The 57,244-nt window shown below is 59.4% G+C and carries 50 protein-coding genes and 1 pseudogene (1 of these 51 cut by a window edge); 27 read left to right on the plus strand and 24 right to left on the minus strand.

Features of this window, described 5'->3' with window-relative positions; genetic code table 11:
* Window positions 1-116 precede the first annotated feature (116 nt).
* The 4 genes from AC4OR5_RS27550 to AC4OR5_RS27565 form a co-directional block, all read right to left on the minus strand.
* The gene (locus tag AC4OR5_RS27550; RefSeq protein ID WP_491952855.1) at window positions 117-1,733 is read right to left on the minus strand and encodes a hypothetical protein; all 1,617 of its coding nucleotides are present in this window, start codon (window positions 1,731-1,733) and stop codon (window positions 117-119) included.
* Window positions 1,726-2,844, minus strand: a complete 1,119-nt coding sequence (locus AC4OR5_RS27555) for a phosphoribosyltransferase-like protein (protein WP_012075812.1) — start codon at window positions 2,842-2,844, stop codon at window positions 1,726-1,728. The genes AC4OR5_RS27550 and AC4OR5_RS27555 overlap by 8 nt, the downstream gene beginning before the upstream one ends.
* A complete protein-coding gene (locus AC4OR5_RS27560; RefSeq protein WP_181432454.1) occupies window positions 2,834-4,687 on the minus strand; it encodes an HAD hydrolase family protein in 1,854 nt (617 codons plus the stop codon). The genes AC4OR5_RS27555 and AC4OR5_RS27560 overlap by 11 nt, the downstream gene beginning before the upstream one ends.
* 349 nt (window positions 4,688-5,036) lie before the next feature.
* Window positions 5,037-5,912 carry a DNA-binding protein gene (locus AC4OR5_RS27565; RefSeq protein WP_033986788.1) on the minus strand — a complete coding sequence of 292 codons (876 nt, stop codon included), beginning with the start codon at window positions 5,910-5,912 and terminating at the stop codon, window positions 5,037-5,039.
* Window positions 5,913-5,999: 87 nt separating this feature from the next.
* Here AC4OR5_RS27565 and AC4OR5_RS27570 point away from each other — a divergent pair, with 87 nt between their 5' ends.
* Both AC4OR5_RS27570 and AC4OR5_RS27575 read left to right on the plus strand, forming a co-directional pair.
* Window positions 6,000-7,100 (plus strand): tyrosine-type recombinase/integrase, encoded by a 1,101-nt coding sequence (locus tag AC4OR5_RS27570; protein WP_033986789.1) that lies wholly within the window; start codon window positions 6,000-6,002, stop codon window positions 7,098-7,100.
* Window positions 7,101-7,260: 160 nt separating this feature from the next.
* Complete coding sequence (locus AC4OR5_RS27575) at window positions 7,261-8,136, plus strand: tyrosine-type recombinase/integrase (RefSeq protein WP_141995282.1); 876 nt, start codon at window positions 7,261-7,263, stop codon at window positions 8,134-8,136.
* On the opposite strand, the gene AC4OR5_RS27580 is transcribed toward AC4OR5_RS27575, so the two are convergent.
* Genes AC4OR5_RS27580 through AC4OR5_RS27590 form a run of 3 tightly spaced genes read right to left on the minus strand, consistent with a single transcriptional unit; the run spans window position 8,110 to window position 11,986 of the window.
* Complete coding sequence (locus tag AC4OR5_RS27580; RefSeq protein ID WP_071537214.1) at window positions 8,110-9,267, minus strand: TniQ family protein; 1,158 nt, start codon at window positions 9,265-9,267, stop codon at window positions 8,110-8,112. The two genes, AC4OR5_RS27575 and AC4OR5_RS27580, sit on opposite strands and share 27 nt — an antisense overlap.
* Window positions 9,268-9,275: 8 nt before the next feature.
* Entirely contained in the window at window positions 9,276-10,130 is an 855-nt protein-coding gene (locus AC4OR5_RS27585) for a TniB family NTP-binding protein (protein ID WP_158147688.1), read from the minus strand.
* An 11-nt stretch (window positions 10,131-10,141) separates the two neighbouring features.
* A complete protein-coding gene (locus tag AC4OR5_RS27590) occupies window positions 10,142-11,986 on the minus strand; it encodes a TnsB C-terminal domain-containing protein (protein WP_110613056.1) in 1,845 nt (614 codons plus the stop codon).
* A 232-nt stretch (window positions 11,987-12,218) separates the two neighbouring features.
* On the opposite strand from AC4OR5_RS27590, the pseudogene AC4OR5_RS27595 reads away from it, so the two are divergent.
* The 3 genes and pseudogenes from AC4OR5_RS27595 to tnpC form a co-directional block, all read left to right on the plus strand.
* A pseudogene (locus AC4OR5_RS27595) lies at window positions 12,219-13,167 on the plus strand (ISNCY family transposase); the annotation flags it as partial.
* A gap of 109 nt (window positions 13,168-13,276) precedes the next feature.
* Window positions 13,277-16,291, plus strand: a complete 3,015-nt coding sequence (locus tag AC4OR5_RS27600) for a Tn3 family transposase (protein WP_116271249.1) — start codon at window positions 13,277-13,279, stop codon at window positions 16,289-16,291.
* A complete protein-coding gene (gene tnpC / locus AC4OR5_RS27605; RefSeq protein ID WP_003111043.1) occupies window positions 16,288-16,650 on the plus strand; it encodes a Tn3 family transposase post-transcriptional regulator TnpC in 363 nt (120 codons plus the stop codon). Before AC4OR5_RS27600 ends, tnpC begins: the two co-directional genes overlap by 4 nt.
* A 179-nt stretch (window positions 16,651-16,829) precedes the next feature.
* Here tnpC and AC4OR5_RS27610 read toward each other — a convergent pair whose 3' ends face one another.
* The 7 genes from AC4OR5_RS27610 to AC4OR5_RS27640 all read right to left on the minus strand — a co-directional run bounded on the left by AC4OR5_RS27610 (window position 16,830) and on the right by AC4OR5_RS27640 (window position 23,926).
* Window positions 16,830-17,294: a GNAT family N-acetyltransferase gene (locus tag AC4OR5_RS27610; RefSeq protein WP_003120171.1), complete on the minus strand. Its 465-nt coding sequence runs from the start codon at window positions 17,292-17,294 to the stop codon at window positions 16,830-16,832.
* Between the two features lie 7 nt (window positions 17,295-17,301).
* Complete coding sequence (locus AC4OR5_RS27615; protein WP_003111045.1) at window positions 17,302-18,207, minus strand: EamA family transporter; 906 nt, start codon at window positions 18,205-18,207, stop codon at window positions 17,302-17,304.
* The gene (locus tag AC4OR5_RS27620; RefSeq protein WP_003111046.1) at window positions 18,204-18,932 is read right to left on the minus strand and encodes a hypothetical protein; all 729 of its coding nucleotides are present in this window, start codon (window positions 18,930-18,932) and stop codon (window positions 18,204-18,206) included. The genes AC4OR5_RS27615 and AC4OR5_RS27620 overlap by 4 nt, the downstream gene beginning before the upstream one ends.
* 15 nt (window positions 18,933-18,947) lie before the next feature.
* Window positions 18,948-20,357: a saccharopine dehydrogenase NADP-binding domain-containing protein gene (locus AC4OR5_RS27625; RefSeq protein WP_116271248.1), complete on the minus strand. Its 1,410-nt coding sequence runs from the start codon at window positions 20,355-20,357 to the stop codon at window positions 18,948-18,950.
* Between the two features lie 411 nt (window positions 20,358-20,768).
* Complete coding sequence (locus tag AC4OR5_RS27630) at window positions 20,769-22,085, minus strand: three-Cys-motif partner protein TcmP (RefSeq protein WP_003111048.1); 1,317 nt, start codon at window positions 22,083-22,085, stop codon at window positions 20,769-20,771.
* A gap of 21 nt (window positions 22,086-22,106) precedes the next feature.
* Window positions 22,107-22,850 carry a DUF5131 family protein gene (locus tag AC4OR5_RS27635; protein WP_003111049.1) on the minus strand — a complete coding sequence of 248 codons (744 nt, stop codon included), beginning with the start codon at window positions 22,848-22,850 and terminating at the stop codon, window positions 22,107-22,109.
* Between the two features lie 29 nt (window positions 22,851-22,879).
* Entirely contained in the window at window positions 22,880-23,926 is a 1,047-nt protein-coding gene (locus tag AC4OR5_RS27640; RefSeq protein ID WP_077488341.1) for a site-specific integrase, read from the minus strand.
* 105 nt (window positions 23,927-24,031) lie between these two features.
* On the opposite strand from AC4OR5_RS27640, the gene AC4OR5_RS27645 reads away from it, so the two are divergent.
* Both AC4OR5_RS27645 and AC4OR5_RS27650 read left to right on the plus strand, forming a co-directional pair.
* A complete protein-coding gene (locus tag AC4OR5_RS27645; protein ID WP_003111051.1) occupies window positions 24,032-25,033 on the plus strand; it encodes a DNA-binding protein in 1,002 nt (333 codons plus the stop codon).
* A 38-nt stretch (window positions 25,034-25,071) separates the two neighbouring features.
* Window positions 25,072-25,293, plus strand: a complete 222-nt coding sequence (locus AC4OR5_RS27650) for a BPSL0761 family protein (protein ID WP_010792965.1) — start codon at window positions 25,072-25,074, stop codon at window positions 25,291-25,293.
* A gap of 32 nt (window positions 25,294-25,325) precedes the next feature.
* On the opposite strand, the gene AC4OR5_RS27655 is transcribed toward AC4OR5_RS27650, so the two are convergent.
* Window positions 25,326-25,628 carry a hypothetical protein gene (locus tag AC4OR5_RS27655; RefSeq protein ID WP_010794183.1) on the minus strand — a complete coding sequence of 101 codons (303 nt, stop codon included), beginning with the start codon at window positions 25,626-25,628 and terminating at the stop codon, window positions 25,326-25,328.
* A 271-nt stretch (window positions 25,629-25,899) separates the two neighbouring features.
* On the opposite strand from AC4OR5_RS27655, the gene AC4OR5_RS27660 reads away from it, so the two are divergent.
* The gene (locus AC4OR5_RS27660) at window positions 25,900-26,289 is read left to right on the plus strand and encodes a hypothetical protein (RefSeq protein WP_147482396.1); all 390 of its coding nucleotides are present in this window, start codon (window positions 25,900-25,902) and stop codon (window positions 26,287-26,289) included.
* A 477-nt stretch (window positions 26,290-26,766) separates the two neighbouring features.
* Here AC4OR5_RS27660 and AC4OR5_RS27665 read toward each other — a convergent pair whose 3' ends face one another.
* From AC4OR5_RS27665 to AC4OR5_RS27695, 7 genes are all read right to left on the minus strand, one after another.
* Complete coding sequence (locus AC4OR5_RS27665; protein WP_023108225.1) at window positions 26,767-27,414, minus strand: DUF3218 family protein; 648 nt, start codon at window positions 27,412-27,414, stop codon at window positions 26,767-26,769.
* Between the two features lie 11 nt (window positions 27,415-27,425).
* Window positions 27,426-28,445, minus strand: coding sequence for a pesticin C-terminus-like muramidase (locus AC4OR5_RS27670; protein ID WP_019485419.1), 1,020 nt, complete (start codon window positions 28,443-28,445; stop codon window positions 27,426-27,428).
* A 32-nt stretch (window positions 28,446-28,477) separates the two neighbouring features.
* Entirely contained in the window at window positions 28,478-29,206 is a 729-nt protein-coding gene (locus AC4OR5_RS27675; RefSeq protein WP_023125980.1) for a hypothetical protein, read from the minus strand.
* Between the two features lie 248 nt (window positions 29,207-29,454).
* Window positions 29,455-29,871, minus strand: coding sequence for a hypothetical protein (locus AC4OR5_RS27680; RefSeq protein WP_019485420.1), 417 nt, complete (start codon window positions 29,869-29,871; stop codon window positions 29,455-29,457).
* A 43-nt stretch (window positions 29,872-29,914) separates the two neighbouring features.
* On the minus strand, window positions 29,915-30,415 hold the full coding sequence (locus AC4OR5_RS27685) for a hypothetical protein (protein ID WP_058160467.1): 501 nt from the start codon (window positions 30,413-30,415) through the stop codon (window positions 29,915-29,917).
* A 34-nt stretch (window positions 30,416-30,449) separates the two neighbouring features.
* Window positions 30,450-31,427 carry an HTH-type transcriptional regulator VqsM gene (vqsM, locus tag AC4OR5_RS27690; protein ID WP_491952856.1) on the minus strand — a complete coding sequence of 326 codons (978 nt, stop codon included), beginning with the start codon at window positions 31,425-31,427 and terminating at the stop codon, window positions 30,450-30,452.
* Between the two features lie 8 nt (window positions 31,428-31,435).
* Window positions 31,436-32,647 carry a serine hydrolase domain-containing protein gene (locus AC4OR5_RS27695; RefSeq protein ID WP_058160468.1) on the minus strand — a complete coding sequence of 404 codons (1,212 nt, stop codon included), beginning with the start codon at window positions 32,645-32,647 and terminating at the stop codon, window positions 31,436-31,438.
* A 951-nt stretch (window positions 32,648-33,598) separates the two neighbouring features.
* On the opposite strand from AC4OR5_RS27695, the gene AC4OR5_RS27700 reads away from it, so the two are divergent.
* The 16 genes from AC4OR5_RS27700 to AC4OR5_RS27775 all read left to right on the plus strand — a co-directional run bounded on the left by AC4OR5_RS27700 (window position 33,599) and on the right by AC4OR5_RS27775 (window position 53,968).
* Complete coding sequence (locus tag AC4OR5_RS27700; protein WP_023108221.1) at window positions 33,599-34,318, plus strand: MOSC domain-containing protein; 720 nt, start codon at window positions 33,599-33,601, stop codon at window positions 34,316-34,318.
* 116 nt (window positions 34,319-34,434) lie between these two features.
* Window positions 34,435-35,031, plus strand: a complete 597-nt coding sequence (locus AC4OR5_RS27705; protein WP_023108220.1) for a transglycosylase SLT domain-containing protein — start codon at window positions 34,435-34,437, stop codon at window positions 35,029-35,031.
* Between the two features lie 527 nt (window positions 35,032-35,558).
* Window positions 35,559-36,995, plus strand: a complete 1,437-nt coding sequence (locus AC4OR5_RS27710) for an undecaprenyl-phosphate glucose phosphotransferase (RefSeq protein ID WP_003111160.1) — start codon at window positions 35,559-35,561, stop codon at window positions 36,993-36,995.
* Window positions 36,995-38,461, plus strand: a complete 1,467-nt coding sequence (locus AC4OR5_RS27715; protein WP_058160004.1) for a mannose-1-phosphate guanylyltransferase/mannose-6-phosphate isomerase — start codon at window positions 36,995-36,997, stop codon at window positions 38,459-38,461. Before AC4OR5_RS27710 ends, AC4OR5_RS27715 begins: the two co-directional genes overlap by 1 nt.
* Window positions 38,461-39,372 (plus strand): glycosyltransferase family 2 protein, encoded by a 912-nt coding sequence (locus AC4OR5_RS27720; RefSeq protein WP_003089226.1) that lies wholly within the window; start codon window positions 38,461-38,463, stop codon window positions 39,370-39,372. Before AC4OR5_RS27715 ends, AC4OR5_RS27720 begins: the two co-directional genes overlap by 1 nt.
* A 29-nt stretch (window positions 39,373-39,401) precedes the next feature.
* The gene (locus tag AC4OR5_RS27725) at window positions 39,402-40,172 is read left to right on the plus strand and encodes a polysaccharide biosynthesis/export family protein (RefSeq protein WP_003089227.1); all 771 of its coding nucleotides are present in this window, start codon (window positions 39,402-39,404) and stop codon (window positions 40,170-40,172) included.
* Window positions 40,173-40,186: 14 nt separating this feature from the next.
* The gene (locus AC4OR5_RS27730; protein WP_003089228.1) at window positions 40,187-42,175 is read left to right on the plus strand and encodes a GumC family protein; all 1,989 of its coding nucleotides are present in this window, start codon (window positions 40,187-40,189) and stop codon (window positions 42,173-42,175) included.
* Window positions 42,175-43,362: a glycosyltransferase family 4 protein gene (locus tag AC4OR5_RS27735; protein WP_003089229.1), complete on the plus strand. Its 1,188-nt coding sequence runs from the start codon at window positions 42,175-42,177 to the stop codon at window positions 43,360-43,362. Before AC4OR5_RS27730 ends, AC4OR5_RS27735 begins: the two co-directional genes overlap by 1 nt.
* Window positions 43,352-44,680 (plus strand): glycoside hydrolase 5 family protein, encoded by a 1,329-nt coding sequence (locus AC4OR5_RS27740; RefSeq protein WP_003089230.1) that lies wholly within the window; start codon window positions 43,352-43,354, stop codon window positions 44,678-44,680. Before AC4OR5_RS27735 ends, AC4OR5_RS27740 begins: the two co-directional genes overlap by 11 nt.
* An 8-nt stretch (window positions 44,681-44,688) precedes the next feature.
* Complete coding sequence (locus AC4OR5_RS27745; RefSeq protein WP_058160003.1) at window positions 44,689-45,897, plus strand: glycosyltransferase family 4 protein; 1,209 nt, start codon at window positions 44,689-44,691, stop codon at window positions 45,895-45,897.
* Window positions 45,888-46,991 (plus strand): glycosyltransferase family 4 protein, encoded by a 1,104-nt coding sequence (locus tag AC4OR5_RS27750; RefSeq protein ID WP_023875335.1) that lies wholly within the window; start codon window positions 45,888-45,890, stop codon window positions 46,989-46,991. Before AC4OR5_RS27745 ends, AC4OR5_RS27750 begins: the two co-directional genes overlap by 10 nt.
* A gap of 2 nt (window positions 46,992-46,993) precedes the next feature.
* Window positions 46,994-48,430 carry a biofilm formation protein PslJ gene (locus AC4OR5_RS27755; protein WP_003089234.1) on the plus strand — a complete coding sequence of 479 codons (1,437 nt, stop codon included), beginning with the start codon at window positions 46,994-46,996 and terminating at the stop codon, window positions 48,428-48,430.
* Between the two features lies 1 nt (window position 48,431).
* Window positions 48,432-49,841, plus strand: coding sequence for a lipid II flippase MurJ (locus AC4OR5_RS27760; RefSeq protein WP_003131842.1), 1,410 nt, complete (start codon window positions 48,432-48,434; stop codon window positions 49,839-49,841).
* 82 nt (window positions 49,842-49,923) lie between these two features.
* Window positions 49,924-50,991 (plus strand): acyltransferase family protein, encoded by a 1,068-nt coding sequence (locus AC4OR5_RS27765; protein WP_058160002.1) that lies wholly within the window; start codon window positions 49,924-49,926, stop codon window positions 50,989-50,991.
* Window positions 50,992-51,177: 186 nt separating this feature from the next.
* Complete coding sequence (locus tag AC4OR5_RS27770) at window positions 51,178-52,911, plus strand: FAD-dependent oxidoreductase (RefSeq protein WP_058160001.1); 1,734 nt, start codon at window positions 51,178-51,180, stop codon at window positions 52,909-52,911.
* Window positions 52,912-52,966: 55 nt separating this feature from the next.
* Window positions 52,967-53,968 (plus strand): DNA topoisomerase IB, encoded by a 1,002-nt coding sequence (locus AC4OR5_RS27775; RefSeq protein ID WP_003089242.1) that lies wholly within the window; start codon window positions 52,967-52,969, stop codon window positions 53,966-53,968.
* On the opposite strand, the gene AC4OR5_RS27780 is transcribed toward AC4OR5_RS27775, so the two are convergent.
* Together AC4OR5_RS27780 and AC4OR5_RS27785 are read right to left on the minus strand one after the other, a co-directional pair.
* A complete protein-coding gene (locus AC4OR5_RS27780; RefSeq protein WP_003089244.1) occupies window positions 53,969-54,262 on the minus strand; it encodes a hypothetical protein in 294 nt (97 codons plus the stop codon).
* A 71-nt stretch (window positions 54,263-54,333) separates the two neighbouring features.
* A complete protein-coding gene (locus AC4OR5_RS27785) occupies window positions 54,334-54,795 on the minus strand; it encodes an Lrp/AsnC family transcriptional regulator (protein WP_003089245.1) in 462 nt (153 codons plus the stop codon).
* 139 nt (window positions 54,796-54,934) lie between these two features.
* On the opposite strand from AC4OR5_RS27785, the gene AC4OR5_RS27790 reads away from it, so the two are divergent.
* The 3 genes in view from AC4OR5_RS27790 to AC4OR5_RS27800 are tightly spaced (at most 41 nt apart) and all read left to right on the plus strand, a layout consistent with a single transcriptional unit that may run on beyond the window.
* Window positions 54,935-55,063: a hypothetical protein gene (locus tag AC4OR5_RS27790; protein WP_020751161.1), complete on the plus strand. Its 129-nt coding sequence runs from the start codon at window positions 54,935-54,937 to the stop codon at window positions 55,061-55,063.
* Between the two features lie 41 nt (window positions 55,064-55,104).
* Window positions 55,105-56,337: a 3-methyl-2-oxobutanoate dehydrogenase (2-methylpropanoyl-transferring) subunit alpha gene (locus tag AC4OR5_RS27795; protein WP_003111886.1), complete on the plus strand. Its 1,233-nt coding sequence runs from the start codon at window positions 55,105-55,107 to the stop codon at window positions 56,335-56,337.
* Window positions 56,334-57,244, plus strand: partial view of an alpha-ketoacid dehydrogenase subunit beta gene (locus AC4OR5_RS27800; protein ID WP_003089248.1) — the 5' portion only. Its footprint extends 142 nt past the window's final position; only the first 911 of its 1,053 coding nucleotides appear in the window; it begins with the start codon at window positions 56,334-56,336; its stop codon lies off the right edge, out of view. Before AC4OR5_RS27795 ends, AC4OR5_RS27800 begins: the two co-directional genes overlap by 4 nt.

Consider the following 57,244-nt stretch of genomic DNA (forward strand, 5'->3'; position numbering starts at 1 on the left):
GCCAGAAGCTGATCCAGCAGTTCGTCGGTAATGGTGTGGGGCGTCTTGTTCATGGTGTCTCCAGTTCTCAGCGACAGTGTCGCTCATGAGCCGGTTACACAAAATTTCGGACACCCTCAGGTGCGCTCCAGGCATCGCTGTGCCATCCCACTGATCACATCCTTAACCAGCGCATGATAGGGGAAATCCCACTCCTCCATGATCCGCGCAGCCAGTTTTCGCAACACATCATGCTGGAGTTTCGCCGAAAGTTCTGGGGTCTTGCCGCGCACCACCCGAGCGATAAGTTCATCGATCAGCACGCCGGAAAGACGAATGAACTGCTCGATGTTGTTGTTGCTCGCCTCGGCGAGTTTGTCCATGCCGAAGTAGTAAGGCCGACCGAACTCATGAAACAACTGCAGGCGAGCGCCCTCAAGCAGCGCTGAGCTGACTGGGCGATCACCCGTGACAGGTTCCTCAGCGGGGTCATCATCAAGTAGACCCAGTTGCGGGCTCCTGTTCCACTCTCGGCGCAGCAGTATGCGAAACGCCGCTGTCGCTTCGTCAGCTGGAAGTGTTGCGGGAATGCGCGAACGGAGCGAGTGGAGCACCGCGTCCGAGAGCTTTGATTCACGTGCAAACGTCTCAACGCTATTACGCAACTGCTCCAACTGCGCGGGCGCGAGCACCACATGATCGTGATCAAGAACGCCGCCTAAACTCCTCACCGAACGCCGGGACAGTTCTGTGATCCCATGGAGATAGCGCGCACTGATGTCACGAGCCACCACCTGAAACCGTCGGGTGTTGCGGTGACTGGGCTGCATCAGTTTGAGGATGTAATCACGCCCACGCGCCGTGCCATGGCGTTGCTCTTCTTCCAGTACATCCTTGGCCATTGCCTCCCGGTAATCCTCGGGTGACACCACATCGGGGCGGCACATCACCCATCGTCCGACGCGAATGTTCCGACTTTTTAGCCAATCACGCAGTTGAGCGAACTGCAATGGATGCAGTTCATGAGCATCGTCCACAATGGCCATTGGGCGCAGCTCGGCATATACAAGGTTCGAACTGCTCACCCAATTTTTGACACGAATGCGCTCGATATATTCAAAGACGTCGTACTTGGTATTAATGACTTCGGCCAAGTCCCGTTCACTGGGTGCGACTAGCGCGGTAATCACCTTGAATACGGCGAGCTCGACCTGCCGCGCTTTCTCGCGGAACGCGCTGGGCGTGTCGGCCCTGAGCACTTCTCGTGCCGACTCCGAATCGCTACGGGTAATGATCTCGATTTGCTCGAGGTCGATGCTTTCAATGCTCTCAAGCTGCCGGAACCAGCCCAGTACGGCTTTTGATTGCACATACGCCCGCAAGAGTGTCGCTCGGAGCGACTCGGGATAGGGTAGATCCCAGATACTGCGAAAGTTTGTGGTCATCGGCAGGCGATAGGCCAAGAGGGACGGCGTGCTGTCTTCCAGGATGCGCAAGTGCGTGAGCGTCGTCGCCAGCTCCTTGTTGATTTCCACTGGATCGCGGGCCAGGGTCGCCAGCGACTCAAACTCGATAACGCGAGCAATGGTGGTCTTGCCACACCCTGGAGTGCCCACCACGATGCTCAGCTTCTCCAGGAGTTCGCCGCCGTCGGGTGAAAAGAACTCCTGGATGGGGGTATGGCTGACCAGCGGCAGCAGCGTGCTTGGATCGGCCACATATTCGGTGGCGCGCTTCTTGAATGGGTTATCCATGACTTGAGTGCCGTTTCCGTCGGGCGAAGAGAGGCTTCATTTGATGCGGGCAGGACTGCCTCGCCCCGGAGGAATCGGCCCAGAGCAGCGCGATGGAGTTGTTGGGAGTGTTGTGCTCAAGAATCAGCGGCAGACCACAGCCGCTATAGCCGAACCACGCAGCGCTCCCGAGATGGTCATCCTCAATGCCGGGGTCGTAGCAGGTCTTAATCAGTTGCACCAGTTCCGCTGGTTCGGTCTGCTCGCCAATGACGATGTCGCTGGGGAGCACGTAGGAGAACGTGGACTTGAAACAAAATTCGGTGTGGTTGGCGCTGTACCCAGTCAGCCGCTGGGCAATGGTCTGCTCGGCCTGATGCGAAGCCAAATGATGATGGGCATAGAGTTGGCACTGAAGGGCCAGCGAGGTGCCAATTTTGCCAACATTGGCCTCGTAGAATTTGTTGATCTTTCCTTTCCAGCGCTGCTCTTTCTCGTCGAATCGCAACAGCGAGGCGCCAGAGCCGGCAAAGTCGTCGACCAGGCAGACTGCCTCGAAAATGGCCGGTTCATCTTTGTAGTCGTGCTTCTTGAGCCACTTGCCGAGTTCATCGACCAAGCTTGTCCACTTCTGTTCAGACATTTCGCTGAAGGGCACTACCTGTTCATTGGAGATCAATCCCTCATTGTAGCGGCGGAAAACGTCGATACGCGCCCCGTCGCTCAACCCGACGAACAGTGTCCTCCGGCGCAGCAAGCCCAAGCGTCGTTCTGCCGCCGTGTCTGTCCACGTCTCAAAGAACTGAATGCCCAGTTCGGCAGCCACCTGCTTGCGCATGAGCCGATCCAAGGTTGGCATCATCAGGCTCACCAGATGATGCATCTCGCGCTGCGTAATGTAGATCAGGCGATCCTTGATGAAGTTAAAAGCCAGACGCCTCTGCTCGACTGAAGCGAACTGGCTCAACCAATTCAACAGGGCGACGTGAAATCGCGAAGCCGGTTGAAATCCCTGGTAGCCGTCGTACTTGTGCGTGACCATCAGCTGGAGGGCGGGAAACTCCTCGGTGACTTCTTCATCGGTCCATGCTAATTGGTCTGCGAGCAATCGCAGCGCAATACTACTTTTCAAACGACACCTTCCTTGGCAGGTCGAAACGCAACTCGTACCCCTCCTCGACTTTGTGCAGGTGGTCCAAATACCGCTTAGTGGCGCCGGCCTGACTGCAACCTGGGGTGGCAAAATTCCAGCAGGAGGTAAGCGAGGCAGAAACGCGGTCTGCGCTCAGGCTACAGCCCTCACTCAGCAACTCATAGTCATTGCCGTCTTCATCCCCACTATCTCCTAGGCGCAGCACCTGAGTGAGCGGATCGAATCCGAATTTCTGTGCGATCGTGCGCACGACGTTGTTCTTGTTGGTACGGCTATCCAGCACATCGATGGAATGTCCCGAACAAAAAACCCGCCAGGTCGACAAGCCCGCCGCATTGAGACGTGTGCGCAGCGCCAAGCGCAACTTTCTCGATTCCTCAGGGCTGGACACGCGAATGGTCAACTGCCCGCCCCGGACCGACTCATCGAAGCTTTTCAGTCGAGGGTAGTACACCGTGGTTTTCAACCACCCCAGCAGGCTCTTGAAGTCCTGATTGGCGGCGGGATGTTCAACCTCGACGTTCAGGGGCTGGATCAGTGAGCCCCCGTAGTAGCCGACCCAGATGACTGGGTGATAGTCCGGTGGAAACGCTTTCATGAGATCCGTCCGCAACGAGCCACCACGGCCGGAAGCGATCGAAAACACCACTCCATCCTCAATCAACTCCATGATGCGCTGTGCAATGGCCGGACACATACCGCTGTATCGTTGCTCGGCATTGCACAGGGTGCCATCAAAGTCACTGATGATGGCCCTATACCGTGCGCCTTCCAGCTTGGCCTCGTAGATTTCGGCGGCGACGGTGGCTTTCGCCATTTCCTCGTCGGAGACGTTGAGGTGGTCAAACTTGCGTCTCGCTGCCAGTCGGTAGCGATTGGTGGACTGGGACACACCCTGGTAGTGGTGGCTGCTGTCCAGCCGGTAAATGTCCCGACCAAACTGCGGCACTATCGGTTGTCCTGGGTCGCGCTGCACCGCACCGGCAATGGCTTCAGTCAAGAGCGTCGCCATCACCAGTCCGGCAACCACCAATTCGTTCGGCTCATCGCCGGGAATTTCGAGCTGAAAGGTCAGAATGTCCGGCGGGAACAGCGCCAGGGTTGCTTCAGCAAGTGCGCGTGCCTCAGCGCTATAGGCCGCGATGACGGCAGTTCCCTTGGTGTCGGAGGCCAACTGCAAATGGCGGCCGTGAGCAAACTGGCGGTAGTCGGCGATCTCCACCTTTGCTACGGCAGACTCTGAAAGCTTCGATTCGAGGTCAATCGCAAATGACTTAGTCATCGGATCGTGCAACACGATGAAGTTACGCCCGCCTATAGCCCTGAGGGTACTGTCCTGGTACCACTGGTCGCGAAGGTTACGCAGCCTCTGCTCCTCAAACAGTTGGGCGAGAAACGTCTGACTATAGTTTTTGGGAAACAAGGCACAGTGCAGCAGCAATACGGTGGCGATCAGCGTGTTGGTCGCCAGGTACCCGTCCTTTCCCCACGGCATGTCATAAGCAAATACCCGTGTGGCAAGGTTCTCTCCGGCACGCCGAATCAACGGGTTGTCCGACGTCAAAGTCAGCGCCGCGCAGGTCATATCCGACTGCATGGCATAGGAAGCGGCGGCTAGCACATCAGGATTGCGCCCTTCGGCAGACAGCAGCATGACCTTGGAGCTTGGGGTGAACCGGGCTTTAGCCGACAGCTCCATCGGCGTCAGTGCTCGCGTCGGGGAACCGTGCGCAATCTCCCGAAGTTCGGCGGCGGCATAAGCTGCCGAATACGAGCCGCCGGAGCCGACAAAGCACGCGTATTCGCCGGTCCAGCGACTCAAGTACCGCTGCAGCGGTTCGACTGACTGCTGAGTTGCCCACTCAAACGTCGAGGGAATAGCGTCTAGTTCTGCGGCATATGGCTTTCCCACCTGTTCTCCCTTCCTAGCCTGATAGTCTTGCGGCCATTGCGTAGTGGCATCTCGCCTTGATCCAGAGGTTAGAGCAATCATCGAAAAGCTCCAATACTCTGCCCCGGTCTTGATCGATTCCCCGTGCAGCGGCGTCGACTAACCGAGGGTCAAGGTCGGCGAGCCCGGCGCTGCCAATGCGCCAGGCTACTTTGGGACCGCCAGACAAGTTTGCCTCGCTTGCCATCTGCCCGTCCGGGCGACTGACAACTCCCGGGCGTTATTCCGAATCCGCCCGTTTCGCTGGCTTGGCTGACTTCGTTGGCTTGGTGCTGGCGCGCCGAGTGCGTACCGGTGGGCTTAGCTGCTGCGCCAGGGTCAGCGCCCGTGCCGACTCCGCGGCAGCGAGTTGTTGCGCCTCGCTGAGCTGAGCCAGCGCCGTATCGAGCCGCTGGCGCAGCTGTTCCTGTTGCTTCCCGGCCGTCTTCAGTTGAGCAGCCGCTGCCCGGCTCTCCTCGCGGGCGCGATCAACTTCGCGGTGCGCCCGGCCCTCCACGCCGCGCACATAGCTGGCCGAGGATTCGTGCTCCCGCGTCAGCTGGCGCTGCGCCGCCTGCAGTTCTTGGCGCAGGATGCTGGCGTCGTGCAGGGCCTCCTTCCGTTCCGTCGTGAGCGCCACGCAGCGGCTTTGCAGGTCGTCCAACTGCGCCTGGCGCTGCACGAGCAGCAGCTCCAGGTCGGCCAGGCGCGTCTCAGCGCTCTGTTGCGCTGCCTGTGCGGCGGCCACCTGTTGTCGGGCCTGGGCCACGGCCTGGCGACTCTCGTTCTCGACCGCGGCGACGCGCAGCCGCTCGGCTTCCAGCACGGTACGACGCTCCGCCAGCGCCTGCTCGGCCACCCCATCGGCGAGCAGCATGGCCTGCTGCCATATCGCGACGAAGGCCTCCGCCACCTCTGCCGGCAGCGCCGGTAAGCGCGTTTCGCCGCGCAGGCGCTGGGCCAGCCGCTCCCACCACTGATCGAGCAGGGCCCCGACCCGCGCCGGGCTGCCGCGCCCCAGCTCCAGGCGCACGCGCTCCACCGTCGGCCGCTCACCCCGCGCCAAGACCGCATCCGCCGCCGCGAACACCTCGGTTTCCGGTACGCCTACCGCCATGCCCTGCCTCCCGTTATATTAAGTCTGATAATCGGATGTTATCCGACCTAATTGAATAGAAACTGAATATTTAATACGTTGGACGTAATGAATAATACGATACCGCTACTGTCCGGCGACAGCCCCCTGCTGGCCGTCGATCGCCTGGACGCCGAGGCCCGTGCCGCCGCTGCCGCATTCGTTGCCGCCGGTACCGCCGCCAATACCGTGCGCAGCTACCGTAGCGCCCTCGCCTATTGGGCCGGCTGGCTGCAAGTGCGCTACGGCCAGACACTGGAAATGGGGCCGCTGGCGGACACCGTAGCGGTGCAGTTCATCCTTGATCATCTGGCGCGCCCGGCAGACGGTGACTGGGTTCACTTACTGCCGCCGGCACTGGATGCCGCGCTGGTTGACGCGGGCGTCAAGGCCAAACTCGGCGCCCTGCGCTACAACACGGTGCGCCATCGCCTGGCGGTGCTCGCCAAGTGGCATGACCTGAAGAGCTGGCCGAGTCCGACCGACAGCGCCGCGGTGAAGGCGTTGCTACGTGAGGCGCGCAAGGCTCAGGCCCGTCAGGGCGTCAGCGTGCGCAAGAAGACCGCCGCCGTTCGGGAACCGCTGGAAGCGATGTTGGCCACTTGCAGTGACGGCGTGCGGGGCCTGCGCGACCGCGCCCTGCTCCTCCTGGCGTGGAGCGGTGGTGGCCGGCGGCGCTCGGAAGTCGTGGGACTGCAGATCGGCGATGTGCGTCAGTTGGATGCCGACACCTGGCTCTATTCCCTGGGCGTCACCAAAACCGAGACAGAAGGCATGCGCCGGGAAAAGCCACTGCGTGGCCCCGCGGCACAAGCACTCGCGGCCTGGCTGGCAGTGGCGCCCGCCGCTACGGGGCCACTGTTTCGGCGGCTCTACCGCGGCGGTCGGGTGGGGACGGCAGGCTTGTCCAACGACCAGGTCGCGCGCATCGTGCAGCGTCGGGCCAAACTGGCTGGGCTCGAGGGCGACTGGGCGGCGCATAGCCTGAGATCGGGCTTTGTCAGCGAAGCCGGGCGCCAGGGCGTACCGCTGGGCGAGGTCATGGCCATGACCGAACACCGCTCGGTGCCCACGGTGATGGGCTATTTCCAGGCCGGCACCTTGCTGGGTAGTCGCGCGACTCGCTTGCTTGCTCTGCCGTTGGAAGTGCCTGACTACCCTGAAGAATAGCGTTATTGGCGCAGGAGCCTTGGGACATACAGAGTGAAGATAGGTGCGCAGATGTCGAAAGAGTGAGGTAGATGCTCAAGGCGCACAAAAGTTGAGCAGTCGAATTCCCGGTGGATTGGCTACACTATAAACTCCATATCGCTCGATTGAGGAGTCTCCTGTGGAGAAAGATATTCGGGATATACGCTCGCCACAATATGAACGACCGATATCTGCTGCCACCGAAAAAGCCTATCGACAGGCTCGAGAGCATTTCAAGTCCAACGGCGGCCTTCTTCCAGCAACTGAGCATATGATCCTCAACTACATAGCGGATCTATCAACCACTTATTCTTTCAGTACAATTTCACATCGCATGGCTGCGCTGTCACACTGGCACTATGGTTTTGGATTTCAGGATCCAACCAAAACATCGCGCGTCAGACAGGCCTTGAGTGAGGCCGAGCGGATCTGTCGGGTAGGGGGAAGAAGCCGGCCTCCCTTGGAGTTTCATAATTTCGACAAAATCATGAGTATTCATGAAAGCGTGCTTCAACTAGCAGTCAGCGAAAATAAGAAGGAGCAGTTGTTACGCATGTATCGAGACAAAGCCATGTTCTCGTTAGGTTTCTGGCGTGGATTTAGATCCGGTGATCTTAACTCACTCAAGGTTGAGCAGATACTGATCACACCCGCTGAAGGCATGGTAATTTATAAGAGTAACGCCGGCCAAGGGGCTCTTCTCAATATTCCTGCAATGGAACCACATTGCCCCGTTCAGGCAATGGAGCAATGGCTGGCCGTGTCAGGCATCACCTCTGGAATTGTATTCCCTGCAATCAGCCGCTGGGGGACTATTGATAACACAAGGCAATCCAACGTTAATGAGGCTCTTAGAAAGCTAACTAAACAGGCCGAAATAGACATTGACTTTACCAGTCACAGCCTTCGTGTCGGTTTTGCAGAGTGGGCATACAACCAAGGCTGGGGGTTCATGGAGATCATGAACCATGTCGGTTGGGCACCTGCGCTAGCAAAGCTTAGGTATGCCAGGTGAGGCGGGTTGCTCTTCAGGAGCCAAACGCATAATGTTGCGCGACACATTTTTTAATCTAGAGCTTGGCGCTGGGCTATTGATCAGCTCTAAAAAATACTCTCTAAGTGGTGGGGCGTACGCTCTAATACGATTCAGGTGCCACATCCTCGCGTGCGACCCCGCTGGGCCCAGCACCGCACAGTAAAGCCAGTCCGGGCTATCTGCCACCAACAACCCACGCTGCCTACTTGCATCCACGAAATCAGCCCAAGGCGGATAAACATCATCACACCCCAAAATGCATGCAGTCAATCCAAGAGCGATCATTCGCCGATGGGCGCAGGGAGTCTGGGCCGATTGCTCAAGAGACATCTGGAATTGCTCATAATCTAGGCGCATTCTTTTTACGGGTTCGTCCAGCGGACCTGGGGATTCTCGACCAAAAACGTGCTGAGCAATCCACTGCACGTAGGGAGTACCCTCAACACTAGGCGTATAGGGGCGAAGCATGGCGCTACAGAGATCCAGCACCACATCGTGTTGTTGTTGATTGATATCCCCGGCTTCTACTGCCGCAAGAATCGGTCTCTGTAGAGACCATGCCATGCCGACCAGCGCCTGAACTTGTCTGCATTGATAATTCACACCCTCTGTCGATAGCTCGCGACTCTCTGCGAGTGCAGGTTGCAGATCTCGGGACTCAAGAAGATAACGACTTGCCGACTTGTTTCGATCTTCGGTTCTGAGCACGCCATATGGGCCTTTGAGAGTAGTCATAGGCACTTTATGTTCGGGGCAGACAACGTACCATCCGGTAGACCATTCACGCCGCCACACTGGCACTCTGAATGTCAGGAGATCTCTCTTCACGCACAGCTTGCAGAACGAAGCGCGAGCTCGGTGGTCTGGTAGCAGCCAGAACGGAGAGGGCTTGGCTTGATTGAGAAAATTACTCGGAAGTGCACCAATTAATTCCTCTACCCTTTCAGCATCTTGCTCACTGTAATTGAAATCAATATCTCCATGTAGCTCTTTTCCGCGAATAAAATCCGACAGCAGCAACCAGCTTGCGTTAGCAGCCTCTAGACGCCTATAGACTATCTGTCTGCAAATCCATGATGAAATAGACTCGTCTTCCGCAAAGATCATCATGACGCCTCCTAGAATATGGGCCGTCGCTCCCCCTTCTTTAGAAGATCCATAGTGATCTTTTCTCCACCCTCAAGGATTGCATAAGCGGCTGCATTGCAGATCCGCTTCAGTATCTCGTCAAGAATCCCATCCGTCTCCTTGAGCAAATAATTTATATTGCGACGAGAATATAGCCTGGATGGATATTTCAAGGGCAAAGTAGCCTCAAAGCTCGCCAAGAATGACTCAAACTCTTCGCTGGCTTGCCACGGCTTGAGTTTAATCTTCTCAAATCGGCGATCCATCTGTTTCTCATAGCCAATCACGGACTCACTATCAGCAGTACCTAGACCAATGACTGACAGACCAAAAGGCCTGCCAGAGAGCTTTTTCAAGAGCCTAATATTCTTACGAACTTCCGACGCAGAGCATAGAAGCATATCATTTAGCTCGTCTACTGCCAGTGCTTTGATGTTTAGTGATCGAATGGAGGCAAGCAAAGTCTCGTCTGCAAGATTGGGATTATCATAAGCCCCTGCCGTTAATGCACGAACAACCAGCGAGCGAAAGGCCTTGCTATTTTCGGGATTCTCTTCCGCCAAAGTTAGGCAGGCAACACACTTCTCTACACCAGAGCTAAAACCGTATGTTCGAGCTATCCTTTGAAATAACGCCGTTTTCCCTATACCTGGGTCGCCATACACTAGAACACTAGGCGCTTGAATCTTCTCTGGCATTCTTAGGAAAGTGCCAATCAGTTTCAAAATATAATCTGCACCTGGGTAATTAATCCAGACATCTTCATAGATTACGTTCAGTCGGAGACACTCTTCGGCCTCCACAAGATGTCGACGTCCTTCTATAACATGCTCGAAGCTACTCATTTGTCGCTCACTCATGAGAGATCTATATCGTATAGGCTTGGCTTAGGTGAAGAGTCTAAATCAGTATCGTCTTCACTTGTCATACAGGCGTTCTCCGGAGCATCAACAGGCAAGATTTTGTGAAAGAACTCGCCTTGCCTCAAGTTCTCACTAGTCTTTCTCGCCTTTTTGGTTGCCAATTTAGCCTGCTCAACCAATTGGCGATTCTTGCTTATCTGATTAATTACCAAACGAGAATAATTTTTTGATTCATGACCCGGATACTTATTTGCCTCTTCAGAGACCTGCTTTTTGGCAACATTCAGTTCCTCAAGAGTAATATCAGGAAGCGACAAATCTGAATATGGAACCTCTATATATCTACCGCCAGGCACCCATACCCATATCTGTTTAAGCGAGAGCGGATTATACTTTACCTTGCAGCTTCCTGATTTGACGTATGGCGCCAAGGCTGGCGACCAATAATTGAATTTTTTAAATATAATTCCAGACCTGCTTATGCATCGACTCTCCTCCGGCATAAAGTCCAATAAAAATTTCATAGGATCATCCAAGAGTGCAGGATGTGTTAGCACACCACTTTTTGTGAATGCCTCCATCCATTTCTGGTGTGGCGAAACGCCCAGAGCTCTATGTTTTTCATGATGGTATATCTGAATAGCCCTGGCAAACCATAACTTGAACTCCGAGAATGTAAGGCAGGCCTCCTTTTCGCTATCGTAGTCACCTCTTACCTCGACGTTCGAGAGGGTGGTCCCCGGGAGATAGTGGACATACCCCATAGCGAGTGTTCCATTCAAGCGCTCAATATGTCCTCCCCACCATGGCTTGCCCTTGGGGCGCCATACAAGCTTGATTTGGTTGTCAGCCGCGGCTCTCCTGAATGGCTTAGACTTGAACTCCTTTGCATTGTCCATGTGCAACTCTATAGGTCGCCCATAGTAAGGATGACTTAGGTCCTGATCATCTAGGACGGCAAGCCATTTATTCTTGGGAAGAACAGCATGAGTTAGAGCTATGGCAACACTGTAAGTATTGGGTGCGTGTATTGAAAGGTAATATCCAATGACAACTCGCGTATATACATCGATTATCAAGGTAACCCAAGGCCTGCAGAGAGGCTTTCGGGTTATCTCGTCCACAATAATGCAGTCAATCACCGTATGATCAATCTGCCATCGGTGTAGAGGGGCATTGGCCTCATTCTTTCCAGGCCTAGCCTGGTGCAGGTCGTTTGCCGCCTTAAGCCCGATCCTCAATTTGTCGAGCTGGAACTGCCCTCTGTCATGCAGGCGCGACTTAACTGTCAAAAATGCTGGCACAGAATACCCTGCGACCTCGCATACGCTCTTTACCGCCTTCCAAACTTTCGCTACACGAGATCCAGGACCGTTCCATTCGTTCTTTATGGCGGCTTCAATAATTTCTTCAACGCGAGGGTCAAGCTGACGACAACCAACGGGCCTTCCGGATCTCTCCCTCAAGTAGCATCTAGGCCCCATGCTTTCATCGAAGCTTCTAATCAACGTATAGACTCTGCTAGAGCTCAGCCTGAGCCTTTTAGATAATTTAGATAGATTTTCTGTCGTTCGCTCACCATCTAAAAACTTTTTTATCATTTCAAATCGAAACTTTGCCTTCCGCCACTCTTTTTCGCTTATTTCGGATATATCACTTACAGCCTTTTCGCTCCTTCCCTCCGTTGATGAAACTATTGCCAACTCCCCGACAGGCACCGACTGATATCTCTTTTCTTCCTTCACGTAAACCTGTACCAAGTCTGGCCCCAGGGAGGCTTCGTAGGCACATAGCTTTCCGTCCCATAGGACGCCCTGCCCCTTATTCAAAATCTTCATAAGAACTCGCAAAATAATACATTTTGTAGATTTGCATTAATTAGAGTAAGTCAAGCGCAACTCTCATTAATCGCAATAAATTCATTGGTAACGGGGAGGTTTTTTGCGGAGTTAGAAATATTTCCTATAGATAACAATAGCTTAGTTGTTCTTGTGGTTAACTGAAATCGACAAATAGAAATGTCCCAAATCGGCGTCTAGGGTTTCCCTCCTGCATCACAGGAGGCACGCCATGACTGCGGCAACTTGCGGATGGGTCACAATGAGCATGCGGGAGCTGGATCGCCTCAAGGTCATCGAGACAATCATCGAGGGTCGGTTGAAACCTGCCGCCGCGGCGCAGCGTCTGCGCCTGACGACACGTCAGGTGCACCGGCTGGTTCTGCGTTATCGCGAGGATGGCCCAACCGGCCTAACATCTGGAGAATCGCGCCATTAGCTTGATTCGACGGAACTATAGCGACTTTGGTCCAACTCTGGCCCAGGAAAAACTGGTCGAGTGCCACGGCCTTAAGCTGGCCAAAGAAACGGTACGACGGATCATGGTTGATGCCGGCATGTGGGTACCGCGCAAGCAACGGCCGCCCAAGGTCTATCAGCCACGCAACCGGCGTGCCTGTTGCGGCGAACTGATCCAGATCGATGGCAGCGATCATCGCTGGTTCGAGGATCATGGACCGGCCTGCACGCTGCTGGTCTTCATTGATGATGCAACCAGCCAGCTGATGCACCTGCATTTCACCGAAGCCGAATCGACCTTCAGCTACTTCACCGCCACCCGCGCCTACCTGGAGCGGCATGGAAAGCCGCTGGCCTTCTACAGCGACAAAGCCAGCGTGTTCCGCAGTAACCACAAGGCGCCTCAGGGCGGCGACGGCTATACCCAGTGCGGCCGAGCGATGTACGAGTTGAACATCGAGAGCATTTGCGCCAACAGCAGCCAGGCCAAAGGTCGTGTGGAGCGTGCGAACCTCACTCTGCAGGATCGCCTGGTCAAGGAGCTGCGGCTTCGCGGAATCAGCAACATGCCCGACGCCAATGCCTTTGCAGCCCACTTTATGGCCAGCTACAACGCGCGTTTTGCCAAGCCGCCGCGCTCTGAGCATGACTGCCATCGCCCGCTGCACAGTGATGAAGATTTGGATCTGATCTTGGGGTCATGCCGAGATAAGGGGAAAATTCATTCATTTGGAATGTAAGCCATTGCTCTGAAAGGCTTTCTATCCGGCAAGCGCTGGCTTGCACCTCATGGTCTATCTTTTCCGTCTGGTTCAAGGAAAGGAGTGACACATGGCATCCCTCGAACGTACCGCCTACCCTGTTTTGTCGCGCTCCTATTCGAGGGCCGAGCTTCAGCGTGAATTCAGCTTCTCCGAGGAAGAAGTCACGTGGGTCAAAAGTCGCTCTAATGCAGCATTCCGACTGAATCTCGCTGTTCTGTTCAAGACTTTTCAGGTACTCCGATACTTTCCAGAAATCGCTGAAGTGCCGGAGCCAGTTGTCGATTTCATCCGCACACAAATAGGTCTACGCAGCAAGGTTGCGCTATCACCCTACAAGTGGATGCAGCTTTACCGCCATATGAGTGCCGTTCGGGAAAAACTTGGGGTTCGACCGTTCTACGGCTCGGATGGTCAAGACATAGCATCCACGCATGCACAGTTGATGGCTCCCCTCCTCGAACAGCGCGCTGACATTATTAATGCGATCATTGACGAGTTGCTGCGCCAAAACTACGAGCTGCCCGCCTATTCGACCTTGAATGACCTAGCAGAAGCCGCTCGTGCAGAAGCACAAGAGAAAATCTTCAACCTTGTGGTAGCCAGAGCTCCAATCAAGGTGATCTATAAGCTAAGGGATCTTCTCGACACGGACTTCGGGCGTCGGCAGAGTGACTTCAACACACTCAAACAGGCACCCAAGAAACCCTCGCGCAAGCATCTGGAGGTACTGATCGACCACCTAGCCTGGCTAGAGAGTTTCGGGAAACTGGATGCCATTTTTGATGGGATCGTCGATACGAAAATTCGCCACTTTGCTGCCCAAGCTGCGGCGTCGGATGTATCTGAACTGAAGGACTGCTCGCTGCCGAAGCGTTACACGCTGATGCTTGCTTTGATCTACCGTATGCGGGTGCGAACCCGAGATCACCTGGCCGAGATGTTCATCCGAAGAATCTCCACGATCCACAAACGCGCCAAGGAGGAGCTGGAGCAAATCCAGGCACGTCAACGTCAGAAGTTGGAACAACTGGCGGCCACCCTGGACGGCGTGGTGCAGATTCTGGTTCAAGAGCCGGATGACCAGGAGGCTGGTAGCCTGATTCGAGAATACCTCTCCCCCGATGGCAACATGGATCGGTTGCGAGAGGTTTGTGCTGAAGTTCAGGCCACAGGAGGTAATAACTACTTGCCGCTGATCTGGAGGCACTTCAAGTCCCATCGTTCACTGCTGTTTCGCCTCAGCCACCTTCTCCAGTTGGAGCCCACCACCCAGGATCGCTCACTTATCCAGGCGCTTCAGCTCATTCAGGACAGTGAGAATCTGCACCGTGAATGGATCGATGAGCATGTCGACTTGTCGTTTGCATCAGATCGCTGGGTGAAGATCGTGCGTCGCCCTACCAGTGAAGGGCCGCCTACCAACCGACGTTATCTGGAGGTCTGCGTGTTCTCCTACCTGGCCAGTGAACTGCGCTCGGGTGATCTGTGCGTGCAGGGATCGGAATCCTTCGCCGACTACCGTAAACAGTTGCTGCCTTGGGAAGAGTGTCTCCAGTGGCTACCGGCATACTGCGAGAAGGTGGGCCTTCCTACCACAGCGAAGGAGTTTGTCGCCTCGCTCAAGAGCCAGTTGGAGGAAACCGCGCAACAGTTAGATGACAAGTTCCCTTCCTGTCGAGGGGATGTGTCGATCAACGATGCAGGCGAGCCGGTACTGCGGCGGGTGATGGCACGGGACATCCCGCCTTCAGCCATCTCGCTACAGACGGCGCTTATGCAGCGTATGCCAGCCAGGCACGTGCTGGACATTATGGCCAACATTGAGCACTGGATTCAGTTCACGCGGCATTTCGGACCGATGTCCGGCAACGAGCCAAAGCTCAAAGAGCCGGCCGAGCGCTACCTGATGACGATCTTCGCCATGGGCTGCAATCTCGGTCCCAGCCAGGCCGCGCGGCATCTGGCCGGTAATGTCACACCGCATATGCTGTCCTATACCAATCGCCGCCACCTCTCGCTGGAGAAACTGGACAAGGCTAATCGCGAGTTGGTGGAGCTCTATCTGCAACTTGACCTGCCCAAGCTTTGGGGCGATGGCAAAGCAGTGGCCGCAGACGGTACCCAGTTCGACTTCTATGACGACAACCTACTGGCCGGCTACCACTTCCGCTATCGCAAGATGGGGGCCGTGGCGTACCGACACGTGGCCAACAACTACATTGCAGTGTTCCAGCACTTCATCCCGCCAGGCATCTGGGAGGCGATCTATGTGATAGAGGGACTGCTCAAAGTCAGCCTTAGCGTCGAGCCCGATACGGTCTACTCCGACACCCAGGGCCAGTCGGCCACAGTATTCGCCTTCACTCATCTCCTGGGTATCAATCTGATGCCGCGTATCCGCAACTGGCGCGACCTAGTGATGTGCCGACCGGATCGAGGCGTATCGTACAAGCACATAAACCGACTGTTCACCGACACTGCCGACTGGCACCTGATCGAAACTCACTGGCAGGATCTGATGCAGATTGCGCTGTCGATCCAGGCCGGCAAGATTTCCTCGCCCATGCTGCTACGTAAACTTGGCTCTTACAGCCGGCGCAACAAGCTCTACCTCGCAGCACAGACGCTGGGCAGTGTTATCCGCACGATTTTCCTGCTCAATTGGATTGGCAGCCGAGAGCTGCGCCAGGAGGTCACTGCGAACACCAACAAAATCGAGTCCTACAACGGCTTCTCCAAGTGGCTCTCTTTCGGCGGCGATGTAATTGCCGAAAACGATCCGGACGAGCAGCAGAAACGTCTGCGTTACAACGACATGGTGGCTTCGTCGGTGATTCTGCAGAACACCGTGGACATGATGCGCATCTTGCAGAAACTAGCCCGCGAAGGGTGGCAGTTTACCGATGAGGACGTGTCCTTTCTTAGCCCCTACCTGACCAGTAACGTCAAGCGTTTCGGCGAGTTCAACCTTAAGCTCAACCGACCGCCGGAGCCCTGGATCAAGGATTCGGTATTCCAACAGGCTGCCGGCTCGTTGCGAGTCAACTCGACCAGTAAGGCCGCGGCCGAGGAGGCAATATGATCGAAATTGCGTCAGCGTCTTTTCGAGTCACACCCTACGGTGAGGTGGACATCGCAGCACTGGACAGAATGCGAGCCGGATTCGATACATCCCAACTTCTACGGCTAGTTGAAGGTCTGGATGCATGCCTCTCGGAAATGGGTGGTATCACCGCCTTGCGTGACGAACTGCTGAAATTGCACGCAATGGCACTGACTATCGTCGAGGGGACTGCCCCGGCTGCGCCCACCGAGAACGCGTGTATCTGGGCTGAAGCAGAATCTGTGCAGTTGGGCCTAGAAGCGCTGGCGACGTGGATTCGCTCCGCTCAGGGCTTCCTAACTCCCTTGACCAGTCTTGAGCCTGAGCATCAGCAGTAGCTCGTTAAACCGTATCAAGCCGAGCCGGAATCAGCCCGGCTTGATCAGTGACCTAGCGATTCGGTAGCCGCTGAGCGATCACGACAAAGAAACGCCGGCATTGCCCGAACGTCGACCAGTTCAGCAGCCAATTTGACAAGGGGCTGCGTAATCATAGGCACCACTCAAAATGTATATCTTTACTTGAGACTATGACTCATCATAACGAATCGCTCGCGAAATTCGAAACCTGACTTCTTATAAAGGCTTACTGCTTTAGGATTATTTTCGTCCACTTCTAGATGAACTATTGCGGCACCTTGAGACTTCAAGAAGGACTTGACCTTTTCTAGAATCTCACTGCCAAATCCCTGTCCTCGGCACTGTTCATCGATATAAAATTCATCAATCCAGACCTCAATCCCCCTGAACTCGATACTGTAGCAATTGCAAGTAGCAATATATCCAATCTGCTTGCTGCCAAGACAAATAATCCAAACGTTGCCCTTTTCTGAAGATGACAAGAGAGGGCGAAGTGCAGCCAGCCTGTCTTCGTCAGTCATCTCAATACCATCGTATAGGTGGTATTTTTTCATTAGCTCCACGAGTAAGAGCTCATCATCTATTGAGGCTGAGATCAACTTGATATTTGAATTTTTGCTCATGGCATCTTCAGATCTTGGTCATCATTATTACGCCGGCAACGATTACGACTATGGCGCTCATGCGCTTATATGCGTCCGACGAGCTAAAGTTTTCGCTGAGTATCTTTGGGTTAACTATTGCTAGCCAATGACTTAAGGCTAGCACATATACCGGGTGAAGACTGACCAAAACCGAGACCACCGCAACGTTTCCACCAGCAGATAATGCGCCAATAAAAAGCGCGTATCCACCGGCGTCGAAGAGATTGCTCAGCGCATACACCGCCCAGCCCTTTGGTGGCATTTCGGAGACATCCTTTGCGATGGAATGGCGCCATTTCGGAACCAGCAGCATCAGAGTCCCGCCAAGACCGTAGCCTGCATAGTTAAACATAAGAACCGAGGGCAGGCTGTGACTCAGGAGCAGGTGATCGTATAGTAGCGTAGCCACCGCCCCAAAAACTGCTGAACCTATTAGAAGCAATACTGCTGATAAACTTATCGAGCCTGGTCTCCCTTTGCCGATTGCCACAGCAAAGTAAACCCCGACAAAAACCAAGGCAATGCCGAGCAGCTCAATCCCTGTTGGCGAATAGCCAAGCAAGAGGATCGATACGACAAGCACCAGCAAAGGAGTTAACTGATGAAGCGCAATCGCAGTAGAGATATCGACCGACTTCAGCGGCATTGCGTATAGGAAATACATTCCAAAAATGCATAATCCTGACAGCAGGTTCAGAAGCGCTGAGGTTGTGTCAAAGTCAGATGGTGTAAAGAGAAGAAAAATCAGCGCAGAATAAAGAAGATTTCCAATGCTCAGGAGAAATATAAATGTAGTCCAGTGATTCGCATGATGGATCACTGCCAGCTTGTCCAGGATATTTGAAAGGCTCCACAGCAGTGGAGCCATAAGTGCCATAACTAACCAGGTCATTTTCCTCGAAGTACCTCTAATATGGTATCGCGACTATCCTTCAATAAAACATGAGAAAAGTCGTCGGTGTCATGGTCAAATATAAAGGTTCGCTGATAGTCGAAGCTCTCTGAAGTTTCGAATTCCACAATCTTGTCTAGAATCGCCTCAACCTCATCAAAGCGATGAGAGTGATTAAGGCGAAGAATTTTCATTGCATTACCGTAATGGGCTGCCTCATCACGGGCAGCATATCTAATCCAGGTTGAAAGAGACTCGTTTTCAAACGAGTCAAAGAAGCTTACATCTTGCTTGTAGGCTCTTGTGCTGGTCACTTCATCAAATGCGATAGAGAGAAGAATTGTGAATTCATCCTTCATGAAGTCTTCGATATGAGAAAAGTCCGGAGAGTTCGATCTAATCTCGCGATCAATCATGTCTTCCGGCATGGAGTAAAGTACGCTATTAATCTTTCTCAGTCCGCGATAATGATTTTGCTCATCGAGATGCCACAGGCATACGAACTCGATAAATTCATTGCTAAATTGAATGTCGCGACGGCCAAACAAGTAGCGCAAGAAGTTTATTGAATCAAATTCAGAGCTCATGTCATGCCAAAAGAAAGGCCGACGCTCCTCGAGCTTTGAGGGATTCGACTTTATCTGTTCAATTGACAAACCCTTCAGCAACTCCAGGGATGACCATTCGTAGCTTTTAAGACCAATACCCGACTTAACATTTGACACTTGAACGCTCCTTGTTCAGAGGACAAAATTTGAGAACAGCCAGGGAGAGTCGCTATCTATGGCCGAAAAGGTGCCTGGGTTGTTTTTGGTAGGATTCCAGTCCGAATAAACCCCTTTTAGTTCGCCTAGATACTGTGAAATATAAGATAGTGCCACTTCATGATCCATGTCTTCGGCTTCAATTATTCCTGCCGACGGATGGCTCAGGATCCATAAGTAACCGGAAAGAACTCCGGCTGCTACCTGTAACGTTGTTGCAGTGTTGAGAGTGGCAAGTTCCTTGGCCTTTTCGATGCTTAAGATAGATCCATACCAATAACTAGATTTTTCGTGCCCCATAAGAAGAACACCGAGGTAATCAGAACCCGACAAGATATCACCAGGACGAAGTACTTTTGTCTTTTCTGGAGTCATGCAATCATTGCCGAACCATTCATGTACAGAGAGAATTGCTTCATCGCTTGGGCGATAGGCATAATGGACAGTTGGTCTATATGTCTCATCGGCAGTTCTGAGCGTCAAAAAGTCAGCAATTGAAATTGCCTCGTGATGAGTTACCAAATAACCTAAGCTAGGGCCGTTAAATGGCGTCCATGTCTTAACTCTAACAGAGGCCCCTGGCTTCTCAATATAGATTGCTGCTCCGCATCCATCTGTATGCATTGACGCATCCGTGGGTAGACTTCGCTCGTGACTTCCCCAGCCCAACTCTGCCGGTTGTTGCGACTCACTTATGAACCCATGCACTGACCAAGTATTTACGAACTCACCCCTCTCCCTAGATTTCTGATAAATTTGCGAGTCGTACTCTGCGACATGGATTACTTTGACACCCAATCTTTGGCTTAGGATAGCCCACTGCTCTTTATTAGAGGGCTTTTTACAATCACCCAATATCTCTTCCGCTAAATCTAAAAGAGCACGTTTAACGAAGTGGGATACCAACCCAGGATTCGCGCCATGCGCCACGAGAGCCGTCACCCCTGAGCCTAGCCTCTTTTTCAGAGACAGCATTTGTTCTCTTAAGTGATAGTTAGTTCGCTTATGCAGTGGTATGGTTGGGTCATCATATCCGCCCTTCCACGGCTCAATGCATGTGTCTAAATAAAGAGCCCCTGCGGAGCGGCATAATTCTATCAGGGCAAGACTTGAGACGTCGGTTGATAGATTTATTAGAACCGTCCCTTCACCAAGAATCGGCACAAGAATGTCGCGATAGTTGATTTGATCAATTGCAGAGTTGATAAATTTTAAGCCAAAACTGTTAGCAAAGTACTCAATAAGCGGTGGTGTTTTTGGATCGATCGCGTAGATTTCTAAAGTAGATAAGTCGTGAACCTTAGAAAGGAGAGGAAGGAAGGACTGGGCAATCGTTCCTAGTCCCACAAAGACAATTCGCTGGGGGGGATTAATTGAAAAATCCATTCAAGCATCCTTACTGTCTATTATGAAAATCTGTTTCCCTATGCCTGCATGTCTACTTTGAACTTGGCTGGCATGTCAAATTATTTTTCTGGATCGCCTATATTTTCTTTTTAAATCAAATACTTAATCGATAGTTAACTTCGGGGAGGGAGGTGCCAACTGGGCAGGTTTTAGTCAGCTCCGTGGCAAGTGACAATGATTTTCACTTGCACATCACGCACTATGCAGTTTTTGGGCTTGCCCGCTTGAAACTCCCTTCTTATCGCCGCACTCGTTGGAGCTTGCAATCAAGACTGGCAGCCAGGCCCAGAGAAGGGGTCAGGCCTTAACCGCAGTGGAGCGCTTGACCAGCGTTTCGGTCGACAAGGCCAGGATCAGATCTAACACTGTTGGCGGCAGCGGTGTTGATGGTCATGTGTCCCTGGACGTCTTCTTCTGTTGGGGAAAGAAGAAAAACGTCTTCTGCGGCGGCGCGATCAGGATATCGGTGGACTTGATGCTCGTGCCTTTGCGCCGCCTGCTCTTGCCTTCCTTGTCCACTGCCTGGATATCGCCGTTGGCCACCGCGACATCCAGGGCCAGCTTCACGCGACTTTCGTCTGCCATGGTGAAGTTGGTGAGCTCCGTCATGAGCTGGATGAAGGGGCGACGCTCGACTTCGAATACCTGTTTGGGTAGCAGCTCGGACAGTTCCCCACGAATCCGGGTATCAGTCACTTGGTCGAACTGGTGTTCTCCTTCGCAGAGTAGGTCCGGCTGGCCGGTCACCCCCACATCCCGGTTAGCGTCGTAACCAAAGAAGCAGGACGGTGATAACAGGTGGGAGAAATTGTTGCCGTACTTCCAGTGTATGGCTTTCATCACGTCGTTGGCGCGGTAGCTGTTCGCCAGGTGGATGAACCAGTAGGCCATGGGGTTGGTGCCGTGTGGGCGAATGAAGAACACCGTCATGAACTGCGCGCCGCTTTCCTGCTTGATCCCGTCCGACAGATAGCGCTGGATCAGGTACTGCCAATCCTGGGAGCTATGTGCTTTTAAGTGCCGTAGCTGTTCCCAGGGGACATACTGTTCTAGACCGATACTGGCAATAGCCTTGCGGTTGGCGTGGCGGTCCGCTAGGTACGTGATTAGAAAGTCGACATTGAAGGTCAGCAGGACCTCAGCATTGCTGAGGTGCTGGAAGATCCATTTGATCTGGCCGAATGGCACGTCGCCGTAGCCGTACTGATCGAGCAGAAACAGAACGCGCTCGCTTTTTCCAAAGGCCTTGAGGCTTTGCGCAATGGCCGGAAGAGCTTTGGTGAACTCGGCGGTATGCAGGTGAATGTCCTGTCCAATGCGGGCCTGATGTCCGCGGCTGGCCAGGACGGCGTGCAAGCAAGCAGTATTCTTCGGCTTCACATCCACAAAGTGATGCTGCGAGCAGATCGGTCGATGCTTGATGCGCCCCACGTTGTTGCGCACTTCCGACTCCTGGATTGCTTCCAGGGCGATCACCGGGGAGCCGAAGTGGTGACCGCCTGCGCTGTCGTTATATATACCTCCACCGCTGAAGCCATCGACAATTGATAGGCCAAGCAGTGGCATTTGCTGATTCCGCATCAGGACATCGATGTAGGCCTGGATGTAGTCGTCGATGATCTGGTGCTTGATCTTGCTGTGTGGATCGATGGTGGGAAAGGTTTGGGTTGCCCAGTCCCAGCGGTACTTCTCGTCATCCTTGGCCATCGGGTCGTCCTTGTTTTGGTATCAGGCGAGGGTCAGCAGCGGAATTTCATCCCAGGTCTGGCCCTTCAGCAGCCGGCCATTAGCTTTCTTTGAACGCTTCACGCCATCGGAGCCCCAGCCGCCCCATTGTTTGAAAAAGAAAGCAGCGCCAAAGGCATCGCACTGGCGGTGGATGTTATCCACCCACTCCTGCTTCATTGGCCGGGCCTTGGCGCCGGACTCGCCGCCGACGATGACCCAATGGATGTCAGTCAGGTTCAGTTCACCCAAGTCTTCTAGTAAGGGTTCCGCGGAGAGGAAACGGATCGCGGCGTTGATGCCACGCAGGCAGTCGATTCTGGGCACGCCGTACTCCCGGTCCTCGACCGAGACCCCCAGCCAAGCGTTGGCCGGCGGTGTGCGCTGGCTGAAATAGTCGGCCAGGCGCTCGGCCCGCTTAGTGAGGATCTGGAAGGTGTGCTGTGAGGCCTGGTGGATAACCGCGAACACCTGGTCGATGTAGGTGTCCGGCACCTGCTCATGGAACAGGTCAGACATGGAATTGACAAAGTAGATGGTCGGCTTCTTGCGCTGCAGAGGCTCCTGCAGTTTCTCTGGGCGCAGGCTGAGGCGAAAGCCGTTCTCGTAGCCGGGCGTGCCCATGGCCTGCAAGCGACGCGCCATGTTCTCGGCATAGCAGTGTTTGCAGCCCGGCGACACCTTGGTGCAACCCACCACCGGGTTCCAGGTCATTTCCGTCCATTCGATGCTGGTCTGCGTACTCATTGCACCGTCACTCCTGTCGTGCGTCGATGTTAGTGAGAAGCTGGCACTTGAGTCAAAGTGCTGGCATTTAGTTCGAGAGCAGGCCTCGCAGCGAGGCCGCCAAAGGAGATGGCAGGGTCGATGTAGCGCATCGCCGATTTGATGTCCTTCCACCCCACGTAGGTCATTAACGCCTTAATGTCCCAGCCATTGGCCGTGGCCCAGGTGGCGAAGCCTCGACGCAATGAGTGGCTGGTGTAAAGGTCAGCCTGGATCCCCGCACGCTGGAGTATCTGCCGCAGTAGGACGATCAGACTGCCAGGATTCAAGCCAGCCTCGTTCAAGTTGCCCCAACGGTCCAGCCGACGAAAAACCATCCCTCGAGCAATCCCTGCTGCACCGATCCAGTCGAGATAGGCCTGTACTGGGCACAGCCGCCTCAGCGCAGGTACGTAGTGAGTGGTGCCAAGGTTGTCCCGGTCACCCTTGCTCCAAGGCAAAAACAGCGTCATGCCAGCACCGGCTTCGGCTTGAATGTGCTCCACCTGCAAGCGGCACAGTTCATCGCTACGAAAGCCTCGCCAGAAGCCGATTAGTAGCAATGCCGTATCCCGCCGACAGCGCAAATATCCCGCCAGGTCTTCGGCTTGAAACAGACACATAGCCTCCTGCTCCAACCACTCAACCGCATGCTCCAGATGCTGTAATTGCAGCGGCGCGGCCTGCTTTGTCTGGCTCGGGTGCAGGGTGCGAATTCCCTTCAGTACCTGGTGTACGGTCGGGGTCTTGGTGGGATCGGGGAAGCCGTGCCTGATATGCCACTGCGCGAGGGCGGCGAGGCGCTGCTTTAGCGTGTTGAGGCTCAGCGTGTCGGCGTAGTCCACCAGGTAACGCACGATGGAGTCACTCGTGGCCGGCAAGAAGCCGCCCCAGGTCACCTCGAAATGTTCGACGGCCGACTGGTAGCTACGCCGGGTGTTTTCCCGCGTGCCGGCTTGCAGGTAGCGCTCGACGTCCTTCATCGCCCGTGCGTGCCCTTTGTGTACTGGGAAACGACCGCGAAGCAGCCGTTTTTGCCAATCATATTGAATAATCATCGGTTATTTTATCTGAAACAAGCCTTCAAATCCTGCTTTACTTCATGACAATTTAGTATGTAAATACATGGTATGTAATCCATTATGAAATCGTAGGAGCAGACCATGGCCCGCGGCGGCATCAACAAGGCGCTGGTTCAGAAAGCCCGCCAGGCCATCCTGGCGCGGGGTGAGAATCCCAGCATCGACGCAATACGGGTCGAGCTGGGCAATACCGGCTCAAAAACCACCATCCATCGCTACCTGAAAGAACTCGAAGACGCCGACCGCGGCCGGAACGCGGCCGCATTGCCGCTCAGCGAGCAGCTGGCCAACCTGGTGGCCCAGTTGGCGGATCAGCTCAAGGAGGAAGCGCAGGCCGACGTGGCCCAGGAGCGCGAGCAACTGGCACGGGAACGACTCGATTACCAGAACCAGATTCGGCAGGCCGAAAGCCGTATCCAGCAGCTGGAAGGTCAGTGCGCTGGGCTCACGGAGCAGTTCCAGGCTGCCCAGCAAGCACTGCTGCAGGAACAACAGCTGCGCCAACAGGCCGAGGTCGAGAATGCCCGCCTGCAGCAAGCCAACCACGACCAGGAAGCGCGCCTGCAAGACCGCGACGGGCAGATTCGCTCACTGGAGGACAAGCATCAGCATGCCCGTGATGCCCTGGAGCACTATCGCCAGGCCAGCAAGGAGCAGCGTGAGCAAGAGCAGCGCCGGCACGAGTCGCAGGTACAACAACTGCAACTGGAACTGCGACAGCTACAGCAGACCCTGATCGTCAAGCAGGACGAGCTGACCCACCTGAACCGCGACAATGCGCGCCTGCTTGCCGAGGCGCGGCAGCAGCAGAAGGATCAGCATGCGCAGCAGAAGCTACTGACGCAGAAGGCTCAGGCTCTGGAGGTCGCCCAGAACACGCTGACCAGCATTGAACGTACGAATGAAGCCTTGGAGCAGCGCTGCCACGCTCTGCAGGATGAGGTGACCCGGCTTGGTGAAGCCTCCTCGATTCAGGCACAGCAAACCCAGAGCCTGCAGGAGCGTCTGGCTAAAGCCACCGCGCAACTGAAATTGCTCGGGCAGGCACCGCCCACGAGCAGCGGTGGCGCAAGTAGCTCATGATCCGGCACACTGAGGTCAGAAGCGGAGTGGAGGTTCAGATGACGCTACCCTACGAACGTACCCGCTCGGTGGTGCAGGCCCAGGAGTTTCTCGTCGAGCTCTCTCGTGACACCACCTTGTCGGAGTCCATCCGCAATGAGGCTCGGCGGCTGCTGTGTCACTACCCGAGCAAGGGCGACATGCTGCAGGCCGGCCGGAATGAGGAGCAAGCGGCGGGTTCGATTTTCGAGCCTGTCTTCAGCTCTTCGATTGAAGACTGAACGGCTACCACTCCTGATATCTGCGCTCAGGCTCAGCCATCGCCCCAGAATTCGTCGCGCCGCACCAGGCCGAACTCATCCTTCGTGGAATCAGGCTCCTCGTCGAACATGGCGTTGACCATGCGCTCGCGACGTAGGCCGCTTAGTGTGCGGAAAAACCAAAGCTCGCAAAGATGAACCTTGTAGCGCTCGCCATCATGCTTGGAGCCATACCCCCAGTGTGCCTGAAGGGTTCCAAACTGTTGACCATAACCTTCAACGCTAGTGCTCTGGCGGCAAACATCACAGGTAATGTCTACGACCGTTTCAACCGGTTGAGCGGCAGTGTGCTCCATGATCAGTACCTCCTGCGACGGTTGAGGAAAGGGCCATCCAAAAGCCTCAAAGTCGTTTCTGCGCTACGAGCGGATCAAAAACGCTGTCGGCGGATGGGAATGGAGTTCGCAGCACAAGATAGAGGCGGGTGTGGTTAATGCGATCATCGCCCTAGGGCTTTCATGATCAAAAACAGCTACTTACAGACCAAATGAATGAATTTCCCCCTTATCTCGGCATGCCCCCATCTTCGCCTGGCGAGAAGCGCGGCGAGTTTCGCAGCGGTTGACCGTGCAGTACGACAAGGTGCTGTATCTGCTAGCGGACACTCCGCAGTCCCGTCGCCTGGCGGGTGATCATGTCGAGATCTACCACTACCCGGATGGCCGCATCGAGCCCAGGGTGGACGGCACCGCCCTCCCCTTTACCACCTACGAAAAACTCTGCGAGATAGACCAGGGTGCCATCGTCGAGAACAAGCGCTTGGGTCATGTGCTGCAAGTCGCCCAGCTCGTCCAAGCGCAGCGCGACAGTCGGCGCTCGCAATCGGTACCGGGAAATCCGCGGCAGTCAACGCAAGGCAAGATGCTGTCGAAGAAGGCGCAGCAAGAACTGATGCCGGAAGATATCGCCGCCGCCCTGGATAACACGCCACCATCGAGGCGAAGTCGCCATGCGTGAGTCAATCAGCGCCGAGGCACTGAAGATACTAGTGGTTGCCGGAGCTGCGCGGTACTTACGTGCTATTCCGGAGCCTTCCGGCCACGGTTGGCAGCTCCAAGTGCGCTACAGTCCCGATGGTCAATATTACCCGCTACGTTCTCGACGTGAACTTGTGCGCGTATTTTGGTCACTGGACTCGCTTAATCGGTACGCAAATCGTTTGGGCATCCACACGTATAGCGTGGAGTTATAACTGTGACACGAATTTCCCCATGTGGGGAGTCGACAGGTTTCTAGAAAAATAGTTCGATAAATGTAGCGACTTTCGTTTGCAAACCGCTACAAATAGCGCTGCGGGCCAACCAGCTGAGGTTTTCCAACACCTGATAGTGTGGAATAACGCTTCTCTGAGTTCCGGAATGTATCCACATATTATTTAGCGGGTGTGATAATTTTTATCTAGCCCTCTTTATCGAAGGAGAGGGCCAGATAACATTAGATCGCTGCAAAATAGGCCAGCAGCAAGGCTACTGCGGTCGTATAGCGGAGGCCCGATTTGATCGTATTGAATACGTCGCTGAAATTTGGCGCGTCCAGACGTAGGCCAACACCAGGCCCTACCAACGTCTTAATATCCTCGGGGAGCGTCATTGCCTGCCAAGTGCCTGGAGCCAGTGTCCGCAGGTTCACACCGTAGGAAACCAGCAGCCCGGACTCCTGCGAAATGCCTCCGGAGGCGTCCGGAGATAGACCAACGTCGGTTGGATAGACGTTCGGGCTGCCCTTGAAGCGGTCAAGATATCCGCTGCCGAAGCGAGCCTTTATTCTATCAAGATTCTGCGCCATGGAGGTGAGTAAAGGAAGTATCTCAACGTTGCAAACACGTTCCTTTTCATTGACCATCCTGAAACCAATGGTTACGCCGTTGGCTAGTTCTTGGGCAAGCAACGTCGAATACTGCTGATCCGCTTTGCTGATGTCTCCGCCCGGGACGAATTCCGGGTGTAGCTTCAGCGGAATGTCCCATGCCTCTATAGTCTGTGCTTCGGGGAAGACAAAGCCAGGATTGCATTGACGGGCAAAACCCTTATAGATATTAGCCAGGGATTGACCAGGATTCTGGTAGATATTGATCTCAGCCATCGTCGCCACCTCTAGAGTCCCAGGGATCGTTGGAGATAGTCCGCGCGATTGTTCAATCGCCTGGCTATGCCATCGCTCGGATCGGTACTGTTGGGAGTACCATTCCAGTTCCTCAACTCCCTAATGGCGGCTGGCCAGTCGCTCTGGGAAATAGCAGTCTCAAAGTTTGGGAACGAGGAATACTCACCATAGTGGTAATACAGGTCTGTCACTATGGTTTTGACCGCCGGAGGTAAGGTGCTCCACTGCTGGAACTTCACCTTCATCCGATCAGTGACCTTGATCATCTTGGCGGTAAAGAGGGACAGCCCGTCTTCATCTGTGAGTACCGGGATGAGTTGGGCTAATGCCTGGAAGGTCGCGGTGTTCGCTCCTTTCAAGCCGAGGGCGGGGCGAATTTTTTTGCGCGTGGATTCAGCGATGTTCAGAGCCTGAATGCCGGATTCATCGTGCTGGCCGACATCGAAGCCATAGCCAATCGTTACACCTGATTCACCGTTGGGGTCAGAGGTCGGAATAGTAGCTCTGTTGCCTCGCCCACCAGGTGGAAGCTCATGACGGGCGGTGAAATCGATATTAATACCCATTTCAATCAGATAGGAAATATTGGACTGGAGGCGGCTGACCTTATCGGCTTTGTCACCATCGATGCGGTCTTGGATAAAGGTATTGATCTGCTGGTTCAATTGCACCTGGAGGTCGCTCACCGAAATACTGTTGGCTCCTCCGGTTTCGGCGACCGTACGAATAGTGACCTCATGAACCTTGAAGTAGTCGTCGAACACTAGCACGGGCCGCCCGGCAGTCTGGCTTATGACCTGCGTCAGTTGCCCCGTCAACCCACCTTGTGCTGAGTAGCTGGGGGATGACAGCCAGTCGGTATAGAGGTCAGGAATTCCGTGAGTAATTCGGATCGGCTCTGGTTCCGCTGCGAGCAGAACACGCTGTGCCTCCTCTCGTTCTGGATTTTCTAGGTAATTGTATAGCCGCTCCAGATTGCGCTGAAGGGTCTGATCCAATTCTCTATCCACCTTAGTCTCCTCTGCTTAGTGAAGCCAATTTGTTATTTCATTGATTGTTCGCACTCGCTTTCTAGACGATTGAACTCAGTAGAATACTTGTCATATTCATTTTGCATTTTTTCCGGCAAATACTCTCGCTTCAGGTCTCTGAAGAAGCTGCCCTTCTCTAGTATCTTCTTGCATTGGTGGTTTTTGGCAGACAAGGAGAGATGTGCCGTATGAAAAACACGAGAGAGATAACCAAAACCTTCAAACATATCCCTACACTCTGTTATCAGTTTTCGAGAAATCCAGTAGGCCTTCTCTGTCTCGTTATTCTTCAGTGCTTTCTTCACTTGTTTGTCGTTGAATTTTATAGAGGCGGGCTCGCAGATTGGGGAAGGCTTCCAATACGTGCCAGTAAAACCTGCTGCCGCCCCGCAGAAGCCCTGACAGTCCCTACTTGCGACTCCTTTCTCTATGGTAATTCTGTCATCATTCAGTTTGAAAACGACATCGCACGACATATCGCCGATGCCACGGACGTCGACCTGCACATGACCTGACTCTATAGTTCCATTCAATCCGCAAGCATGGGCATTGTGTCCAGTGCTTCGTATCCGAAACTTTTGAAGTCCTTCGAATAACGGAGATATCGTCAGCAGCCCACTATTTCCAGTCCTATAGTAATCCCCGGGTGGGAAGTAGCTCTTTGGTTCTTCAGCGACACAAAGAGTGATATTGTAGCAAAGGGCGAGTATGGCAAAAATGCTAATGCTTTTGAGCTTCATGTTTATGCCCTGCATGAAAGCAGCTAGGTGGGGCGCTGGGTGATCCCATATAGGATTGTTTTTTTGCTGGTCAGATCGACTGATCTATAAGTTCCGTCGAGCAGGCTAGTCCTCCCAAAAAACACAAGCAGACTTGTAAGAGTCATTCTGTTTTACCAGCACTTCATGCTCAACATCACTAAAGTTTAGACGTCATTGAGCATGAGCTGGAAAAAGTTGCGGCAACGACCCTAGACGCTGAACGCTGCTCACCTGGGGCGTTCCACTTCCTTGCGAAACATCACTCTCTGCTTGAAGCCGAAACCTCCACCACCATCTAGCAGAGCGGGCGGAGCAACCGGTAGATCGGGCTCGCGGCAGGTGGCTATCACGCGCCTGGCGAAGACTTCATCGAGCGTACTGCGGCTCTTAACATTCCCCTCTCCGTACTGTACCCGGCAACTGCTTATGCGCCCCGACGAGCTTGCGAAGCGGAAAAACACCACAACATCGGCCTCGGGGATCTCATCTCCCGGTGCGAACAGCGGGTAACGAAGCCTCTTGGCGAATTCCTGGCGGAATTCCTGGATAAAAATGGCCTCTTGCTCTGCTCGCTCCTGCAAAGTGACTGAATGGGAGCAGCCGCCGATCATACTCAGCAATACCAATAGGCAAACTATCCTCAACGCTCTTCCTCCTTGAAAAAGAGGCAATCTTTTATTTTAGTATCTAAAAATGACTCTTGACGTCTAAGCCAAGAACTGCAAGAGCTTCCAGCGCCAGGTTTTGACCTTCTGCAATACCCGAATTATGTGCAAACTCGACAAGCCGCTCGATTACTCCGACGCTACCCTGATCTGGCTCGACAAATTCCGATATATTATCCATAGCAACTGAGGCGTCCCACGCAGCCTGACTAAGCAGCTCCTTATACAATGCATCAGCGCTAGATATATTACGAACATTTGCGAGATTAAGCCTGGTTCGATCCAAGGCTTCGTGCGCGATCTGAAGTAGCAAATATGGAAATGGATTCTTTTGAATTCGACGTTTCCTGCATGAGTCGCTAATTAGTCCAGCAAGCATTGCTGATCCTTCGGCCTCAATGCGAAGGGAATCATCAGCAATCGAGATTGTCCGCGCCTTCGCAATATAGCCCAAAACGTAAGCATCGAACTGAGTCTCGGCAATCATAGACAGAATCTGATTATTACGATTATTGAAATTCATAAGATGCTCCTTGCCCAATCTCAAACTAGATAGATCAGTGGAAACTGTTTCTGAATTCTGTAGTAGACTGCCCGGTCCAACGTCTGAATGCATGTCTAAAACTCGCTGTTTCCGAGTACCCCAGAATATCGCTAATACGATCAACTGGTATAGATGAATTCAGTAGCAGTGCAATTGCTCGTTCTTTGCGGGCCTTATCTACAATCTGGCGATAAGTGCAGCCCTCGTCCGCCAGGCGACGTCTTACCGTCCGCTCATTCATGCGTAAATACTTTGCGGTAGTCACCAAGCTAGGGTATTGATCTGGTATGGATTCAAGGAATAACTCGATTCGCTGACGGAGCCCTCCCGTCTCTACTTCCAACAGAGCATTGAAACTCTCACCTGCCATAGTCAGGGCTGACTGAAATACCGCCGGATTGGCAGTCGCCAGTGTTCTATTCAACTGATGAGCTGGAAAGCTAAATATTATGTCACTTCCTTCATGCTTCACAGGCAAAGAAAAGAAACCTTCATAGATTGTTTTATCTGCGCCGTGCACAGGTACTGTCAATGCAGAGATGGGAAAGTCATTACCTAACAGGTCCATAATGAGCTTGTAGGTTGCAGAGGCTATAACATTTACATGAAACTGACGGGATGCGTCATTCCACTCTGGCTTAAAGTTAACTGAAATATGGATTTCTACTTCGTAATTCTCCCTAGGCTTGACGTCAACATTAGCTATATCACGATTGAACAACTTGACATAGGCCTTTATGACTTTCAAAATATCACCTACGTTCTCAGCGCATAGCAACGCCAATCCTATCACGCCATAATCAGATATATGGTAATAAGTACCAAGATTCAGTCCTTCTTTTCCTGAATACCCCTTGCTAACTATCCAGTTGTAAAGTGCGTCACTTCTTGACTCTTGATCTGCCGCAAAGGGTGGTATTGCGATATCTCGATCACGAAGATAGTTCTGCAGAGGGCGCCATTCAAAATCAAATATGTGTTCGGTCACCATGTCTATATTCACCTCACCCCTACTGTTCTTGATATAGCCCTGAACGCTGCAAGTGCCTCATGCTCCATACGGATGCCGTCAACGTTGTAGTCGACATACGCGGAGGTCTTTGCAATCACCACACGTCTAAGTGGATTTACATAAATAAACTGCCCGTACACTCCGATAGCCAAGAACTCCCCTTCTTTGCCTTCTGGAATCCACCACTGGTAACCATACCCAAGATTTGGCTCACCATCCTCTATGTAACGTCCAGGACGCAAGTGAGCACTCCGAGGTTTGGTTGATGCCTTGACCCACTCAGCACTTACAATTTGACTTCCAGTCAGGCTGCGACCGCCATGAAGAAATAATAGACCAATGCGTGCAAAGTCTCTTAGGCAAAGGTTCACCCCACCGAATGCTAGCTCTGTGCCCCGATCGTCTGTTAACCATGCACCTTCACATTCGGCACCCAGTTGGGGCCAAAGTCTTTGATTCATAAACTGTGAGGGGCCCATACCAGTCGCGCCCAATAAAACCATACCAAGCACCTGGGTATCTACGCTAACGTAGTGGTGCACTCTCCCCGGGGCATCTTCTCTTCTCAATGAACTCACTTTTTCATTTACTGATCCGCCAAGCGCTATAGTCCTACCTAGCTGGTTGATATCGGAGTCCGAACTCCCGTAGTCCTCACTGAAAGCTATTCCTGATGACATCTCAAGCACATCTCTCAAAGAAACACCCGCATATCCGCCAGCAGAAAGCTGTGGGGCGTACAGGTTCACAGGATCTAGCAGACTGTGTATTGATCCTTCATCAACTGCCATTCCAATCAAGAGGGACATTAATGATTTGCTTAGCGACCAGCCAATAGCAAGGCTTTTCGCACTATTGCCCAGGTAGTATTCCTCAAAGGCAATGCGATCGTCACTGAGAACTATAAGGCCGGTGGTATTGCTGCTCGCCAACCAGTCTTTAAAGCCAACCTCGTGACCTTGAAAGCTAAATGAGCCAGGCATATTCCTGAGGTTTTTTTCAAAAAAATGAGCCGCTCCGCTCTTCTTTATTGGGACCGAGTTAAACAGTCTCGGCATTGCTCGAAAATTTTCAGCAATTTTCCCCGAGTCAAACAAAGTGTAAAAATTCCACACTCTCACACCTGCACTACCAATGCAGGAGATGATAAAAAAGATGAGAATCATTGAGAGGAAAATAGCATTTCTCTTATTTATCATTCTTGTCGATCTCTCAGTTTGTGCTAGCTCGTCTCGACCCTGCTAACAGCCAGTGACTATCCGGTAGCGGAGCAAGGTTAAGTCCTTAAGGACTTTTCTCTTAACGGTGAAGATCAAGAGCGCTTCACCATCTACTGATATTTACTTTTAACTCGCTTAACACTACCCCGCACGCATGCCATGCACTACTATTATCTGAGTCGCGAAGGTATCCGCCTCTCTTGGACTATGTTTTCAATTTAGCAACACGAAACACTGCAGTATGATCGATATCGCCCTTAGATGAAGCGGCAGACTCATCAATAGACGCCCGCAATAAAAAACCCAACATCACCGCATATCCCGGAGGATCAGCAACAGGATAGATTCGGTCTTTTTCATTGTTTCCACCCGCCGCCTCATGCGTACTACTAGCCCGGAAGCTGATAAAACCAGCATGAAGCATCTTTTTGCTAGAGTATCTTCGGACAAATGCCGGATATTTTCGGACACCCTCTTCGGCAGGTCCTTAGCGGCACCATGTCTTATCTGCGTTTTACTTCATTAAACACCCCATGGAGAGTACTAATTACATGTCGCCCAGATTGTAACTATCGTAGATGAGTCGACTAGAAGTACTCGCTACAATTTATAGATTCGAAAATCCATTTCATGCTTGGAGATATCGAGTGAACACTTGCTTGTGTTACTTCTGCGCTAGGTTCCGTACGCAAAGTAATGTCGTAAGCACCGTAGCGTGCAAGCCAGCGTGACCATTACGGCAAAACTCTTGACGAGCTTCAGAATCCCACGGCCAGCTCAGCTAGGTCCTGGGGACTGGACGCGGTGAACCCCCGCCCACCGAGGCTATCGACGCATCCGGAGGGTCTGGCGGCTTGACAGCGGGCGAAGGCTTGGCGGACTCTATATTGTATTTAGTCGATACTATCTTGTGACTTAGAGACCCCTCCCATGCCCCTGCCTGCCCTACCCCTGGATGCCCTTCTCACCGGCCGCGCCCGGCCCTTCACCCGCCCCGGCTCGCGCAGCGGCATCGTCAAGTCTCCGCGCGACGGTGCGCTCAGGGTCACCCCTGTCGGCCTGGAGGGCGACGAACAGGGCGATCTGCGCGTCCATGGCGGCGTCGAGAAAGCGATCCACCATTACCCACGCGAACACTACGCCGCCTGGATCGCCGAACTGGGCGAACACCCCCTGCTGATGCAGGCGGGCGCCTTCGGCGAGAACTTCAGCACCAGCGGCTGGAGCGAAGCCGACGTCTGCCTCGGCGACCGCGTGCGGGCCGGGACCGCGCTGCTGGAGGTGTCCCAGGGGCGCATGCCCTGCTGGAAGCTCAACGACCGCTTCGAGGTCGCCGGGATGTCCCTGAGGGTGCAGGAGACCGGGCGCACCGGCTGGTACTACCGGGTGCTGGAGGAAGGCGTGGTGGCGGCTGGCGATATCCTGCAACTGGTCGAGCGGCGCCATCCGGACTGGTCGCTGTTGCGCCTGTCCGAGGTGCTGTTCGACAGGCGGGCCGACGCCGAGTTGCTGCGCCAATGCCTGGCACTGCCGCTGACGCCATCCTGGCGGCGCACCCTGGAGCGGCGCCTGGAAAAAGGCCAGGTCGAGGACTGGGGGCCGCGCCTGGAGGGAGCCCCCAGCCAGGCCGAGACGCCCAGGCCGACCTGAGGAAGCGCCGACGCCCCCGCAGGCAGGGAATCGGCCTGGGGATGCATGGAGTGCCGGAAAGCGGGTATAAAGCGCCAGCGTTAAGCGACCCAGACGTCTGCCAAAGGACCCCTTTCATGCTGCGGCTCTCGATGCCGGCCCTGCTCCTGGCTCTTGCCGGCTGCGCCACCAAGCCCCCCGCCAATCCCGATAACCTCTGCGAGATCTTCCGCGAAAAACCGAAATGGCACGAGGCGGCGCTGAAGATGCAGCAGCGCTGGGGCGCGCCGGTCCAGGTGCCGATGGCGATGATGTACCAGGAATCGTCCTTCAAGCACGACGCCCTGCCGCCGCGCTACTACTTCCTCGGTTTCATTCCCTGGGGCCGGGTCAGTTCCGCCTACGGCTACGCCCAGGCCAAGGACGAGACCTGGGCCGACTACAAGCGCGAGGCCGGCGGCTGGGGCGCCAGCCGCGACGACTTTGCCGACGCCCTGGACTTCATGGGCTGGTACATCCAGAAGAGCCAGCGGGTCAACGGCATCTCCAAGTGGGACGCCTACGGCCAGTACCTGAACTACCACGAGGGCTGGGGCGGCTACCGCAACCGCAGCTACGACGCCAAGCCATGGCTGAAGAACGTCTCGCAGAAGGTCCAGTCCCGCGCCTCGCTGTTCGGCGCCCAGTACCGCAGTTGCCAGCAGGAGCTGTCGCGCGGCGGCTGGTTCTGGTAGCCCCGTCCGCGCACGCCGCGGGCTCGAACCTCTTCCGCCTTCGACGAGGGTAGCGTCCGCCAAGACGGCCCCAAGCCGGATCGGCACGCTCGAACGGCCATCCTGCGTCATGGAACCACAGGCGCATCCTGCCCAGGCAGCCCGCAGCGCCAGTGAACAGGCGGGTCGTCGAACCGGCGGCTGGCCACCTGGCCGAGCGGCCTGCCCTCACCTTTCACCCCGTTTCGCTTCCCAGGCCAGAGCGCTCGCGGATTGGCAGCGTCAGATTTCCTCGTCTACTGTTTGGATAAAAGTTTGGCGCCAGAAATACGTCAATAAATTGACTAAAAAAACTTACCCAGACTACGGATATTTCCCTGGGAATGCTAAGATAGCTATCACAAAGCCACTATCGACGAATGAACCTATTCGACGGGAAAATGACTAAACCGCGTGGCAAATGAAAAATAGTCACTAAATTGACGCTTCACCGCCTTGCTCTTCCCTATCCACTCAATGGACTGCCCGTGATCGGCAGAGCAAACAACATGCATTCGAAGTCGGTAGATAGCCTGTCGCTGACACGGGCTGGATTCATCGAGTACTTCCTGGTCGCGACCAAGCTGGTACACGCGCTCACCGCCATCGCCCCGGCGCTGTTCCTGCTGTACTACCCCGGCCTGGTCCCCGTGGAGCTGCGCAGCAACATGCTCGGGCTGCTGCTGTTCTTCGGCGCGCTCACGGTGATCATGTTCCAGGCACTGGACGTCTACTCCGACGATATCTTCAGCAACCGCCTGCGCTTCCGCATCATGTTCTTCGCCTGGGCCTCGGCGTTCTGCCTGCTGTTGTTCATGTACCAGGGCCTGGGCCTGTTTCCCTACCTCAGCAGCAAGCTGGTGATCTTCTGGTTCACTGGCAGCCTGCTGCTGTTCGGCGTGCAGCGCCTGCTGGTGCTGCGCCTGTACCGGGCCTGGATGAAACGCGGCATGTACCTGCAACGCACGGTAATCCTCGGCTTCACCGAGAGCGGCATGCACCTGGCCGAATACCTGGTACGCAACCACGACATCCGCTCCGGCATCATCGGCTTCATCGACGACCGCTCCGAGCGGGTTCCGGAGAACTACAACTCGCTGCCGCTGCTGGGCAACACCAAGGACCTGGAGAAACTGATCCGCCAGGAACAGGTCGACCAGGTGCTGGTCGCCCTGCCCTGGTTCGCCGAGGGGCGCATCGGCGCCATCGTCCACCGCCTGCGGCAATTGCCGGTGAACGTCCTGCTGGTGCCGGACATGGCTGCCTTCCGGCATGCCCACAACCGCATCGTCGACGTTTCCGGGATCCCCATGTTCAACGCGTCCGAGCTGCCGCTGCGCGGCTGGTCGCCGCTGATCAAGCGCTGCGAGGACCTGGTCCTGGCGAGCATCGCGCTGGTCCTCTTCGCCCCGCTGATGGCCCTGGTGGCCCTGGCGATCAGGCTCGACTCCAAGGGGCCGGTGCTGTTCCGGCAGAAACGCTACGGCTACAACAACCGGCTGATCTGGGTCTTCAAGTTCCGCTCGATGTACACGGAAAGGACCGACGCCAACGCCGAACGCCAGACCACCCGCGACGACGACCGCATCACCCGGGTCGGCCGCTTCATCCGCAAGACCAGCATCGACGAGCTGCCGCAGCTGTTCAACGTGCTCGCCGGCAGCATGTCGATGGTCGGTCCGCGCCCCCACGCCACGGCGACCAAGGCCGCCGGCATTCCCTTCGAGGAAGCGGTCAGCGAATACAGCTCGCGCCACCGGGTCAAGCCCGGCATCACCGGCTGGGCGCAGATCAACGGCTACCGCGGTGAGACCGACACCCTGCACAAGATCAAGAAACGCGTGGAATACGACCTCGAATACATCGCCAAGTGGTCGGTGTGGTTCGACCTCTACATCCTGTTCCGTACGGTGCCAGCCGTACTCCTGACCAAGGAAGTCTACTGATGAACGCCGTCGCCCCGCTGATCCCCTGCATCGTTTCCGGCGGTTCCGGGACCCGCCTGTGGCCGGTTTCCCGGGAGAGCATGCCGAAACCCTTCATGCGCCTGGCCGATGACCAGAGCCTGTTGCAGAAGACCTTCCTGCGTATCGTCGGGCTGCCGGACGTCGCCCGCCTGCTTACGGTGACCAACCGCGACCTGCTGTTCCGCACCCTGGACGACTACCGCGCGGTCAACCGCAGCGGCCTGGCCCAGGACCTGCTGCTGGAGCCGGTGGGACGCAATACCGCGCCGGCCATCGCCGCCGCCGCGCTGCATGTGCAGGAGCACTTCGGCGACCAGGCGCAGTTGCTGATCCTTCCCGCCGACCACCTGATCCGCGACGAGCAGGCCTTCGCCGCGGCGGTGGCCGAGGCTCGCGGACTCGCGGCCCAAGGCTACCTGGTGACCTTCGGCATCACCCCGGAGCGCGCCGAGACCGGCTTCGGCTATATCGAACAGGGCGCCCCGCTGGGCAACGGCTTCCGGGTCGCGCGCTTCGTCGAGAAACCCGACCAGGCCACCGCCCAGTCCTACCTGGACAGCGGCAAGTACCTGTGGAACGCCGGCATGTTCTGCTTCCAGGCCGCCACCGTGTTGCAGGAACTGGAGCGCCACGCGCCGGAGGTGCTGATCGCCGCCCGCGCCGCCCTGGCCGACGGCAGCAGCCTGGAGAACGGCCAGTGCCGCCAGCGCGAGCTGGCCGCCGGGGCCTTCGCCGAGGCGCCGGACATCTCCGTCGACTACGCGCTGATGGAGCGCTCGGACAAGGTCGCCGTGGTGCCCTGCTCCATCGGCTGGAGCGACATCGGCTCCTGGCAGGCGCTGCGCGAACTCAGCGCGGCGGACGAGAACGGCAACCAGGTACGCGGCGAAAGCGTGCTGCACGACGTCAGCAACTGCTACATCGATTCGCCGAAGCGCCTGGTCGGCGCCGTCGGCGTGCACGACCTGATCATCGTCGACACCCCCGACGCCCTGCTGGTGGCCGACGCGGCGCGCAGCCAGGACGTCAAGTTCGTCGCCCAGGAACTCAAGCGTCGCGGCCACGACGCCTTCCGCCTGCACCGCACGGTCAGCCGGCCCTGGGGCACCTACACCGTGCTCGAGGAAGGCCGCCGCTTCAAGATCAAGCGCATCGTGGTGCGCCCCAAGGCTTCGCTGTCGTTGCAGATGCACCACCATCGCAGCGAGCACTGGATCGTGGTCAGCGGCATGGCGCTGGTGGAGAACGGCGAGCGCGAGTTTCTCCTCAACACCAACGAATCCACCTTCATCCCCGCCGGGCATAGCCACCGCCTGAGCAACCCGGGGATCATCGACCTGGTGATGATCGAGGTGCAGAGCGGCGAGTACCTCGGCGAGGACGACATCGTCCGCTTCAACGACATCTACGGTCGCGCCCCCGCCAGCGACGAGAAGAAAGCCTGATGCGCTGCGCCCTGGTCATTCCCACGCGCAACGCCGGCGCGCACCTGGACCGGCTGCTGCCGGCCCTGGCCGCGCAACGGCGGCAGCCGGACAGCATCCTGGTGGTGGACAGCCGCTCCAGCGACGACACGGTGGAGCGCTTCCGCGCCTTCGGCGCGCGGGTCGAGGTCATCGAGCCGGCCAGCTTCAACCACGGCGGGACGCGGCGCTGGGCCAGCCAGCAGGTCGAGGCCGACGCGCTGATCTACCTGACCCAGGACGCCATTCCCGCCTCGCCCGACAGTTTCGCCAACCTGCTCGACGAACTCTATGCCGAGGCCGACATCGGCGTGGCCTACGGCCGCCAGTTGCCGCACCCCGGCGCCGGCCTGCTCGGCGCCCAGGCGCGGCGCTTCAACTACCCGCCGGAAAGCCGCAGCAAGCGCCTGGCCGACGCCTCGGAACTGGGGATCAAGACCTGCTTCAGTTCCGACTCGTTCTCCGCCTACCGCAGCGACGCCCTGGCGGCCGTCGGCGGCTTCCCCGAAGACGTCATCGGCAGCGAGGACGCCTACGTCGCCGCGCGCCTGCTGCAGGCCGGCTACGCGGTGCGCTACGCGGCCAGCGCCGAGGTCTACCATTCCCACGATTACCGCTTGCTGGAAGAGTTCCGCCGCTATTTCGACATCGGCGTGTTCTACGGCCGCGAGCGTTGGATACGTGCCGCCTTCGGCGGCGCGGGTGGCGAGGGCAAGCGCTATGTCCTCGCCGAGATACAGGCCTTGCGTGCCGCCGGTGCCCTGTATCGCGTACCTGAAATAGCGCTGCGTAGCGCGTTCAAGCTGCTCGGCTACCGCCTTGGCCAGTTGGAACGCCACCTGCCGGTCGCCCTCAAGCGCCGCATCAGCATGTTTCCAGGCTACTGGAAGTGAACATCATGACCTACAGGAAGTGCTCCCTCATGAAACGCACCCTCCTCATGCTCGCCATGCTCGCCCTGGCCGCATGCAACACCCCCGCACGGATTCCCGCACCGGACAGCGACACCGTGGACAGCGGCAAGCGTGCCCTGGAAGAACTCGCCAGGCTACCGCCGGCGATGGAGCGGGTGCGCGTCGGGGACACCCTGCGGATCGTCCGCGATGCCGGGGAGATGCCGACCCTCTCGGCGTTCAACGTCGCCACCATCTATGAACTGACGCTGTACACCGTGCTCAACGACGGCAGCATCTACTATCCGTTCATCGGTCGCATCCAGGCCGCGCACCGCACGCCGCAGGAAATCGCCAACGAGCTGACCACCAAGCTCGCGCCGATCTACCGCGAGCCACGGGTCACGGTGAACATCAACCAGGCGCCGGGCAACACGGTGTTCGTCGGCGGCGCGGTGCGCAACCCGTCGGCCGTGCCGATCCCCGCCGCCAACAACATGGAGCAGGCGATCCTCGGCGCCGGCGGCATCCTGCCGGTGGGCGACGCCCGCCGCGTGGCGCTCATGCGCGAGGACTCGGAAGGCCGCTACCACGCCTACTTCCTCGACTTCAGCCAGTTGATGAAGATCGGGCCGGAAGGCCGCAAGCCCCTGGCCATGCAACGTGGCGACATCGTCTTCGTGCCCAAGTCGATGGTCGGCGACCGTATCGAGGGCGTCGACGTCTACCTGAACCAGTTGCTGCCCTTCGCCAAGTCCATCGGCGTCGGCGTCAGCTACACCGTCAACAACGATCGCTGAGGAGCGACATCGCCATGATAGAAATTCGTTCCTTGCGTGATCTGTTGCGCCTGCTGTTCATCTACCAGCGCGAGTTCAAGCTGGCGGCCCTCAGCGCGGTGGTGATCATCGTCCTCGGCGCCTTCCTGCTGCCGGCCAAGTACGAGTCCAACGCACGCCTGCTGGTCAAGCCGGGTCGTGACTCGACCCTGCCGATCGAGATCAGCAACCGCCAGGCACTGGTGATGCCGAGCACCCAGCGCGACCCTATCGTCGACGAAGAACGCCTGCTCACCGGCCGGCCGATCGTCCGTCAGGTGGCCGAGCGCTACCTCGAGGTGCTGGCCAACCGGCCGCCGCCGGAGGGCCTGTGGAAGCGCACCAAGTTCTATGTGAAGAAGGCCATCGGCGCGGTGTTCGACGGGATTCGCGTGACCCTGGAAACCTTCGGCGTGATCGAGGAAACCACCGCGGTCGAGCGCCTGGCCAAGGACCTCGAGAAGAAATTCGAGGTCACCCATGCGGCCGGCTCGACGGTGATGGAGATCAGCTTCACCTGGAGCGAGCCGGAAGTCGCCCAGGAAGTGGTCAAGGCCTGGATCGAGATCTACATGGAAGAGCGCACCCAGGCGCTCGGCCGCAAGAGCCTGTACGCCTTCTACGAGGCGCAGACTGCCGACAGCGCGGCGCAGATCAAGAGCTACAAGGCGCAGATCCTCAAGCACCTCAACGAGATCGGCGCATCCAGCATCGAGGACCGCCTGCAGGACCTGTCCGAGCGGATCAACGTGCTGCGCGGCGAGCGTTTCAACTCGATCCGCCTGATCGCCTCCTCCGACAGCGCCCTGGAATCCACCCGCCAGCAACTCAAGGGGCTGCCCAGGGAGATCGTCACGGTGCGGCAGATCGCGCTGAACCCGGCGCAGCAGGACCTGCGCCGGCTGCTCAACCAGAAGCGCCTGGAACGCGCCGACATGATGCGCACCTACACCGACGACGCGCCGCCGGTGAAGGCCCTGGACGCCTCGATCCGTGCCCTGGAGAAAGAAGTCCAGGACGAAGGCGCCACCGTGCAGAGTTCCGAGGACCGCGCGCCGAACACCCTGACCACTCACCTGGAACGGGTCCTGCTGGACGAGACCAGCAACAACGCGGCCCTGCGCACCCAGCTCGCGGAGCAGGAAAAGCAGCTCGCCGAACTCGAGGCGCAACGGCGCGAAGCGCTGGACATCGAGCCGACCCTGGCGCGCCTGCAGCGCGAGCTGAACGCCACCGAGCGCAACTACGCGCTGTACGTCGACAGCCTGGAGAAATCGCGGATCGACCGTGAACTGGACAAGAGCCAGATCAGCAACATCTCGGTGATCGAGGAAGCCACCTACAACCCCGGGCGGATCTTCCCGAAAACCCTGCTGATGCTGTTCCTCGCCGTGCCCTTCGGTCTCGCCGTCGGCCTGCTGGTGGTCTATCTCTGCTACCTGCTCGACCAGCGCATCCACGACGGCGGCCTGGTCGAGGAGAAATTCGGCCTGCCGCTGTGGACCACCCTGCCGGAGCTGAGCAACAGCACCGCGGAGAGCAGCAACGCCTTCACCGCCAGCATCTACCGGCTGTACGGGCTGCTGCCCTACGCGCGCATCGAGGAAAAGGGCCTGACCCTGGGCCTGACCTCGGCGCGCCACGGTGAAGGCGTGACCTTCATCATCGAGCAACTGCGCCGCCTGCTGGAGGAAAACGGCGTGCGCGTGCGGGTCGGCGGCGAACCGGCCCAGCCGGGCGAAGTGGTATTGCTCGACGCGCCGGCCCTGCTGGACAGCCGCGAGGCCTTCATCGCCCTGCGCCGCGCCGACCTGATCGCCCTGGTGGTGGAGGCGCAGAAGAGCACCGTGCCGGTGGTCGAGCATGCGCTGACCATCCTCACCACGGCGTTCGGCAAGGTCGACGGGATCATCATCAACCGGCGCCGCTTCGAGGTGCCGAGCAAGGTCCTGCAGACCATCGCCCGCTACCGGAGCGCGTTCTGATGCGGATCGCCCTCCTCGCGCCCCTGCCGCCGGAAAAGAATGGCATCGCCGACTACGCCAGTCATTTCCGCAACGCCCTGCAGGGTCTCGGCATCGAAGTAGCCACGCCGCTCGCCGGCGTGGCGGCCGACAGCGCGAATATCGCCAGCCGGCTGGACAGCGTCGACTGGAACGCCTTCGACCTGGTCCATGCCGAACTCGGCGGCGGCCGCCTGGGTGAGTTCATCGCCCTGCGCGAGCTGCGCAAGCGCTTCCCGCGCCTGCCGCTGAGCGCCACCGTGCACGATCCGGAGCGCATGGTCTGGCGCCGCGAGCGCCTGCCCTGGCCGCTGAACCTGCTGGAACGCCTGCCCTCTCCCCTGCCCCAGGCCGCCGTGGTGCTCGCCGACCCGCTGACCCTGCGCGAAGAGCGTGCCGTGGCCCAGGGCCTGACGCGCCTGGTGACCCTCACCGGCCTGGGCGGCGAGTGCCTGGCCCGGCGGATGCGCCTGCCGCCCGGGCGGGTCGAGGTGATCAACCACGGCAACCTGGAGATCGCCACGGTGCCGCTGCCGTCGCTGGACACCCTGCGCCTGCTGTACTTCGGATTCATCTATCGCGGCAAAGGCATCGAGGACCTGCTCGAGGCCCTCGCCGACCTGTTCGCCAGCGCGCCGGAGATGCGCCAGCGCGTGCGCCTGACCCTGGCCGGCGGCACCGCCGCGGAAATGGCCTTCGGCGCCGGCGGCAACTACCTCGACCAGTTGAAGGCACAGATCGCCGAGCTTGGCCTGGCCGATGCCATCGACTGGAACCTGAACCTGGCCGCCGCGGACATCCCACGTACCATCCAGGCCCACCACGTGATGGTCCTGCCGTACCGCGAGTCGAAGAAACTCGGTCTGCTCGGCCAGCAGCGCGGCACCAGCGGCGCCCTGTCCTGGGCGGCAGCCTGCGGGCGCGGCGCGATCACCTCGGACGCTCGCGCCTTCGCCGAGGAAGTCGCCAGCGGCAACGGCGCCATCTACCCTCAGGGAGACGTGGCAGCCCTCTCCGAACAGTTGTTGAACCTCGCTCGCGAACCCCGCCTGGCACAGGCCTGGGCCGAGCGCGCCGGAGCGATCGGCCATGCGCGGACCTGGCCGCGCACCGCGCTGCGCTTCCAGGCACTGTTCAACGACATGGTGGGAACCGTTCATGGCACGTAAGGGACTCTATCTGGGCGGCAGCGCGCTGCTGCTCGCCGTGGTACTGCTGCTGGTGTTCTGGGGGCGTCCCGCCGACGCCGAGATCCAGGTACTGAAGGCGCCTCGCGCGGTGGTCTGGAAAGACTTCCTCGGGGTCAACGCGCAGTTCCTCTGGTTCAGCCCGGAGCGCTACAACAAGCAGATCGACCGCCTGCAGGACCTGGGGCTGGAGTGGGTGCGCCTGGACCTGCACTGGGACCGCCTGGAAACCGCCGAGGACCAGTACCAGTTGGCCTCCCTCGACCAGTTGGTCAAGGATCTCGAGGCGCGCCAGCTGAAGTCGGTGTTCTACCTGGTCGGTTCGGCCCGCTTCATCACCACCGCGCCGTTCTACTCGCCCTTCCAGGACCAGTATCCGCCGCGCGACCCGGAAGTCTTCGCCCGGCGCATGGCGATGCTCTCGCAGCGCTACCCGAGCGTGGCCGCCTGGCAGGTATGGAACGAGCCCAACCTGATCGGCTTCTGGCGGCCCAAGGCCGACCCGGAAGGCTACGCCAAGCTGCTCCAGGCCAGCACCATCGCCCTGCGCATGGTCGACCCGGAGAAGCCGGTGGTTTCCGCCGGCATGGCCTTCTTCAGCGAGATGCCCGACGGCCGCACCATGTTCGATGCCCTCGGCCACCTGGGCGTGGAGAGCCTCGGCACCATCGCCACCTACCACCCCTATACCCAGTTGCCGGAAGGCAACTACCCGTGGAACCTGGACTTCGTCTCCCACGCCAACCAGATCAACCGCGCCCTGCGCAACGCCGGCGTGCCGGCGATCTGGAGCACCGAGTGGGGCTGGTCGGCCTACAAGGGGCCGAAGGAGTTGCAGGACATCATTGGCGTCGAAGGCCAGGCCGACTACGTGCTGCGTCGCCTGGCGCTGATGAGTGCGCTGGACTACGACCGGATCTTCCTCTTCACCCTCAGCGATCTCGACCAGCGCGCCAGCGTGCGCGACCGCGACTACGGCCTGCTCGACCTGGACGCCAACCCCAAGCCGGTCTACCTGGCCCTGCAACGCTTCCTCAAGGTCACCGGGCCGAAGCTGCGCCCGGCCGACCCGCCGGTCACCGAGGACCTGCCCGACGGTTCCTTCAGCATCGGCTGGACCCGCGAGGACGGTCGCAACGTCTGGCTGTTCTGGTCGGCCCGCGGCGGCAATGTGCGCCTGCCGAAGCTCAAGGAGGCCACCCTGCACGATCCGCTCAGCGGCAAGGTCACGCCCTTGAGCGGCAGCGACGGCCTGGAAGTCCCGGTGAAGTCCAGCCTGCAGATGCTGGTCTGGGAGTGAAGCCACCCATGCGTATTCTCTGGATCCTGCCCTACTCGCCCTGGCCCACCACCAGCGGCGGCAAGACCCGCCAGTACCACCTGCTGCGCAGCCTCGCGGCACGCGGCCACCGGATCACCGTGCTGCTGCACAGCAAGCAGCCGGTGAGCGCCGAGGACCGCCGGGCCCTGGAGCCCTTCCTCGAACGCCTGGTCGTGCTGCCGCGCCGACCGCTGCGCAGCCTCTCCACGCTGCTCGCCGCGCTGTTCGCGCCCTACCCGCTGCTGGCCAGCGTCAACGGCCTGTCGGCGGAGCTGCAACGCACCGCCACGGAGTTGCTGCGCGAGCCCTGGGACGTGGTCCAGGTCGAGCACAGCTATAGCTTCCAGCCCTACGAGCGACCGCTGCGCGACGCCGGCCAGCCGTTCGTGCTCACCGAGCACAACGTCGAGTCGTCCCTCGGTGCCGCCACCTACGACCGCCTGCCGGGCTGGGCGCTGCCCTTCGTGCGCTACGACCAGTGGCGTTACCGCCGCTGGGAACGCCGGGTGATGAGCCAGGCGGCAGCGGTCGTCGCCGTGACCGAGAAAGATGCGCGGCAGCTCGGCGCGATGCTCGGGCGCCCGGTGCCAGTGGTGGTCAACGGGGTCGACTGCGAGCACTTCGCCGCTGCCCGGCCGACGCCCGAAGCGCAGCGCGTGCTGTTCCTCGGCAACTACGAATACGCACCGAACGTCGATGCCGTGGAATGGATGCTCGACGAGATCCTGCCGCGGGTCTGGGCACACTGCCCCGAGGCGCGCATGAGCGTCTGCGGCTATGCGCTGCCGGCGGAGTGGGCGCAACGCTGGAGCGATCCGCGCATCGAATGGCAAGGCTTCGTTCCCGACCTGCTGCAACTGCAATCGAGCAGTTCGGTGTTCCTCGCCGCGCTGCGCCATGGCGGCGGTTCGAAGCTGAAGGTGCTCGAGGCCCTGGCCGCCGGGCTGCCGCTGGCGAGTACCGCGCAGGGCGTTTCCGGCCTGGAACTGCGGGACGGCGAGGACTACCTGGGCGGCGAAACCGCCGAGCAGCTCGCCAACGCCGTGGTGCGCCTGTTGCAGGACCCCGCGCAGGCCCGCTCGCTGGGCGAGAACGGCCGCGCCTACGTACGTCGCGCGCACGACTGGAGCGTCGCCGCCAGCCAACTGGAACAGGTCTACGCCGGCCTCGCCGAAGGAGCGCCGGCATGCGCATAGGACTCGACTACCGCACCGTCGGCAGCTCGCCGCACTCGGGCATCAGCCGCCAGGTCTATGCCATGGAGCAGGCCCTGGAAAGCCTGCCCGGCACGCAGGTGACTCGCTTCACCGTGGCCCCTCTCGACGACCCGCTGCGCCAGCGGGCGGTCTGCCCGCCGTGGGGCTGCCCGCGCACCGCGATGCACCAGCCGCACCAGCGCCTGCGCTTCGAAGCCGGGTTCCTCCCACGCGCCTTGCGCGAGCAGGACATCGACCTGTACATCAGCACCTTCAACATGGGCCTGCCGCTACCGCCGCGTCCGCCGGGCGTGCGCTATGCGCTGCTGATCCACGACCTGTTCCAGATCACCCTGAAGAACTACCACGCCAACCGCCTCAAGGCACTGGTCTATCGGGTCAGCGACTACCTGTCGATCGCCTATGCGCTGCGTATCGCCGACCGTGTCTGGACCCCTTCGCAGTACAGCGCCGACGAGGCTGTGCGGCTGTTTCCCGGGGTCGCCGGGAAGGTCCGGGTGCTGCCCAACCAGGTCGACGGCTTCGCTGGCGAACCCGCCGACCTCTCGGCACGGGGCCTGCCGCCACGCTACTGGCTGCTGGTGGGTACCCGCGAACTGCGCAAGAACGTGCCCTGGTTCGTCAGTGCCTGGGCCCGGGCGCGCGCCCAGGCGCCCGGCGTGCCGCCGCTGGTGCTGGTCGGCAGCCTCGACCACCTGCCCGAGGAACAACGCGGCTTGCCCGGCCTGCACGCGCTCGGCGGGCTCGACGACGCCGAACTGCACGCGCTGTACCGCCAGGCCGAGCGGCTCTGGCAACCGTCCTACGCGGAAGGCTTCGGCCTGCCGGTGGTCGAGGCGCTGAGCGTCGGCACGCCGGTGGCGGTGGCCAGCGGCACCTCGCTGGACGAAGTCACCCCGCCGTCGGCGCCGCGCTTCTCGCCCAGCGACGGCGCCGCCCTGGAACGCCTGATGCTGCGCCTGGCCGATGCGCCGCGCGAAGCCTCGGCGGAAGAACTCATCGCCTGGGCCGCGCGCTTCAACCGCGAAGCCTACCGGCAACGGCTGGCCGCACTGATCGAGGAACTGAGTTGAGAATGTCGTTGGGAAACCTCGTCGCTGTCGTCTTCGGCCTGGCCTTCGGCGGAGCGCTGCTGATGCTCAGCCCGGCCAAGGCCGGCGCCGCCATGGTCGGCCTGGCGGCCGCGGTCACCATCCTGCGCTTTCCATTCTGGGGACTGCTGCTGTTCGCCCTGGTGGCGACCTTCATGCCCTACTCCACGGTCAACGTGGGGATCCGTTCGACGGTCAGCGAAGCGATTCTCGCCCTGACCTGGGGCGCGGTGCTCTGGCACATCTTCCTCTCGCGCCTGCCGCCGGCGCCGGCGCTGCGCTACCGCTCCACCGAGCGCATGCTGCTGTGGCTGATGCTGTTCACCGTGCTGCCGTTCGTGGTCGGCCAGGTCAGCATCAAGGCCGAGGCCAGCGGCCTGTCGAACTGGCTGCGCTGGTTGCTCAACCTGTCCATCGTGTTCCTCGCCGGACGCCTGCTGGTGGAGCGCAAGAACCGCGAGACACTGGTCATCGCCCTGCTGCTGGGCACCCTGGCGATGCTGCTGATGTCCATCGCGGTGTTCATCCGCTACCGCTCGGCGTCGGGGATGGCGCCGATCCTGGCGATGTTCAACTACGCCAACCTGGACACCCTCAAGTTCGGCCTGGAGGCGCTTTCCTCGCGAATGGGCTCGCCATGGATGCACCCCAACGCCACCGGCGGGATCATGGCCCTGCTGCTGCCCCTGGCGTTCTGCTACGGGGTCGCCAACCAGGGCTGGCGGCGTGGCCTGGGCCTCGCCGTGGCGGTCCTCGGCGCCGCCGCGATCCTCCTCGCCAGTTCCCGCGGGGCGATGCTCAGCCTGGCGGTGGTGCTGTTCTGGATGTCCCTGCGCAAGGTGCCCTACACCGGCCGCCTGCTGTTGCTCGGGGTCGGCCTGGTGGTGGTCCTGGTGCTCAGCTACCCGCCGTTGCAGGAACGCCTGGCGACCATCTTCTCGCCGCAGAACGCCAGTACCGAGGTGCGCTTCGACGAATACCGGATGTTCCCCAAGGCCGTCGCCCGCTATCCGCTGGGAATCGGCTTCAAGGTCGACCCGCCGGTGCCGGGCACCGACCTCCTGGGCATCTCCAACCTGTGGCTGAACTTCATGTACAAGGTCGGCCTCGGCGGCATGCTGCTGTTCATCGCGGTGACCTGGCGCTGGTGGCGCGAAGCCCGTCCGGAGAAAGGCCCGATCCGCCTGACCCGCGACAACGCGATCTGGCTGGGCAGCACAGGCGGCATCCTGGCGGCGCTGGTCAGCGGCCTGTTCGACCACTACTTCAGCTTCGCCGTGGTGATGATCGGCCTGTTCTGGCTGCTGGTCGGGATCAACCTGCTGGAAGCCCGCCGGCTGTTCCCGGAACGCCAGCCGCAACCGCGGGCGGTGGGTTATCGCAAGCTCAAGCGACAGCTCGAGCGCGGGGCCGAGGCCTGAGATGCTCGGCTCCGCCTTCTGGCTGACCCTGGCCACCCTGCTCGGCCTGTGCCTGGGCTTCGCCCGCGAATGGCTGCTGGTGGCCTCCTGGGGCGCCGGCGAGCGCAGCGACGCCTTCCTCATCGCCCTGTTCCTGCCCGAGGCCCTGCGCATGTCGCTGGCCGGCGGCGTGCTCAGCGCGGCGGCCCTGCCACTGTTCCTCGAACGCCAGGGCGAACGTCGCCTCGACTGGCTGGCGGCGATCCTCCCGGCGCTGCTCGGTATCGCCGTGGCGCTCAGCCTCCTGCTGCTGGCGGCGGCGCCCTGGCTGGTGCGCTTGCTCGGCCCGGGCCTGGCCGAGACGGCCAGCGCCCAGGCCGCGGCCAACTTGCGGATCCTCGCCTGGTGCGTGCCGGGGCTGATGCTCCATGCGCTGTTCAGCATCCCCCTGCAGGCCGCCGAGCGTTTCGTCCTGGCTGGGCTCGGCTCGCTGCTGTTCAACCTGCCGCCGGTGCTCTACCTGGCCTTGCACGGCCAGGCCAGCCAGCCCGAACAACTGGCCCTGGCCTGCCTGCTCGGCAGCCTGCTGATGCCGCTGGTGCTGCTGCCTTCGCTATGGATCGAGGGCTGGCGGCCCTGGCACTGGCGCCTGTCCGGCGTCGAACTGGGCGAGCTTGGCGGGCGCATCGGTCCGCTGTTGCTGAGCAACGCCGCCAGCCAGGGCCTGGCGCTGGTCGAGCGGCTGGTGGCCTCGCTGCTCGGCGAAGGCGCGGTGACCTGGGTCAACCTGGCGCGCAAGCTGATGAACCTGCCGCTGATCGCCCTGATGAGCCTCAACCAGGTGTTGCTCGGCATGATGAGCCGACGCCAGGGTGGCGAGCGCCTGGCCCTGCTTCGCCGCGGCCTGGAGACCGCCAGCCTGCTGACCCTGCCGGCCGGGGTCGGGCTGGTCGCCGCCGCACCCGGCCTGGTGGCCCTGTTGCTGCCGCAGCAGACCGCCGGCTCGCCGTTGCCGGCGCTGCTGGCCTGGTTCGCCGTGCCACTGGTGTTCGGCGCCTGGAATGCCTTGCTGGCGCGTTACGCCTACGCCGCCGGCGATACTCGCCTGCCACTGCGCTGCGAGCTGCTCGGCAGCGCGCTGAACGCCGCGCTGCTGGCGGTGCTGCCGTTGATTTTCGGACTGCCGGGGATTCCCCTCGCGGCCCTTGGCGGGGTGCTCTGCACCGCGCTGCTGCTGATGCGTCGCCAGGCCCTGCTCGGCGCCCTGCCCTGGGCCCGGCTGTGGCTGCTGAGCGCCCTGGCCATGGCGCTCGCCGCCGGCCTGCTGTTCCGCATCGACGGCATCTGGCTGCAATTGGGCCTGGGCACCGTCGCCGGTTGCCTGGCGCTGCTCGGCATGGCGCTCTGGCTGCGACCCTGGCGCACCGATTGACCCACGGCTCCGGGTAGGGAGCCTGGCCCTGGGGGCCTTCGAACAACCACTGTGAGTTAGCGCGTCAAGCGGGAGTTGCAAAGTGAAAAAACGCTGGATTCAGATGGATGTGACCCGCGGTGTGGGCATCCTGATCATCGTCTTCGGGCACAGCTGGTTCGTCGCCAGTTCGCCGACCGTGCTCTATCCGTTGCTCTCTCCGTTCATCCTGCCACTGTTCTTCTTCATTTCCGGGGTGTTCTTCAGGACCGAGCAACCCTTCGGCGAGATGGCCCTGCGCAAGGCCGACGCCCTGCTCAAGCCGTTCTTCGTGACCATGCTCGGCTACGTCATCCTCCGCGACCTGCTGCGCGGCCAGCCGCTGCTGCCGGACATCGGCGGAGTGCTGTACGCCTCGGTCGACACCCTGCCCTGGCAGGCGCTCTGGTACCTGCCGCACTTCTGGGTAGCGACCCTGTTCGCCTGGTTCATGCTGCGCGTCATCCAGCGTCTCGGCCTGTCCCTCGCCGCCAGTTGCGTGCTGCTGGCCGTACAACTGGGCCTGGGCATCCTGTTCCTCAAGACGTTCTGGCAGATCCCGGTGGAGTTCGGCGGCGAACAGTACCTGCTGCCGGGCCTGCCGTTCAGCCTGGACATCACCCTGATCAGCAGCGCGCACTTCATGTTCGGCTATGTCCTGCGCGACGTCCTGCGTCGCCACCAGAGTTCGTTGCTGACCCTGTGCATCGCCCTTGCCGTGACCACCGCCAGCTTCCTCTACTACCCGACGGTGGTGGACATGGCGCAGCGCCGCTACGACCACTGGTTCTGGGCCACCGTCCAGGCGGTGAGCGGCGTCTACCTGTGCTGGGCGCTGTCCGGGCTGATGATGAAGATCGACTGGCTGGGCAAGGCGATGACCTACATCGGCCAGTCGACCCTGATCCTGCTGATCTTCCACGGCGAGATCCAGCACAAGACCTTCAACCTGCTGGTCCACCTGGGCCTGTCGGAATCGGCCGCTGCCAGCGTCGCCCTGGTGATCTCGGTGATCGTCTCGCTGCTGATCGGCGAAGTGATCAAGCGCGTCGCGCTGCTGCGCGCCCTCTACTTCCCCTTCCCGGTGCGCAAGAAGGCCGCCGCGGTCCAGGGCGGCGGCGAAGCGCGCTGACGCCCTCGGCCCGGTGCGCCTGCGCCGGGCCTTTTCCCTCCCGTCTCCCTTTTCCCTACCGGGCGGCCGACCTCGCTTCGACCTGGCCGATGATCGCCCGCTCCTTTCGCTGAGCGGGTTGGTAGGCGGGCATTGCCTCCCTAGAATATGGAACATCGTTCCGAAATCTTGAAAAAGGGAGAAGCCATGACCTCTGCGGCCGTCGAGACCACCCCGCTAACCTGTGACGTGCTGGTCGTCGGCTCCGGCGCCGCCGGGCTGGCGGCGGCGGTGACCGCGACCTGGCACGGGCGCCGGGTAGTCCTGGTGGAGAAGGACCCGGTGTTCGGCGGCGCCAGCGCCTGGTCCGGCGGCTGGGCCTGGTTGCCGCGCAACCCGCTGGCGCGTCGCGCCGGTATCGAGGAAGACATCGAGCAACCGCGTACCTACCTGCGCCACGAACTGGGCGAGCGTTACGACGCCGCGCGGATCGACGCCTTCCTCGAAGCCTGCCCGCACATGGTGGCCTTCTTCGAGCGTCACACCCACCTGCGGTTCGTCGACGGCAACGGCATCCCGGACATGCATGGCGATACGCCGGGCGCCGCCGAAGGCGGCCACCAGTTGGTCGCCGCGCCCTATGACGCACGGCAACTGGGCCCGCTGCTGCCGCGCCTGCGCAAGACCCTGCGGGAGACCTCGTTCATGGGCATGCCGATCATGGCCGGCGCCGACCTCGCCGCCTTCCTCGACCTGACCCGCTCGCTGCCGGCCTTCCTGCATGTCGCCCGGCGCTTTTCCAGCCACCTCTGGCACCTGCTGCGCTACGGTCGCGCCATGCACCTGGTCAATGGCGTGGCTCTGGTAGCGCGCCTGGCCAAGTCCGCCGAAGCCCTGGGTGTGCGCCTGATCGAATCGGCGCCAGCCCGCGAACTGCTGCTGCGTGACGGCAAGGTGGTCGGCGCGCTGGTCGAGAGCGCCGAGGGACTCCTGCGCATCGAGGCAGGCGCCGTGGTCCTGGCCTGCGGCGGCTTTCCCCATGATCCGCAGCGCCGCGCCGAGCTGGCCCCTACCCTGGACACCCTGCTGCCGCTGCCGCCGCCGGGCTGCAACGGCGACGGCTTGCGCCTGGGGGAAAGCGCCGGCGGCCGGGTGGCCGACGACCTGCGCTCGCCGATCGCCTGGGCGCCGGTCTCGCGAGTTCCCCACGGCGATGGCGAGACCGGGCACTTCCCGCACATCATCGAGCGCGGCAAGCCCGGGGTGATCGGCGTGCTGGCCAACGGCAGGCGCTTCGTCAATGAGGCGCACGGTTACCACGACTATGTCGCCGCCCTGCTCGAGGCCACCCCGCCCGGGCAGCCGGCACGCTCCTGGCTGGTCTGCGACCGGCGCTTCCTGCGCCGCTACGGCCTCGGCTACGTGCGTCCGGCGCCGCTGCCGATCGCCGCGCACCTGCGCAGCGGCTATCTCAAGCGCGGGGCCAGCCTGGATCAGTTGGCAAGGAGCTGCGGCATCGACCCGTCCGGCCTGGCCGCCACCGTCGCCGAATACAACCGCCACGCCCGCGAGGGCCGCGACCCAGAGTTCGGCCGCGGCGGCACGGCATTCAACCGCAAGCAGGGCGACCCGGCGTATCCGGGGCCGAATCCCTGCGTCGCCCCCATCGAACGCGGACCGTACTACGCGGTGCAGGTCGACCCCGGCTGCTTCGGTACCTTCGCCGGGCTGAAGACCGACGCCCAGGCCCGCGTGCTGGACGGCGGCGGCCAGCCGATCCCCGGCCTGTACGCGGCGGGCGCGGACATGGCGAGTCTGTTCGCCGGCCACTATCCCTCCGGCGGCATCAACCTGGGACCGGCGCTGACCTTCGGCTACATCGCCGGACGCCATATCGCCGGCGCCATCGGCTACGAGCAGGAGCAAGCGCAGCGCGGTTGAACGTTCCAACGGGCGCAGCGGCCTAAACAGGCAAGCTTTCCTTCGGAACCCAAGCATGAGCGCAGCGCCACCGGAGATCCCCGCCCTGCCCGCCGGCCTCTGCTACGTCGACGACCGCCAGCCGGGCATCCGTCGACGCCGGCAGGGCAAGCGCTTCGTCTATTTCGACGCCAACGGCCAGCGCATCGGCGACGCCGAGGAAATCCGCCGGCTGGACAAGCTGGCCATTCCGCCGGCCTATCGCGAGGTCTGGATCTGTCCCGACCCCAACGGCCATCTCCAGGCCACCGGCCGCGACGCCCGTGGGCGCAAGCAGTACCGCTACCACCCGCGCTGGCGCGAGGTACGCGATGCCGACAAGTACGAGCGCCTGCTGCGCTTCGGCCAGGCGCTGCCGCGGCTGCGCCGGCACATCGACGCCCAGTTGCGCCTGCCCGGCCTCGGTCGCGACAAGGTGGTGGCCCTGGCGGTGGCGCTGCTCGACGCCACCCTGATCCGCGTCGGCAACCACCGCTACGCCCGCGACAACCGCTCCTACGGCCTGACCACCCTGCGTACCCGGCACGTCGACGTGAACGGCAGTCGCATCCGTTTCCGCTTCAAGGGCAAGAGCGGCATCGAGCACGACGTCAGCCTGGAGCATCCGCGCCTGGCGCGGGTGCTGCGGCGCTGCCTGGAATTGCCCGGCCAGGACCTGTTGCAGTACCTGGACGAGGACGGCCAGCCGCACCGCATCGGCTCCCACGACATCAACGAGTACCTGCGCCGGCACACCGGCGAGGATTTCAGCGCCAAGGACTACCGCACCTGGGCCGGCAGCGCGCTGGCGCTGGAGCGCCTGCGGCGTGCCGAAGCCGACGGGCTCGGCGCGGTGGTGGCGGAGGTCGCCGCCGAATTGGGCAACAGCGTGGCGATCTGCCGGCAATGCTACATCCACCCGGCGATCATCGAGGCCTACCAGGCCGGGCAACTGGGCCAGCTCAGGCGCGCCCGCAAGCGCCGCTGGCTGAGCGCCGAGGAAGCGACCCTGCTGGCCTTCCTCGACACGCCCGGCTGATCAGTTGCCCGGATGCGGATCGATGCCGTGCCGGCGCAGCAGGCCGAGCAGGCGGCCAATCTCGGTCTGGCAGGCTTCCAGTTCCTTGCGCAGGGTGTGTTCGCGGCGCTGCTGCTCCAGCTTCATGCGTTCGAGTTCGGCGCGCGCCTCGCGGCGGATCTGCCGCTCGCGCTCCTTGTCGGAATGCTCGGCGCCGAGGGCCTCCTCGGCCTTGCGCGCGCGGTACTCGCGCATCCGCTGGGCGGCCGACTTGGCCTTGCCGCTCGGCTTGGGGCCGGGTTTGCTGGCTTTCATGAACGCCTCCATCTGCGTAACGTTACGCAATCAGAATAGCGTAACGTTACGCAGATAAACAGGGTCTATGCTTAGAGCGGCGGGGCCGAGCGCAGCATCACCGACTTCAGTGCGAAGGCCGACTTGATGCCAGCCACGCCGGGAATGCAGGTCAGGGTATTGGTGAGGAACGCCTGGTAGGCGGCGAGATCCTTGACCACCACCCGCAGCATGTAGTCGGCATCGCCGGTCATCTGGAAACAGCTCATGACCTGCGGCGCATCGACGATGCGTTCCTCGAAGCGCGCGAGGTAGTCGCCGGTCTGCTTTTCCAGGGACACCGAGACGAACACGCTCATCGCCCCGGACAGGCGCTCCTCGTCGAGCCGGGCGAAGTAGCCCTGGATGTAGTGTTCCTCTTCCAGGCGGCGTACCCGGCGCAGCGTCGGCGTCAGCGACAGGCCGACCTTCTGGGCGAGATCGCGCCAGCTCAGGCGGCCGTCGTCGGCCAGGGCGCGGAGGATTTTCAGGTCGATGCGGTCGAGTTCAGCCATGGTGCGTTGTTTCTCTTGTTAGCGATTCTTGTAGTTCAAACAACCCAATACTGTCGGAATACCTTAGTCAATTTGGAGCAAAAAACTAGCACCCGAAGCCTATACTGAAATTACAAAAACAAAACCCGAGGGCCTCACCATGAGTGACGTCACCCAGTACCACCGCGCCTGCCATACCCCGGCACGCCTGCAACCCGCCCCCACCCACAGGACGGGAACCCGCCATCCGCCCAGTCCGCCGCTTCGAGCGCCGTTCGCCCGTTTCTGATCTCTCCAACCGTTTGGCCCGGACCGGGCCGGAGGCCTGTCATGAGTGATTACGAGCCGTTGCGTCTGCATGTCCCGGAGCCCACCGGGCGTCCTGGCTGCAAGACCGACTTTTCCTATCTGCACCTGTCCCCCGCCGGCGAGGTACGCAAGCCTCCGGTGGATGTCGAGCCCGCCGAGACCAGCGACCTGGCCTACAGCCTGGTACGCGTGCTCGACGACGACGGCCACGCCGTCGGTCCCTGGAACCCGCAGCTCAGCAACGAACAACTGCTGCGCGGCATGCGGGCGATGCTCAAGACCCGTCTGTTCGACGCGCGCATGCTCACCGCGCAACGGCAGAAAAAGCTTTCCTTCTATATGCAGTGCCTCGGCGAGGAAGCCATCGCCACCGCCCATACCCTGGCCCTGCGCGACGGCGACATGTGCTTCCCGACCTATCGCCAGCAAGGCATCCTGATCACCCGCGAATACCCGCTGGTGGACATGATCTGCCAGCTTCTCTCCAACGAGGCCGACCCGCTCAAGGGACGCCAGTTGCCGATCATGTACTCGAGCAAGGAGGCCGGCTTCTTCTCCATCTCCGGCAACCTCGCCACCCAGTTCATCCAGGCGGTCGGCTGGGGCATGGCCTCGGCGATCAAGGGCGACACGCGCATCGCCTCGGCCTGGATCGGCGACGGCGCCACCGCCGAGTCGGACTTCCACACCGCCCTCACCTTCGCCCATGTCTACCGCGCGCCGGTAATCCTCAACGTGGTCAACAACCAGTGGGCGATCTCCACCTTCCAGGCCATCGCCGGCGGCGAAGGCACCACCTTCGCCAACCGTGGCGTGGGCTGCGGGATCGCCTCGCTGCGGGTCGACGGCAATGACTTCCTGGCGGTCTACGCCGCCTCCGAGTGGGCCGCCGAGCGCGCCCGGCGCAACCTCGGGCCGAGCCTGATCGAATGGGTCACCTACCGCGCCGGCCCGCACTCGACTTCGGACGACCCGTCCAAGTACCGCCCCGCCGACGACTGGACCAACTTCCCGCTGGGCGACCCGATCGCCCGCCTGAAGCGGCACATGATCGGCCTCGGCATCTGGTCGGAGGAACAGCACGAAGCCACCCACAAGGCCCTCGAAGCCGAAGTGCTGGCCGCGCAGAAACAGGCGGAGAGCCACGGCACCCTGATCGACGGCCGGGTGCCGAGCGCCGCCAGCATGTTCGAGGACGTCTATGCAGAACTGCCGGAGCACCTGCGCCGGCAACGCCAGGAGCTCGGGGTATGAATGCCATGAACCCGCAACACGAGAACGCCCAGACGGTCACCAGCATGACCATGATCCAGGCGCTGCGCTCGGCGATGGACATCATGCTCGAGCGCGACGACGACGTGGTGGTGTTCGGCCAGGACGTCGGCTACTTCGGCGGCGTGTTCCGCTGCACCGAAGGCCTGCAGAAGAAATACGGCACCTCGCGGGTGTTCGATGCGCCGATCTCCGAGAGCGGCATCATCGGCGCCGCGGTCGGCATGGGTGCCTACGGCCTGCGCCCGGTGGTGGAGATCCAGTTCGCCGACTACGTCTACCCGGCCTCCGACCAGTTGATCTCCGAGGCGGCGCGCCTGCGCTATCGCTCGGCCGGCGACTTCATCGTGCCGATGACCGTACGCATGCCCTGTGGCGGCGGCATCTACGGCGGGCAGACGCACAGCCAGAGCCCGGAGGCGATGTTCACCCAGGTCTGCGGCCTGCGCACGGTGATGCCGTCCAACCCCTACGACGCCAAGGGCCTGCTGATCGCCTGCATCGAGAACGACGACCCGGTGATCTTCCTCGAGCCCAAGCGCCTCTACAACGGCCCGTTCGATGGCCACCACGATCGCCCGGTGACGCCCTGGTCCAAGCACCCGGCGAGCCAGGTGCCGGACGGCTACTACAAGGTGCCGCTGGACAAGGCGGCGATCGTCCGCCCCGGCGCGGCGCTGACCGTGCTGACCTACGGCACCATGGTCTACGTGGCCCAGGCCGCGGCCGACGAGACCGGCCTGGACGCCGAGATCATCGACCTGCGCAGCCTCTGGCCGCTGGACCTGGAAACCATCGTCGCCTCGGTGAAGAAGACCGGCCGCTGCGTCATCGCCCACGAGGCGACCCGCACCTGCGGGTTCGGCGCCGAACTGATGTCGCTGGTGCA

This window comes from Pseudomonas sp. YA1 (assembly GCF_058680555.1).

What these genes read in the sequence shown, in the direction of transcription:
- AC4OR5_RS27625 (WP_116271248.1), bottom strand. Translation starts at nt 20,357, where the DNA reads ATGGATTTTTCAATTAATCCCCCCCAGCGAATTGTCTTTGTGGGACTA.
- AC4OR5_RS27715 (WP_058160004.1), top strand. Translation starts at nt 36,995, where the DNA reads ATGAACGCCGTCGCCCCGCTGATCCCCTGCATCGTTTCCGGCGGTTCC.
- AC4OR5_RS27615 (WP_003111045.1), bottom strand. Translation starts at nt 18,207, where the DNA reads ATGACCTGGTTAGTTATGGCACTTATGGCTCCACTGCTGTGGAGCCTT.
- AC4OR5_RS27645 (WP_003111051.1), top strand. Translation starts at nt 24,032, where the DNA reads ATGGCCCGCGGCGGCATCAACAAGGCGCTGGTTCAGAAAGCCCGCCAG.
- AC4OR5_RS27685 (WP_058160467.1), bottom strand. Translation starts at nt 30,415, where the DNA reads ATGAATTTCAATAATCGTAATAATCAGATTCTGTCTATGATTGCCGAG.
- AC4OR5_RS27705 (WP_023108220.1), top strand. Translation starts at nt 34,435, where the DNA reads ATGCTGCGGCTCTCGATGCCGGCCCTGCTCCTGGCTCTTGCCGGCTGC.
- AC4OR5_RS27725 (WP_003089227.1), top strand. Translation starts at nt 39,402, where the DNA reads ATGAAACGCACCCTCCTCATGCTCGCCATGCTCGCCCTGGCCGCATGC.
- AC4OR5_RS27755 (WP_003089234.1), top strand. Translation starts at nt 46,994, where the DNA reads ATGTCGTTGGGAAACCTCGTCGCTGTCGTCTTCGGCCTGGCCTTCGGC.
- AC4OR5_RS27785 (WP_003089245.1), bottom strand. Translation starts at nt 54,795, where the DNA reads ATGGCTGAACTCGACCGCATCGACCTGAAAATCCTCCGCGCCCTGGCC.
- AC4OR5_RS27640 (WP_077488341.1), bottom strand. Translation starts at nt 23,926, where the DNA reads ATGATTATTCAATATGATTGGCAAAAACGGCTGCTTCGCGGTCGTTTC.
- AC4OR5_RS27590 (WP_110613056.1), bottom strand. Translation starts at nt 11,986, where the DNA reads ATGAAGATTTTGAATAAGGGGCAGGGCGTCCTATGGGACGGAAAGCTA.
- AC4OR5_RS27720 (WP_003089226.1), top strand. Translation starts at nt 38,461, where the DNA reads ATGCGCTGCGCCCTGGTCATTCCCACGCGCAACGCCGGCGCGCACCTG.
- AC4OR5_RS27665 (WP_023108225.1), bottom strand. Translation starts at nt 27,414, where the DNA reads ATGGCTGAGATCAATATCTACCAGAATCCTGGTCAATCCCTGGCTAAT.
- AC4OR5_RS27740 (WP_003089230.1), top strand. Translation starts at nt 43,352, where the DNA reads ATGGCACGTAAGGGACTCTATCTGGGCGGCAGCGCGCTGCTGCTCGCC.
- AC4OR5_RS27795 (WP_003111886.1), top strand. Translation starts at nt 55,105, where the DNA reads ATGAGTGATTACGAGCCGTTGCGTCTGCATGTCCCGGAGCCCACCGGG.
- AC4OR5_RS27735 (WP_003089229.1), top strand. Translation starts at nt 42,175, where the DNA reads ATGCGGATCGCCCTCCTCGCGCCCCTGCCGCCGGAAAAGAATGGCATC.
- AC4OR5_RS27675 (WP_023125980.1), bottom strand. Translation starts at nt 29,206, where the DNA reads ATGAAGCTCAAAAGCATTAGCATTTTTGCCATACTCGCCCTTTGCTAC.
- AC4OR5_RS27760 (WP_003131842.1), top strand. Translation starts at nt 48,432, where the DNA reads ATGCTCGGCTCCGCCTTCTGGCTGACCCTGGCCACCCTGCTCGGCCTG.
- AC4OR5_RS27570 (WP_033986789.1), top strand. Translation starts at nt 6,000, where the DNA reads ATGAATAATACGATACCGCTACTGTCCGGCGACAGCCCCCTGCTGGCC.
- AC4OR5_RS27750 (WP_023875335.1), top strand. Translation starts at nt 45,888, where the DNA reads ATGCGCATAGGACTCGACTACCGCACCGTCGGCAGCTCGCCGCACTCG.
- AC4OR5_RS27585 (WP_158147688.1), bottom strand. Translation starts at nt 10,130, where the DNA reads ATGAGTAGCTTCGAGCATGTTATAGAAGGACGTCGACATCTTGTGGAG.
- AC4OR5_RS27775 (WP_003089242.1), top strand. Translation starts at nt 52,967, where the DNA reads ATGAGCGCAGCGCCACCGGAGATCCCCGCCCTGCCCGCCGGCCTCTGC.
- vqsM (WP_491952856.1), bottom strand. Translation starts at nt 31,427, where the DNA reads ATGGTGACCGAACACATATTTGATTTTGAATGGCGCCCTCTGCAGAAC.
- AC4OR5_RS27635 (WP_003111049.1), bottom strand. Translation starts at nt 22,850, where the DNA reads ATGAGTACGCAGACCAGCATCGAATGGACGGAAATGACCTGGAACCCG.
- AC4OR5_RS27780 (WP_003089244.1), bottom strand. Translation starts at nt 54,262, where the DNA reads ATGAAAGCCAGCAAACCCGGCCCCAAGCCGAGCGGCAAGGCCAAGTCG.
- AC4OR5_RS27550 (WP_491952855.1), bottom strand. Translation starts at nt 1,733, where the DNA reads ATGGATAACCCATTCAAGAAGCGCGCCACCGAATATGTGGCCGATCCA.
- AC4OR5_RS27650 (WP_010792965.1), top strand. Translation starts at nt 25,072, where the DNA reads ATGACGCTACCCTACGAACGTACCCGCTCGGTGGTGCAGGCCCAGGAG.
- tnpC (WP_003111043.1), top strand. Translation starts at nt 16,288, where the DNA reads ATGATCGAAATTGCGTCAGCGTCTTTTCGAGTCACACCCTACGGTGAG.
- AC4OR5_RS27770 (WP_058160001.1), top strand. Translation starts at nt 51,178, where the DNA reads ATGACCTCTGCGGCCGTCGAGACCACCCCGCTAACCTGTGACGTGCTG.
- AC4OR5_RS27730 (WP_003089228.1), top strand. Translation starts at nt 40,187, where the DNA reads ATGATAGAAATTCGTTCCTTGCGTGATCTGTTGCGCCTGCTGTTCATC.
- AC4OR5_RS27700 (WP_023108221.1), top strand. Translation starts at nt 33,599, where the DNA reads ATGCCCCTGCCTGCCCTACCCCTGGATGCCCTTCTCACCGGCCGCGCC.
- AC4OR5_RS27655 (WP_010794183.1), bottom strand. Translation starts at nt 25,628, where the DNA reads ATGGAGCACACTGCCGCTCAACCGGTTGAAACGGTCGTAGACATTACC.
- AC4OR5_RS27580 (WP_071537214.1), bottom strand. Translation starts at nt 9,267, where the DNA reads ATGATGATCTTTGCGGAAGACGAGTCTATTTCATCATGGATTTGCAGA.
- AC4OR5_RS27610 (WP_003120171.1), bottom strand. Translation starts at nt 17,294, where the DNA reads ATGAGCAAAAATTCAAATATCAAGTTGATCTCAGCCTCAATAGATGAT.
- AC4OR5_RS27565 (WP_033986788.1), bottom strand. Translation starts at nt 5,912, where the DNA reads ATGGCGGTAGGCGTACCGGAAACCGAGGTGTTCGCGGCGGCGGATGCG.
- AC4OR5_RS27630 (WP_003111048.1), bottom strand. Translation starts at nt 22,085, where the DNA reads ATGGCCAAGGATGACGAGAAGTACCGCTGGGACTGGGCAACCCAAACC.
- AC4OR5_RS27745 (WP_058160003.1), top strand. Translation starts at nt 44,689, where the DNA reads ATGCGTATTCTCTGGATCCTGCCCTACTCGCCCTGGCCCACCACCAGC.
- AC4OR5_RS27600 (WP_116271249.1), top strand. Translation starts at nt 13,277, where the DNA reads ATGGCATCCCTCGAACGTACCGCCTACCCTGTTTTGTCGCGCTCCTAT.
- AC4OR5_RS27695 (WP_058160468.1), bottom strand. Translation starts at nt 32,647, where the DNA reads ATGATAAATAAGAGAAATGCTATTTTCCTCTCAATGATTCTCATCTTT.
- AC4OR5_RS27790 (WP_020751161.1), top strand. Translation starts at nt 54,935, where the DNA reads ATGAGTGACGTCACCCAGTACCACCGCGCCTGCCATACCCCGGCACGC.
- AC4OR5_RS27710 (WP_003111160.1), top strand. Translation starts at nt 35,559, where the DNA reads ATGCATTCGAAGTCGGTAGATAGCCTGTCGCTGACACGGGCTGGATTC.